At 67.1% G+C, this 57,671-nt stretch carries 46 protein-coding genes, 1 pseudogene and 1 riboswitch (1 of these 48 running past the window's edge); of the genes and pseudogenes, 22 read left to right on the top strand and 25 right to left on the bottom strand.

Annotated elements, in window-relative coordinates; all coding sequences use genetic code 11:
- Together BW38_RS08690 and BW38_RS08695 are read left to right on the top strand one after the other, a co-directional pair.
- A protein-coding gene (locus tag BW38_RS08690; RefSeq protein ID WP_032976615.1) for a murein L,D-transpeptidase crosses the window boundary here: on the top strand, nt 1–625 show its 3' portion. The gene continues 341 nt to the left of window position 1, outside the view; the window shows 625 of its 966 coding nt (coding positions 342–966); the start codon falls outside the window, past its left edge; the stop codon is at nt 623–625.
- A 4-nt stretch (nt 626–629) separates the two neighbouring features.
- On the top strand, nt 630–1,286 hold the full coding sequence (locus BW38_RS08695) for a M23 family metallopeptidase (protein WP_032976614.1): 657 nt from the start codon (nt 630–632) through the stop codon (nt 1,284–1,286).
- 30 nt (nt 1,287–1,316) lie between these two features.
- On the opposite strand, the gene BW38_RS08700 is transcribed toward BW38_RS08695, so the two are convergent.
- From BW38_RS08700 to hflK, 5 genes and pseudogenes are all read right to left on the bottom strand, one after another.
- Nucleotides 1,317–1,973, bottom strand: a complete 657-nt coding sequence (locus BW38_RS08700) for a hypothetical protein (RefSeq protein WP_032976613.1) — start codon at nt 1,971–1,973, stop codon at nt 1,317–1,319.
- A 144-nt stretch (nt 1,974–2,117) separates the two neighbouring features.
- A complete protein-coding gene (locus tag BW38_RS08705; protein ID WP_025877044.1) occupies nt 2,118–3,410 on the bottom strand; it encodes an adenylosuccinate synthase in 1,293 nt (430 codons plus the stop codon).
- Nucleotides 3,411–3,648: 238 nt separating this feature from the next.
- A pseudogene (locus BW38_RS21515) lies at nt 3,649–3,831 on the bottom strand (DUF2065 family protein); the annotation flags it as partial.
- A gap of 67 nt (nt 3,832–3,898) precedes the next feature.
- Nucleotides 3,899–4,762: a protease modulator HflC gene (locus tag BW38_RS08710; protein ID WP_025877040.1), complete on the bottom strand. Its 864-nt coding sequence runs from the start codon at nt 4,760–4,762 to the stop codon at nt 3,899–3,901.
- A complete protein-coding gene (hflK, locus tag BW38_RS08715; protein ID WP_025877038.1) occupies nt 4,759–5,895 on the bottom strand; it encodes an FtsH protease activity modulator HflK in 1,137 nt (378 codons plus the stop codon). Before hflK ends, BW38_RS08710 begins: the two co-directional genes overlap by 4 nt.
- 152 nt (nt 5,896–6,047) lie before the next feature.
- Between hflK and BW38_RS08720 the strand changes: the two genes are divergently transcribed.
- Together BW38_RS08720 and pilH are read left to right on the top strand one after the other, a co-directional pair.
- Nucleotides 6,048–7,043, top strand: a complete 996-nt coding sequence (locus BW38_RS08720; protein WP_032976611.1) for a YhdH/YhfP family quinone oxidoreductase — start codon at nt 6,048–6,050, stop codon at nt 7,041–7,043.
- A gap of 88 nt (nt 7,044–7,131) precedes the next feature.
- A complete protein-coding gene (pilH, locus tag BW38_RS08725; protein WP_005410644.1) occupies nt 7,132–7,503 on the top strand; it encodes a twitching motility response regulator PilH in 372 nt (123 codons plus the stop codon).
- Nucleotides 7,504–7,733: 230 nt separating this feature from the next.
- Here pilH and BW38_RS08730 read toward each other — a convergent pair whose 3' ends face one another.
- Nucleotides 7,734–8,624 carry a DnaJ C-terminal domain-containing protein gene (locus BW38_RS08730; protein ID WP_032976610.1) on the bottom strand — a complete coding sequence of 297 codons (891 nt, stop codon included), beginning with the start codon at nt 8,622–8,624 and terminating at the stop codon, nt 7,734–7,736.
- Between the two features lie 259 nt (nt 8,625–8,883).
- Here BW38_RS08730 and BW38_RS08735 point away from each other — a divergent pair, with 259 nt between their 5' ends.
- A complete protein-coding gene (locus BW38_RS08735; RefSeq protein WP_025877032.1) occupies nt 8,884–9,366 on the top strand; it encodes a peroxiredoxin in 483 nt (160 codons plus the stop codon).
- Between the two features lie 30 nt (nt 9,367–9,396).
- Nucleotides 9,397–9,978, top strand: a complete 582-nt coding sequence (locus BW38_RS08740; protein WP_032976609.1) for a ferritin-like domain-containing protein — start codon at nt 9,397–9,399, stop codon at nt 9,976–9,978.
- 715 nt (nt 9,979–10,693) lie between these two features.
- Here the strand turns inward: BW38_RS08740 and pbpC are convergent.
- The 9 genes from pbpC to prpB all read right to left on the bottom strand — a co-directional run bounded on the left by pbpC (nt 10,694) and on the right by prpB (nt 26,555).
- A complete protein-coding gene (pbpC, locus tag BW38_RS08745) occupies nt 10,694–13,078 on the bottom strand; it encodes a penicillin-binding protein 1C (protein WP_051585038.1) in 2,385 nt (794 codons plus the stop codon).
- Nucleotides 13,079–13,127: 49 nt separating this feature from the next.
- Nucleotides 13,128–18,035: an alpha-2-macroglobulin gene (locus tag BW38_RS08750; RefSeq protein WP_032976607.1), complete on the bottom strand. Its 4,908-nt coding sequence runs from the start codon at nt 18,033–18,035 to the stop codon at nt 13,128–13,130.
- A 175-nt stretch (nt 18,036–18,210) separates the two neighbouring features.
- Nucleotides 18,211–19,671, bottom strand: coding sequence for a bifunctional 2-methylcitrate dehydratase/aconitate hydratase (locus BW38_RS08755; RefSeq protein WP_032976606.1), 1,461 nt, complete (start codon nt 19,669–19,671; stop codon nt 18,211–18,213).
- Between the two features lie 186 nt (nt 19,672–19,857).
- A complete protein-coding gene (gene prpF, locus BW38_RS08760) occupies nt 19,858–21,036 on the bottom strand; it encodes a 2-methylaconitate cis-trans isomerase PrpF (protein ID WP_032976605.1) in 1,179 nt (392 codons plus the stop codon).
- A 3-nt stretch (nt 21,037–21,039) separates the two neighbouring features.
- Nucleotides 21,040–21,402 carry a type II toxin-antitoxin system RelE/ParE family toxin gene (locus BW38_RS0120735; protein ID WP_032976604.1) on the bottom strand — a complete coding sequence of 121 codons (363 nt, stop codon included), beginning with the start codon at nt 21,400–21,402 and terminating at the stop codon, nt 21,040–21,042.
- Nucleotides 21,399–21,641: a type II toxin-antitoxin system ParD family antitoxin gene (locus tag BW38_RS08765; protein WP_032976603.1), complete on the bottom strand. Its 243-nt coding sequence runs from the start codon at nt 21,639–21,641 to the stop codon at nt 21,399–21,401. The genes BW38_RS0120735 and BW38_RS08765 overlap by 4 nt, the downstream gene beginning before the upstream one ends.
- A gap of 99 nt (nt 21,642–21,740) precedes the next feature.
- The gene (gene acnD, locus BW38_RS08770) at nt 21,741–24,359 is read right to left on the bottom strand and encodes a Fe/S-dependent 2-methylisocitrate dehydratase AcnD (RefSeq protein WP_032976602.1); all 2,619 of its coding nucleotides are present in this window, start codon (nt 24,357–24,359) and stop codon (nt 21,741–21,743) included.
- Between the two features lie 109 nt (nt 24,360–24,468).
- Nucleotides 24,469–25,626, bottom strand: coding sequence for a 2-methylcitrate synthase (gene prpC, locus BW38_RS08775; protein WP_025877010.1), 1,158 nt, complete (start codon nt 25,624–25,626; stop codon nt 24,469–24,471).
- 35 nt (nt 25,627–25,661) lie between these two features.
- Nucleotides 25,662–26,555 carry a methylisocitrate lyase gene (prpB, locus tag BW38_RS08780; protein ID WP_032976623.1) on the bottom strand — a complete coding sequence of 298 codons (894 nt, stop codon included), beginning with the start codon at nt 26,553–26,555 and terminating at the stop codon, nt 25,662–25,664.
- 153 nt (nt 26,556–26,708) lie between these two features.
- Here prpB and prpR point away from each other — a divergent pair, with 153 nt between their 5' ends.
- On the top strand, nt 26,709–28,292 hold the full coding sequence (gene prpR, locus BW38_RS08785; RefSeq protein WP_032976601.1) for a propionate catabolism operon regulatory protein PrpR: 1,584 nt from the start codon (nt 26,709–26,711) through the stop codon (nt 28,290–28,292).
- 145 nt (nt 28,293–28,437) lie between these two features.
- On the opposite strand, the gene BW38_RS08790 is transcribed toward prpR, so the two are convergent.
- From BW38_RS08790 to pdxH, 3 genes are all read right to left on the bottom strand, one after another.
- Nucleotides 28,438–28,902, bottom strand: a complete 465-nt coding sequence (locus tag BW38_RS08790) for a DoxX family protein (RefSeq protein WP_032976600.1) — start codon at nt 28,900–28,902, stop codon at nt 28,438–28,440.
- Nucleotides 28,903–29,088: 186 nt separating this feature from the next.
- Complete coding sequence (locus tag BW38_RS08795; RefSeq protein ID WP_032976599.1) at nt 29,089–29,436, bottom strand: hypothetical protein; 348 nt, start codon at nt 29,434–29,436, stop codon at nt 29,089–29,091.
- A gap of 9 nt (nt 29,437–29,445) precedes the next feature.
- Nucleotides 29,446–30,045 (bottom strand): pyridoxamine 5'-phosphate oxidase, encoded by a 600-nt coding sequence (gene pdxH, locus BW38_RS08800; RefSeq protein WP_032976598.1) that lies wholly within the window; start codon nt 30,043–30,045, stop codon nt 29,446–29,448.
- 40 nt (nt 30,046–30,085) lie between these two features.
- On the opposite strand from pdxH, the gene BW38_RS08805 reads away from it, so the two are divergent.
- Nucleotides 30,086–30,913 (top strand): kinase, encoded by an 828-nt coding sequence (locus BW38_RS08805; RefSeq protein ID WP_032976597.1) that lies wholly within the window; start codon nt 30,086–30,088, stop codon nt 30,911–30,913.
- Nucleotides 30,914–30,919: 6 nt separating this feature from the next.
- On the opposite strand, the gene BW38_RS08810 is transcribed toward BW38_RS08805, so the two are convergent.
- Entirely contained in the window at nt 30,920–31,123 is a 204-nt protein-coding gene (locus BW38_RS08810) for a dodecin family protein (RefSeq protein ID WP_025876997.1), read from the bottom strand.
- Nucleotides 31,124–31,221: 98 nt separating this feature from the next.
- Here BW38_RS08810 and BW38_RS08815 point away from each other — a divergent pair, with 98 nt between their 5' ends.
- From BW38_RS08815 to mdtD, 5 genes are all read left to right on the top strand, one after another.
- A complete protein-coding gene (locus tag BW38_RS08815) occupies nt 31,222–31,764 on the top strand; it encodes a shikimate kinase (protein WP_032976596.1) in 543 nt (180 codons plus the stop codon).
- Nucleotides 31,761–32,873: a 3-dehydroquinate synthase gene (aroB, locus tag BW38_RS08820; protein ID WP_032976595.1), complete on the top strand. Its 1,113-nt coding sequence runs from the start codon at nt 31,761–31,763 to the stop codon at nt 32,871–32,873. The genes BW38_RS08815 and aroB overlap by 4 nt, the downstream gene beginning before the upstream one ends.
- A gap of 128 nt (nt 32,874–33,001) precedes the next feature.
- Nucleotides 33,002–33,241, top strand: coding sequence for a WGR domain-containing protein (locus tag BW38_RS08825; protein WP_025876992.1), 240 nt, complete (start codon nt 33,002–33,004; stop codon nt 33,239–33,241).
- Between the two features lie 28 nt (nt 33,242–33,269).
- Entirely contained in the window at nt 33,270–34,352 is a 1,083-nt protein-coding gene (hemE, locus tag BW38_RS08830; RefSeq protein WP_032951968.1) for a uroporphyrinogen decarboxylase, read from the top strand.
- A 91-nt stretch (nt 34,353–34,443) separates the two neighbouring features.
- A complete protein-coding gene (gene mdtD, locus BW38_RS08835; RefSeq protein ID WP_025876990.1) occupies nt 34,444–35,853 on the top strand; it encodes a multidrug transporter subunit MdtD in 1,410 nt (469 codons plus the stop codon).
- Nucleotides 35,854–36,316: 463 nt separating this feature from the next.
- On the opposite strand, the gene BW38_RS08840 is transcribed toward mdtD, so the two are convergent.
- Nucleotides 36,317–39,847, bottom strand: a complete 3,531-nt coding sequence (locus BW38_RS08840; RefSeq protein ID WP_032976594.1) for a hybrid sensor histidine kinase/response regulator — start codon at nt 39,845–39,847, stop codon at nt 36,317–36,319.
- A 96-nt stretch (nt 39,848–39,943) separates the two neighbouring features.
- Nucleotides 39,944–43,489: an ATP-binding protein gene (locus BW38_RS08845; RefSeq protein WP_032976593.1), complete on the bottom strand. Its 3,546-nt coding sequence runs from the start codon at nt 43,487–43,489 to the stop codon at nt 39,944–39,946.
- Nucleotides 43,490–43,654: 165 nt separating this feature from the next.
- Here BW38_RS08845 and BW38_RS08850 point away from each other — a divergent pair, with 165 nt between their 5' ends.
- From BW38_RS08850 to BW38_RS08860, 3 genes are read left to right on the top strand one after another with little or no spacing between them, the layout of a single operon-like run.
- Nucleotides 43,655–44,299 (top strand): YceI family protein, encoded by a 645-nt coding sequence (locus tag BW38_RS08850; RefSeq protein WP_032976592.1) that lies wholly within the window; start codon nt 43,655–43,657, stop codon nt 44,297–44,299.
- A complete protein-coding gene (locus BW38_RS08855; protein ID WP_032976591.1) occupies nt 44,296–44,868 on the top strand; it encodes a cytochrome b in 573 nt (190 codons plus the stop codon). Before BW38_RS08850 ends, BW38_RS08855 begins: the two co-directional genes overlap by 4 nt.
- 3 nt (nt 44,869–44,871) lie before the next feature.
- Nucleotides 44,872–45,444, top strand: coding sequence for a YceI family protein (locus tag BW38_RS08860; protein WP_025877832.1), 573 nt, complete (start codon nt 44,872–44,874; stop codon nt 45,442–45,444).
- An 85-nt stretch (nt 45,445–45,529) separates the two neighbouring features.
- Here the strand turns inward: BW38_RS08860 and BW38_RS08865 are convergent, their stop codons facing one another.
- Nucleotides 45,530–45,760 (bottom strand): glutaredoxin family protein, encoded by a 231-nt coding sequence (locus tag BW38_RS08865; RefSeq protein ID WP_025877830.1) that lies wholly within the window; start codon nt 45,758–45,760, stop codon nt 45,530–45,532.
- Between the two features lie 101 nt (nt 45,761–45,861).
- Between BW38_RS08865 and BW38_RS08870 the strand changes: the two genes are divergently transcribed.
- Both BW38_RS08870 and BW38_RS08875 read left to right on the top strand, forming a co-directional pair.
- Nucleotides 45,862–47,244, top strand: coding sequence for an L-serine ammonia-lyase (locus tag BW38_RS08870; RefSeq protein ID WP_025877828.1), 1,383 nt, complete (start codon nt 45,862–45,864; stop codon nt 47,242–47,244).
- Nucleotides 47,245–47,382: 138 nt separating this feature from the next.
- Nucleotides 47,383–48,378: an alpha/beta hydrolase gene (locus BW38_RS08875; protein ID WP_032976590.1), complete on the top strand. Its 996-nt coding sequence runs from the start codon at nt 47,383–47,385 to the stop codon at nt 48,376–48,378.
- Between the two features lie 90 nt (nt 48,379–48,468).
- Here the strand turns inward: BW38_RS08875 and BW38_RS08880 are convergent, their stop codons facing one another.
- From BW38_RS08880 to BW38_RS08890, 3 genes are read right to left on the bottom strand one after another with little or no spacing between them, the layout of a single operon-like run.
- Complete coding sequence (locus BW38_RS08880) at nt 48,469–49,536, bottom strand: homoserine dehydrogenase (RefSeq protein ID WP_032976589.1); 1,068 nt, start codon at nt 49,534–49,536, stop codon at nt 48,469–48,471.
- Entirely contained in the window at nt 49,533–50,768 is a 1,236-nt protein-coding gene (locus BW38_RS08885) for an O-succinylhomoserine (thiol)-lyase (RefSeq protein WP_032976588.1), read from the bottom strand. The genes BW38_RS08880 and BW38_RS08885 overlap by 4 nt, the downstream gene beginning before the upstream one ends.
- Complete coding sequence (locus tag BW38_RS08890; protein WP_025877822.1) at nt 50,765–51,796, bottom strand: homoserine O-succinyltransferase; 1,032 nt, start codon at nt 51,794–51,796, stop codon at nt 50,765–50,767. Before BW38_RS08890 ends, BW38_RS08885 begins: the two co-directional genes overlap by 4 nt.
- A gap of 76 nt (nt 51,797–51,872) precedes the next feature.
- A riboswitch (SAM riboswitch) is annotated at nt 51,873–51,991 on the bottom strand.
- A gap of 137 nt (nt 51,992–52,128) precedes the next feature.
- On the opposite strand from BW38_RS08890, the gene BW38_RS08895 reads away from it, so the two are divergent.
- From BW38_RS08895 to BW38_RS08910, 4 genes are all read left to right on the top strand, one after another.
- Nucleotides 52,129–53,013 carry a M23 family metallopeptidase gene (locus tag BW38_RS08895; RefSeq protein WP_032976586.1) on the top strand — a complete coding sequence of 295 codons (885 nt, stop codon included), beginning with the start codon at nt 52,129–52,131 and terminating at the stop codon, nt 53,011–53,013.
- A 74-nt stretch (nt 53,014–53,087) separates the two neighbouring features.
- Nucleotides 53,088–54,692 (top strand): peptide chain release factor 3, encoded by a 1,605-nt coding sequence (locus BW38_RS08900; RefSeq protein ID WP_025877820.1) that lies wholly within the window; start codon nt 53,088–53,090, stop codon nt 54,690–54,692.
- Between the two features lie 96 nt (nt 54,693–54,788).
- Complete coding sequence (locus tag BW38_RS08905) at nt 54,789–55,427, top strand: hemolysin III family protein (RefSeq protein ID WP_025877819.1); 639 nt, start codon at nt 54,789–54,791, stop codon at nt 55,425–55,427.
- 113 nt (nt 55,428–55,540) lie between these two features.
- Nucleotides 55,541–57,514 (top strand): AsmA family protein, encoded by a 1,974-nt coding sequence (locus BW38_RS08910; RefSeq protein WP_032976585.1) that lies wholly within the window; start codon nt 55,541–55,543, stop codon nt 57,512–57,514.
- Nucleotides 57,515–57,671: the final 157 nt, after the last annotated feature.

Genomic DNA, 57,671 nt, shown 5'->3' with positions numbered 1-57,671 from the left:
AGAGGACGTGGCCGGTCCGTTCGTTGCGGTTCCCAAAAAGCCCGCCGACCAGGCCAAGCTGAAGGCACTGGGCTTCAGCAGCGTGGAGGAAGCGCTGGGCGAGCGCTTCCATGCCGCACCGGAGCTGCTGAAGGCGCTCAATCCCGGTGTGGATCTGAGCAAAGCCGGCAGCCGCATCCAGGTGCCCAACATTGCGCCCGCTGCATTGCCCAAGGCCGCCAAACTGGTGGTCGACAAATCCGACTCCACCCTGCAGCTGCTGGACGCGCAGGGCAAGGTGATCGCGCAGGTACCGGTATCGTCGGGCAGCGAGCACGACCCGCTGCCGATCGGTGAGTGGAAGATCCTCGGCGTCTACCCGGACCCGCCATTCCACTACAACCCGAAGCTGTTCTGGGATGCCAGGAAGGGCGATCGCAAGGCCACGATTCCGCCCGGCCCGAACAATCCGGTCGGCCGGGTCTGGATCGACCTGTCCAAACCCCATTACGGCCTGCACGGTACGCCGGTGCCCGGCCATGTCGGCAAGACCGAATCGCACGGCTGTGTGCGCATGACCAACTGGGATGTGCTGCGCGTGGCTGCAGCCGTGGATACGTCGGTACCGGTCGTCATGCAGGAGTGAGCCGATGCGACTAGCGCAACTGATCGTACTGGGGCTGGTGATGGGCGTGGCAGTCGGATGGTGGCTGCAGCGTGATGGCGAGCCGTCCGATGACACGCGTGCCGGCCCCCTTGCAGTGGCGCGGACCTCCGCTGCAGCCGACAGCGCCCGTGCCGTACCCGTGGAGCAGGCGACAACGGCAATCGCTGCGCCCGCCCCAGCAGCAACGGGCGACACACCCTCCGGCCTGCTGCTGCCGGTACAGGGCATCACGCCCTCGCAACTGCAGGACACCTTCACCGACGCACGCAGCGAAGGCCGCGTGCACGATGCGATCGACATCATGGCTGCTGCCGGCACACCGGTGCTGGCGGTGGCCGATGGCCATGTCGAGAAGCTGTTCGACAGCGAACGCGGCGGCCTGACCATCTATCAGTTCGAACCCAGCGGCCGCTGGTGCTACTACTACGCGCACCTGCAGCGCTACGCCGACGGCCTGGCCGAGAAGCAGACCATCAAGCGCGGCGATGTGATCGGTTACGTCGGCAGCACCGGCAACGCCAACCCCGAAGCCCCGCACCTGCATTTCGAAGTGCACGTGCTGGGCCCGGAGAAGCAATGGTGGAAGGGCGAGTCGATCAATCCCTATCCATTGCTGAAAAAAGGGGACGGAGGGGATTAAGTCGCAACCCGCACGGTCTGGTCGTGGCGCCTAGGCAGCGCGTGGACGCTGCCTGCGCAGCGCGATGGTGAAGATCACCAGTGAGATGCCTGGAACCAGCAGCAGGAGCGCTGCCAGTTTCCAGAAGAAGAACGGCCACAACCAGAGGTAGCCCAGGTCGGTCAGTTTCAGAAGATCCAACGGCGGCTGCACTTCGATCGTTGCCGGCCTGCCGGCCAGCGCCGGCTCCACTTCCAGCACGGTCACCCGCAGCCAGGAGCGGCCACGGGGCAATGCGTCACCGCGGCCATAGCCAAAGTACGCGGCGGTAAAAACAGCCGTTTCAACGGTTTCCAGCCTGCGCACAACATCCGTCCCGGCTGGGCCAGAACGCACGCCCGCACGGAAGTCCGCATGCTCGTTGGGGGTGTCGACACGCATCAGCACGTCGGGGTCGAGGGCCGGGTCGGCGGCGTTGGGCGGGTAACGCAGCCGCAACCGCAGACGATCATCAATGAAGCGGTAGACCGTGATCTCCGCGCTCGCACCGGGGCTCAGCACCAGCGGCAGGGTCTGCGTGCGTGACGCCAGGTGGTTGGCCACGGCGCCCACCGCCAGCACCACACAGGCGACTGCCCACAGGCCCCAGAACACCCACAGGGTGATCCGCAACACCCGCGTCCCTTTCGCGCTGACATCGCCGGTCATCGATCCGCTTCCCTGCTGGCATTGCGTACACACTAACGAAAAAGCCCCGCTTTCGCGGGGCTTCTTCTTTCAGCGACGCCGGGCATGGCCCGGCGCTACCGGTGCGGCAGCGTTGCCAGGCAGCGTCTGGCATCGCCGCATCGCTCAGGCGAACGGATCCTGCAGGACCATGGTGTGGTCGCGGTCCGGGCCGGTGGAGACGATGCTGATCGGGCAGCCGGCCAGCTCTTCCAGCGAACGCAGGTAGGCGCGTGCGGCCGGCGGCAGGTCGTCCCAGTTGGTGATGCCGTGGGTGTTTTCGGTCCAGCCCGGGAACTCCAGGTACACCGGGGTGCACTCTTCCCAGCCCTGCGCGTCCAGCGGCGCGTACTCGGTACGCTTGCCGTTGTATTCGTAGGCGATGCAGACCTTCAGCTTTTCCATGCCGTCCAGCACGTCCAGCTTGGTGATGCACAGGCCGCTGATGCCGTTGATGGCCACGGCGCGCTTCAGCGCGACGATGTCCATCCAGCCACAGCGACGCGGGCGGCCGGTCGAGGCACCGTATTCGGCGCCGCGGTCGCGGATGCCCTGGCCGATTTCATCGTCCAGCTCGGTCGGGAACGGGCCGCCGCCAACGCGGGTCGCGTAGGCCTTGGCAATGCCCAGCACGTAGTCGATCGCATCGGCGCCGACGCCGGCACCGGCCAGCGCACCACCGACGGTGGTGTTGGAGCTGGTGACGTACGGGTAGGTACCGTGGTCGATGTCCAGCAGCGCGCCCTGCGCACCTTCGAACAGCACGCGCTTACCCTGCTTGCGCAGGTCATGCAGGATGCCGGCAACGTCCGACTTCATCGGCTGCACGTACTCGCCGAAGGCCAGCGCCTCGTCGAAGGTCTTCTGGAAATCGACCGCATCGGTGTTCAGGTACTTGGTCAGCACGAAGTTGTGGTAATCCAGCGCGGTGCGCAGGAGTTCTTCCAGCTGCTTCGGATAATGCAGGTCGGCGATGCGGATGCCGCGACGCGCCACCTTGTCTTCGTAGGCCGGGCCGATGCCACGACCGGTGGTGCCGATCGCCTTGCCGCCGGCAGCGCGTTCGCGCGCCTGGTCCAGGGCGATGTGGTACGGCATGATCAGCGGCGCGGCCGGGGAGATCTTCAGGCGCGAACGCACTTCCACGCCGGAGGTTTCCAGCTCGGCGATTTCCTTCTGCAGCGCGGCCGGCGAGATCACCACGCCGTTGCCGATCAGGCACAGCGCATCGTCACGCAGGATGCCCGACGGGATCAGGTGCAGGACGGTCTTCTTGCCGTTGATGACCAGGGTGTGGCCGGCATTGTGGCCGCCCTGGAAGCGCACGACGGCGCCGATTTCCTCAGTGAGCAGATCGACGATCTTGCCCTTGCCTTCATCGCCCCACTGGGCACCAAGCACTACGACAGACTGACCCATGACGGGTTCCTCTATTTGTTGCGGCCATCGGGGCCGCGGACGGGTAAACCGCAGCGGGGCTGGCCAGCGCTTGGGTGGCGGCTCCAAACGGGGAGCGGCCGGCGATGGAAGGCCCAGACACGGAAAAAGCCGAACGGGGAGGCCCGTCCGGCTTTTGTGCATTATCCGGGTTTCCGGGGTCCGGTGCCACCTTTCCGACGGGCGGCTTCACCAGCCGGTCAGCCACCCCGCCCCGGTAGTGCCGTACCCACCACAGCAGGCTCAACCCGGCCAGCAGGACCAGGCCACCGAAGCTGCGCAGGGCCGGGCTGGGCAGGTCCAGCAGGCGTTCGGCCATGCGCTTCCAGGCCACGGGGGCCACGAACAGCAACAGGCCTTCCAGCACCGCGACCAGGCAGACGGCGGCGAACAGATCTTTCATGGGGGAACTCCGGAAAAGCACGAGGCCCGGCGTATGGCCGGGCCCCGTGAGGTACTGCCGTGCGGACTCAGCGATCGTTCTTGAGGTACTGCAGGAACGGGTCGTTCTTGTCCAGCACGATCACGCCGTTGCCGTCGGTCATCGAGCCACGGTAGGCCTCGAGGCTGCGGTAGAACGCGTAGAACGACGGGTCAGCCGAACCGGCCTTGCCGTAGATGCGTGCGGCCTCGGCATCGCCTTCACCACGCAGGCGCTGGGCATCGCGTTCGGCTTCTGCGATCAGCACGGTGCTGTCACGGTCGGCCTGGGCGCGGATGGTCAGCGACTGCTCCTCGCCTTCGGCGCGCAGCTTGGCGGCTTCCTGCTTGCGCTGGGCGCGCATGCGCTCGTACACGTCATTGATCACCTGGCTGTCGGTGGGCAGGTCCACCTGCTTGATGCGCAGGTCGATCATCTGCATGCCCAGCCCGGCAACGGCTTCGTTGATGCCCTTCAGCTGCTCGGCGATCAGCTCGCTGCGGTCGCCGGAGACCAGCTGCTGCAGGGTGCGCGAGTTGATCTGGTTGCGCAGCGAGTCGGTGATGATCGGTGCCAGGCGGGCGTTGGCGATACGCGGATCGCCGCCGGTGGCACGGAAGTAATCACCCACGTTGGAGATGTAACCGATGGCGAAGAAGTCGACGCTGACGTCCTTCTGCTCGGCCGTGAAGTAACGGGCCGGCGCGGTGTCCAGCACCTGGAAGCGGCGGTCGAACACCCGCACCGTTTCCACCACCGGCAGCTTGAAGTGCAGGCCCGGCTTGATGTCCGAACGCACCACCTTGCCCAGGTTCAGGACCATGGCGGTCTGGTCCTCACGGACCACGTACACCGAGCCGAGCAGGCCCAGCAGCACCGCTACGACAACGGCGATCCAGATTGAATTTCTCATCGGCTGCCCTCCTCACGGCCGCTCGAACGCCCGGTCGGACGGCCCACCGGCCGGCCCGGATCACGGGAAGCTTCCACTGCGGTGGTACCCGGCAGCGACGGCATCACCACATCGGGGTTCGGAACCGGCGCCGGTGCCGAGGTGCTGGCACGGGTATCACCGGTCATCGGCACGTAGATCAGCTGGCGGCCATCGCCACCAATGACCTTGCGGTTCTCGCTCAGCACCTGTTGCACCGTTTCCAGCCACAGGCGCTTGCGGGTGACTTCCGGTGCGTCCTTGTACTGGGCCTGCAGCAGGCTGAAGCGCTGACCATCACCCTCGGCCTTGGACACCACGGCCTGCTTGTAGCCCTCGGCGGTGGTACGGGCACGCGAGGCCTGGCCGCGCGCTTCAGGCACGACCTTGGCCGCATAGGCCTGGGCTTCGTTGATCAGGCGCTCCTTGACCTGCTGGGCACCGTTGACCTCGTCGAAGGCCGGCTTGACCTCCTCCGGCGGACGGGCGTCCTGCAGGGTCAGGCCGGTCACGGTCAGACCGGTCTTGAAGGCACGCAGCAATGTCTGCAGGCGCTCTTCGGCGGCCACGGCCAGCGGGCCACGGTTGTTCAATACGGCGTTGAGGTCGGCGCGACCGACTTCCTCGCGCACCGCGCTCTGCGCCGACTGTTCCAGCACCTGGTTGGCATCAACGGTGCCGAACAGGTACTGCTGCGGGTCATCGATGCGGTACTGGACGTTCAACGAGACATTGACGATGTTCTCATCGCGGGTCAGCACCGGCACCTGGATCGAGAAGGTCTTGATCTCGGTGGCGTTGACCTTGGTGACCGATTCGATCGGCCAGGGCAACTTGAAGTTCGGGCCAGGGGTCAGGACGCGCGAGAACTGGCCGAAGCGCAGCACCACGCCACGCTGCTGTTCGCCGATCAGCTGGAAGCTGGAGAACAGCACCAGCAGGACAACTGCCGCCACCACCCAACGCAGGATGCCGCCGTCGAACAGGTCCTTCAGCGGTCCGGGCAATCCGCCCCAGCCGCCACCATTGCCACCGCCGCGCGACCCGAACGGCCCGCGTCGATTGTCCTCGGGGCCTTGTCCGCCCTTGTTGCCGCCGGGTGTATTCCAGGCCATGCACGCTCCATCAAGATGTGGGCTGCGACGCGGGCCCTTCCCGCAACGCCAGCCGTTAACCACTACCGATCATACAAGATGGGGCGGACCGGCAGGATTGAAAGGGGCCGGAGCGGGTAAGGTGGCGTTTTCCTCGAAGTCAGGCAACGCCGATGGCCCCCACCACCCCGTTCACCGCCTTCCGCATCGAAAAAGACGACGCCGGCTACCGCAGCGGCCTGGTCCCGCTGCGTCTGGACGACCTCAACCCCGGCCAGGTGCTGATCCGCGCCCACTGGTCCTCGGTCAACTACAAGGATGCCCTGGCCGGCACCGGCAAAGGCCGCATCCTGCGCCGCTTCCCGCTGGTGGGCGGGATCGACGTGGCCGGCACGGTGGTCGCCTCCACCGATCCGGCCTGGCGCGAGGGCGATGCGGTACTGGCCACCGGCTGTGGCCTCAGCGAAACCCGTGATGGCGGCTACAGCCAGTACGTGCGACTGGAATCGAGCGCGGTCATCGCCCAGCCGGCGGGCCTGAGCCCACGCGAGGCGATGGTGCTGGGCACCGCCGGCTTCACCGCCGCACTTGCTCTGCTGCGCCTGCAGGACAACCGGCAGACACCCGAGCTTGGGCCACTGGCGGTTACCGGCGCCAGCGGTGGGGTCGGGGCTCTGGCCGTGGACATCTTCAGCCGCGCCGGCTATGCCGTGCACGCGATCAGCGGCAAACCGGAACAGAGCGACTTCCTGCGCGGTATCGGTGCTGCCGAGGTGCTGCCGCGTGATGCCCTTGCCGACACCGGTCCGCTGCAGTCGGCACGTTTCGGCGGTGGCCTGGACAACGCCGGCGGGCCGATGCTGGCCAGTCTGCTGGCCCAGACCGTGCCTTACGGCAGCGTGGTCAGTGCGGGACTGGCCGCCAGCCCGACGCTGGACATGACCGTGATGCCCTTCATCCTGCGCGGTGTCTCGCTGCTCGGCGTTTCGTCGGCCAATGCCCCGCGCGCGCTGCGCGAAGAAGTGTGGGCACGCTTGGGTGACGCGTGGAAACCGCAGCACCTGGACCGCATCTGCACCGCCGAAGTCGGTCTGGACGGTCTGCCTGCGGTGTTCGATCGCATGCTGGCGGGCGGCTCGCTTGGCCGCACGGTGGTGCGGATCGACTGAACGTCGCAGGCAGGCGACGGACGGCAGCTGTCGCCCTCCCGCCAACAGGATGCCGGCACTACACTTCCGGCATCACATGGGGAACAACATGGCACGCATTCTGATCGTCGACGACTCACCGTCGCAGCTGTTGGGGATACAGCGCATCGTCGAGAAGCTCGGGCACCAGATCCTGACCGCCACCGATGGTGCGGCCGGGGTGGAGACCGCCAAGGCCGAGCTGCCCGACCTGGTGCTGATGGACGTGGTGATGCCCAACCTCAATGGCTTCCAGGCGACCCGCACGCTCGCCCGCGATGAGGCGACCCGGCATATTCCGGTGATCCTGGTGACCACCAAGGACCAGGACACCGACCGCATGTGGGGCATGCGCCAGGGCGCCAAGGCCTACATCACCAAGCCGTTCTCGGAAGACGAACTGTCCGAAGTGCTGGAGCGGGTGTTCGCCGGTCAAGGCTGACGCCGCCCTGGTAGGTGCCAACCTTGGTTGGCACGCCTCTGCCGGCCAGCGGCCGGCACTACCGCAAGACGTGCCGGTCAAGGCTGACCCACCGCTCCGGTAGATGCCAACCTTGGTTGGCACGCCTCTGCTCTGGTAGATGCCAACCTTGGTTGGCACGCCTCTGCCGGCCAGCGGCCGGCACTACCGCAAGGCGTGCGGACCGAGGTCCGCACCCACCGAAGCGAATTTCAGATCGTTTCGCCAAACGCCTTGGCCAGATTCCGATAGGCCTTCTTCTGCGCGTCGTCCGTCGCCGCCGGGGCGACAATCTCCAGCTCGACGATCTGGTCGCCCTCCGGGCTGCCCGGCAGGCCGCGCCCACGCAGCCGCAGCTTGCGACCGGCGTCGGAATCGGCCGGAATCTTCAGTTCCACCGCGCCGCCCAGGGTCGGCACGCTGATGCTGGTGCCCAACGCGGCCTGCCACGGGGTGACCGGCAGCGTGTACAGGATGTTGCGGCCGTCGACCTCGAACTGCGGATGCGCGGCGTACTCCACTTCCAGCAGCAGGTTGCCGCCGTGATTGCCCTGCCCGGCCAGGCGGATCACCTGCCCGGGACGGATGCCCTTGGGCACGCGCACGTCCAGCTGCTTGCCGTTGACGGTGATGCGCAGGCTGTCGCCGCTGTAGGCCGCCTCCAGCGGTACCGACAGCTTGGCCCGGGTATCGCGGTTGGGCGCATGGCCATGGCTGCTGAAGCCCGGGCCCGGGCCTGCACCCTGGCCGCCGCGCTGGCGCGCGAACAGGCTCTCGAAGAAGTCGCTGAAACCACCGTTGGGGCCACCGCCGCCGAACACTTCCTCGAAATTGAAACCGCCACCGCCGTAGTTAGGCGGCACGTTGAATTCCTCGCCCGGACGATAGCCCTGCGCACGCAACTGGTCATAGGCGTTGCGCTTCTCGGGATCGCGCAACGCCTCGTAGGCCTCGTTGATGGCCTTGAACTTGTCCTCGGCCCCGGCCTCCTTGCTGACGTCCGGGTGGTACTTGCGTGCCAGCCGGCGATAGGCGGTCTTGATCTCCGCCTCGCCCGCGCTCGGTTCCACCCCCAGGGTGGCGTAATAATCCTTGAATTCCATCCAGCTACCTCGATTCGCTTCGGCCGCGCCGGTGGGCGCCGCCCCGGGTTCATTCTACGCGCCGGCGATGCTACGTCGCCGGTCGTGCGGCAACGGTGAGGCCGACTGATCCAGCGCAATGCGCCTGCCATCGCCCGGCCCCATGCTGTGGCTGACCGCCCGCCGCGGACGACGGAGATGGGGTGTATACATGGGTTTTCCAATGTCTTGACGCGTCCGTCCCCTCCTGGCCCCTACCCTCACCCAGCAAGGAGTTCCCATGACCATCCATGTCGGCGACCGTATTCCGGAAGTCACCCTCAAGCGCATCCGCGAAGGCATCGAGACCCTCGATACCCACGCCCTGTTCGACGGGCGCAAGGTGGTGCTGTTCGCCGTGCCCGGTGCGTTCACCCCCACCTGCTCGGCCCGCCACCTGCCCGGGTACGTGGAAAAGTTCGAGGCGTTCCGCCATCGCGGCATCGATGTCTACTGCGTGGCGGTCAACGACCCGTTCGTGATGAAAGCCTGGGCCACCGACCAGCACGTACCCGACGGCCTGCTGATGTTGTCCGACGGCAATGCCGAACTGACCCGTGCACTTGGCCTGGAGCTGGATGCAAGTTCATCCGGCATGGGCACGCGTTCGCGTCGCTTTGCCCTGTACGTGGTGGACGGCACGGTGCGCGCGGCTTGGATCGAGGAGCCCGGCCAGTTCGAGGTGTCGTCAGCCGACTACGTACTGGATCACCTGCCCACCTGAAACCCTGACTGCAGAGGAAACCGGCCAGCCATGTCCAACAAGCCAGCCAAAGCCAGCAACACCTCCCCTTCCGCCAAGGTCGCTGGCATCAGCGATCGCCAGACCCTGCGCGAGCGGGCACGGAAGAACATCGAGGGCGGAGCGATCACCGACAGCTACAGCGCCGACCGCAAGGTGGTGATCAAGCTGCTCAACGACGCGCTGGCCACCGAATATGTATGCGTGCTGCGCTACTACCGGCACTACTTCATGGCCAAGGGCATGCTGGCCGATGCGGTCAAGGGCGAGTTCCTCGAACACGCACAGCAGGAGCAGGCGCACGCCGGCAAGCTGGCCGAACGCATCGTCCAGCTCGGCGGCGAGCCTGACCTCAATCCGGACACGCTGACCGCACGCTCGCACGCCGAATACAAGGAAGGCAGCGACCTGCGCGACATGGTCCGCGAGAACCTGGTGGCCGAGCGCATCGCCATCGACAGCTACCGCGAGATGATCAACTTCATCGGCGACAGCGATACCACCACCAAGCGCATCCTGGAGGAGATCCTGGCGCAGGAGGAGGAGCACGCCGATGAGTTCGCCGACCTGCTGGATGGGTGGATCGGGGAATAGCGCCGGGCCGTGCCAGCGAACGCCCTGGTAGTCGCCCACCTTGGTGGGCGGCTTCCGCGCGTGCCAACCAAGGTTGGCACCTACCGGGTCATGGTGGACCGGTAGCGCCGGGCCATGCCCGGCTAACGCCCTGGTAGTCGCCCACCTTGGTGGGCGGCTTCCGCGCGTGCCAACCAAGGTGGGCACCTACCGGGTCATGGTGGATCGGTAGCGCCGGGCCATGCCCGGGCGAACGCCCTGGTAGTCGCCCACCTTGGTGGGCGGATTCTGCGCGTGCCAACCAAGGTTGGCACCTACCGGGTCATGGTGGATCGGTAGCGCCGGGCCATGCCAGCGAACGTCCTGGTAGTCGCCCACCTTGGTGGGCGGATTCCGCGCGTGCCAACCAAGGTTGGCACCTACCGGGTCATGATGGATCGGTAGCGCCGGGCCATGCCAGCGAACGCCCTGGTAGTTGCCCACCTTGGTGGGCGGCGTCTGCGCGTGCCAACCAAGGTTGGCACCTACCGGGTCCTGGTGGACTACCGGGTCATGGTGGACCGGTAGCGCCGGGCCATGCCCGGCGAACGCCCTGGTAGATGCCCACCTTGGTGGGTGGCTTCTGCGCGTGCCAACCAAGGTTGGCATCTACCGGGTCATGGCGGACCGGTAGCGCCGGGCCATGCCCGGCGGGTTGGTGCCCGATCACGTGACATCCGCCCCGCATGGCCCGGCGCTACCGCAGCACGTTGAACCGTACCTGCGTCCAAGCGCCGTCAGCAGCCAGCGCGGTCAACGTATGCGCCCCCGGATCGGAGAACTCGCGCTGCATCAGCTGCGCACCGCGCGTCTGCGCGATCCATCGACCATCCATCAGCCAGTCCACGGCCTGTTCGCTGCCCAACGCGCGCAGCTGCAGGCGTACGCCGTGTTCGGCATTGGGTGCACGCGCCAGCGTCGCACCTTCGTTGAGGCCATCGATATGCAGGGCCACGCTGGCCTCACGGCCATCATCGCGACAGTCCGGCGACAGCGCGGGAAGCTGTGAGGCATCGCGGGTGGCCTTGGGCAGCCAGGGTGACAACAGCGCCGGCCATCGCGCGATTTCCCGCGCGACTTCCTCATGCGGCGCGCTGCAATCAGCCGATACGCGCAGTCCGGTGCGCGCGTCAGCCAGGTAGCGTTGGCGGCCAGGCTGCCATCGCCGTGCCTCGCGTTCGGGGAACGTCGGCGGTGCCGCACCGTCCAGCAGATAGGCCGACAGGCGTCGCTGGCAGAGTGCCGCTGGCAACCCTTCGGCCAGTTCTCCAGTTGGCCAGCAAATGTCTGCCTGGGTCACGCTGGCCGGCATCGGCGCGGCCGCCGCATCGCCGCGTTGGCGCGGCAGGCTGTCGACCACCTCGAACATCAATGGCAAGGCGGTGACCGCGCCATACTGCCCCGGCAACGGCGTGCCATCGGGGCGCCCCACCCACACGCCCACGGTGTAGTGGCGGGTACTGCCGATCGCCCACGCATCGCGGTAGCCATAGCTGGTTCCGGTCTTCCAGGCCACGCGCGGCCGCCCGCCAACGTCGAACGTGCCAACGCCGTATCCCGGGCGCGGATTCGATTCCAGCATCTCGCGCACGATCCAGCTGGCACCGGGCGAAGCCAGCCGCCGCTCGATCATCGGTTCGTCATCGGTGTAGCGCACGCGGCCGGCAATGCCGTTGCGGTTGAGCGCAGCGAACGCACCGACCAGGTCTTCCAGCCGCGCGCCGGTGCCGCCGAGGATCAGCGACAGATTGGGCGAACTGCCCGGCGGGAAGCGCAACTGGATGCCGGCGTGCGACAGGCGCGCGGCGAAGCGTGCCGCACCTACCCGCTGCAGCAGGTCGACCGACGGCACGTTCAGCGACAGGCGCAGCGCACTGGCAGCACTGACCGGGCCGTTGAAGGCCATGTCGAAGTTGCCCGGCCGATAGCTGCCGAAGCTCTGCGGCGCATCCACCAGCAGGCTCTCGGAATGGATCAGGCCATCATCGAGTGCCATCGCATACAGGAACGGCTTCAGCGTGGAGCCCGGCGAGCGCCAGGCCTGCACCATGTCCACGTGGCCCAGCCGTTGCCGATCACCGAAAGACAGCGTGCCGACATACGCACGCGCCTGCAGGGTCTGGTTGTCGACCACCAGCAGTGCGGCTGACGTGCGCTCGGGCAGCGTGGAGAAATAGCTGGCCACGCGCTCTTCAAGGGTGCGCTGCAGGCCGATGTCGATGCTGCTCTGGATCCGCGCCTGCCCCGGATGCGCCGAGTGCAGGCGCTGGGCCAGCAGTGCCGCATGCAGCGGTGGACGCAGCGAGCGTGCGACCACGTTCTCGATGCGCGCATCTTCCACTTCCTCCGGCGTCCATGCGCCGAGCTCGGCCATGCGCGCCAGTACCTTGTCGCGAGCCTTCTGCGCGGCTTCGGGATGACGATCCGGGCGCAAACGGCTGGGTGCCTGTGGCAGCACCGCCAGCAACGCGGCCTCGGCATGCGAAAGCTGCGCGGCCGGCTTACCCAGGTAGGCCCAGCTGGCCGCCTCCACGCCTTCGATGGTGCCACCGTAGGGCGCGCGCTCCAGATACAACGCGAGGATCTCGCGCTTGGACAGGTGCACCTCAAGCTGCACCGCACGCAGCATCTGCTTCAGCTTGCCCCAGGGCGTGCGCGTATGCGGATCGAGAATGCGCGCCACCTGCATGGTCAGGGTCGAGCCTCCGGAGACGATGCGGCCACCCCGCAGCAGCTGCCCACCGGCACGCAGGATCGCCAGCGGATTGATGCCCGGGTGCTGCCAGAACCAGCGATCCTCGTAAGTCAGCAGCGCCTGCAGGTACAGCGGCGACACGCTGTCGACCGACGCCGGATAGCGCCACACGCCCTCGGCATCGGCGAACGCCCGCATCGGGCTGCCGTCAGCGGAGACCACCAGCGTGCTGGTGTCGCGTTGCCGGGGCAACGGCGGCGGGAAGGCGAAATCCAGTATCAGCAGCAGCGCCAGCAACGCCGCCGTGCCCCAGCGCAGCCACGGCCACAGCGGTTGCAGCCGCTGCCGCAGGCGCGGCAGCCGCGTTTTCAGCGATCCCACCTTCATCCACGGCATCCAGTGGGACGGGCCGCGCCGTCGCGGCCCGTCCGCACGGTCACGGCTGTACCACCGTCAACGTGGTCGGGTTGCTGCGGCCGACGCCACGCAGCTGCGGCCGGTACATGTCCTCCACCAGCGACGGCGGCACCGTGTAGGTACCCGGAGTGACCGCACGCACCAGGTAGAACACGTTGGCCTTGCTGCCACGCGAGAGCTTCAGCGCCGCCACGTAGCGGTCATCGCGGAACTCTTCGTGCTTGGTATCGGCCGCTTCGCTGCGGTCGCTGATGGTGATGCCATCGACCACCACATCGGCCCACTGCTTGGCATCGCCCAGGTTGAGGTTCTCGATCTCCAGGCCTGCCGGCAGCAGGTCGGTCAGCAGCGCATCGGGCATCTCGCTGTCGGCGGTGATGGTGACTCGCACGATCAGTGCTTCACCTTCCTTCAGCGGACGCGGCGACCATGGCTTGCCATCGGTGCCGAAGTAGCTTCGCTCCACGCCGATCACGCTGTTGTCCGGCGCCGGCGCACTGCGCGGAATGCCGGCCACGTCGATGCTGGCGAACATCGGCGGCTGTCCCTGCGGGGTGAAGCGCACGCCCGCTGCCAGCTGCCCTGCATCGAAGTTGCGGCCAAACAGCTTGCGTTCGCCGATGGCCTCGCTGTTGCCACCGATCACCAGCTCACCGGCCACCAGCGCCTTCTGGTTGGCGGCCAGCGCCTTGCCGAGACGGGCGATGGACACCTGTTCCTGCGTGCTCAGCCACATCCAGCCACTGTTGCGGCGCGCATCCAGGCCACGGCCAAGATCAACCGCGCGTGCATCCCATGCCGGCTTGGCCAGCTTGTTTTCGTGGGTCAGCGCGATCATCAGCGCATCATCACGAACGGCGCTGCCGTAGTCGCCGAAGTACGACGGGCGCTCGCTGCTGGACTTGGCAAAGCCCGCCGCAAGGGCCGCCTGGCCGCGCTTGGTATCGCCCTGCAGCGACAGCGCCACGCCCAGGTGCACCAGCGACAGACCACCCACGGCCTTGCTGCGTTCGTTGTCGTACAGCGTGCGCAGGGTACCCAGCGGCGCGCGGTTGACGCGGGCCAGCACGTAACCCGAGTACGCCTGGTTGGCGAACTTCAGGCTTTCGCGTTTTTCCTGGCCGTAGAACTGGTTGCCACCGGACAGCAGGTCTTCGCTCAGGCGGTTCAGCGCCTTCTGCAGCACGTTGTCCGGCACCGCGAAGCCACCGTCCTTGGCATCGAGCAGGAACTCGGCGATGTACGGGGTCAGCCACGGGTTCACGTAGCCGTCGTCACCCCACATCGAGAAGTTGCCGTTGGCCACCTGCATCGACGCCAGGCGACCGAACGCACCTTCCATGCGCTCGCGACGGGTCTTCGCGTCCAGGCCGTCAGCGCCGAGCATGGACGACGTGGCCTGGTCCAGGATCAGCGCGGCGTAGCCCTTGCTGGTGGTCTGTTCGGCACAGCCGTACGGGTAGTTCAGCGCACCCTGCAGCGCGCTGGCGAACGGGATCGGCGGCAGCGGACTGACCAGCAGGCGGGCATTGACCGATTCGGACATCAGCCCGTCCATCAGGCTGCCATCCAGGCTCACCGCCGCCAGCGGATCGAGCGTGCGCACCTGCGAGCGCAGTACCTGCGGCCACGCCGCGCGTACCGGCAGATCGTAGCGGCGGTCGGCCTTGAAGCCGTTGCCATCCACACGCACGCGCACCTTGGCCACGCTGTGGCCCTCGCGCGCCGACAACGGGAAGCTCAACGTGGTCTTGGCATCGGCATTGAGCTGCACGCTGCGCGTGCCTTCGCCCAGGCTGAGCGGGCCTTCGCTGTCCACGCGCACGTTGAACTGACCGGGCTTGCCGGTGAAGTTCTGCACGTCCAGCGTCACCGTGCTGCGGTCGCCCGGGGCGAGCACGCGCGGCATGCTGGCCTCGGCCAGGATCGGTGCACGCACCACGGTTTCCACATCGCGCTTGCCGTACTGGTCATCGCTGTAGACCAGCGCCGACACCCGCAGGGTGCCATTGAAATCCGGCACTTTCAGGCGGATGCGGGCAATGCCCTTGGCATCGAGCTGCACCGGGCCGGAGAACAGGTCCACGGTCTGCACGCGCGCGGTCGGCCGCTTGGCCTGCGGCAACGCCTGCAGCGCCATGTCGCCGCCGAACTTCAGCTTCCCGCTGCCGCCGTCGAAGCTCTCGATCACCCGGCTGTAGATGTCATAGGCATCGATGCCGAGGCGGCGCTGGGCGAAGAAGTGCGCGCCGGCATCGGGCACCGGGAAGCGGGTGATGTTGAGAATGCCCACGTCCACGGCCGACACAGTGACGTGCGCGACCTTGCCGGCCAGCTGCGGTGCGCTGACCGTCACTGGCAGGTCCTGCTCCGGTCGCATCTGCTTGGGCGCGGCCAGGCCGACGGCCACGGTGCGGCCCTTGCGGTCCATCGGCACGTGCACCACGCCCACCGCGCGGGCCGGGGTGATCTTGCTCGGTGCACTGCCACCGCGGAACACCAGCGCGGTGATGTAGACGTCGTGGCGCTCCCAGTCTGCGGTGACCGGGATCTTGTAGGTGGCACCGGGCTTGGCGTCGATATCCTGCACGTACAGCATGCGGTCGGTCTCGACCATCAGCACGCCCTTGCCGGCGTGCGGGGGGGTCACCGTCACTTCCAGGGTATCGCCGGCCTTGTAGCCGGTCTTGTCCAGGCCCAGCTTGACCTTGTCCGGGCGGGCATCGAGGCCACGGTTGTCATCGCCCCAGCTCCAGCCGGCGCGGAACGGATAACGGCTGGTCAGGCCGGTGGACGGATCGAACACGTCCACCCGGTACTCGCCCCACTCCACCGGGAAGTCGAAGGCCACCGCGCTGCCGCCGGCATCGACGGTACGGGTTTCCTTGTTTTCGAAGCGGCGGGTGAAATCGTAGTCCCAGCGGTTGTCGTTGAAGGTCCAGTGGTAGTCGCGCAGCTCGCGCACCAGGGTGATCTTCAGGCCCTTGGCCGGCTGCGGCTTGCCGGCCGCATCCACGCGCATCAGTTCAAACCGCGCGTTGCCGTTGGAATCAGCGCCGTCGTCCGGATTGAACAACGGGCGCACGCCGACCAGTGCGGCGGCCGGCCATACCACCCGCTTCAGGGTGCGGGTGACCGTGCGGCCACCGGTTTCATACAGGCTGCCGGACAGCACCACCGCGATCGGCGCCTTCGCCTTGGTCGCCTCTTCCGGCAACGACACGTCTTCGCGCAGCTGGCCATTGGCCGGCAGCGTGGTGTCGATGACATCCTTGGCTTCGCGCGGCAGCTGCAGGGTCGGGTCGCCGAAGAAGTAGCCCGGCAGGCCCTCCACCGGCTTCTGCTCGGCGGCCACCGCCATGCGCGCGGTGAAGCGGTTGCCGTCGGCCGGGGCACCGTACAGATAGGCGCCGTTGGCCTGCAGGCGCAGGTCTTCCCCCGGCTTCAGCGTCTTCTGCGCGCTGTCCAGGTCCAGCTTCATGCGCTCCGGCAGGAACTCTTCGATGCGCAGGGTCATGCCCTGGATCGCTTCCTTGCTGGCCGGGTCGGTGCGGAACTCCACCTGCCAGCGCCCGGTCGGCGCCTCGGCGGGAATGGTCTGCTCGAAGTTGATGTAGCCCTGTTCGCCCGGCTGCACGCGGGTTTCGCGGAAGGTCTTGCCATCGGGCTGCTTCAGGCGCAGGAACACCGGCTGGCTCTTGATCGGCTTGCCGTCGTTGTCGCGCAGCAGCGCCGACAGGCGCACCGTCTCACCCGGGCGGTACAGGTCGCGGCCCGACCAGGCATAGACATCGAACCAGGCGTTGTCACGGCCGGCCACGGCGAACTCGCTCAGGTCCAGCGCCGGCTGGTTGAAGGGCAGGAAACTGGTGTCCTTGCCGCTGCTGGCCACCAGCACGTGGGTGGCATCCAGGGTGTAGTTCAACAGCGCATTGCCGTTGCTGTCGGTACTGCCCTTCAGCACCACTTCGCCCTTGGCATCGAGCACGCGCAGGTCGATGCCCTTCAGCGATGCACCGTCCTTCAGCGCGGCGGTATGGACGAACAGCTTGTCCTTGTACGCGCGGGTGTGCAGGCCGATGTCGCTGACCGAGAAGAACGCGGTATCGAACTCGCCCTCGTAGTCACCGGTGCGCTTGAGCAGGGCGAAATACAGCCCCGGCTCCTGCAGTTCCTTGATGTCCTGGGTCGGCAGGTAGGTCAGCACCCGCTCGTTCTGCTTGCCGCCCAGGATGAAGCGGTTGACGTAGACCGGTTCGGCCAGCTTGTTGATCGGGCTGCGCTCGTAGTCGCTGCTCAGTTCCCAGCTGCCGCGGCGACCACCGCGCTGGTACTGGCTGAAGAAGGTCGGCAGATCCTTTTCGCGCACGCGCAGGAACTCGACATCGACCTCCGGCACGTTCACCGACACCACCGGCAGGCCGCGGCTGTCCTTGGCCGGCAGCACGCTGCCCTGCGAGGCGAAACCGGCCACCGGCTTCAGCTCGCCGCTGAAGACCTTCTGCTTCAGTTCCTTGCCCAGGCGGCTGCCATCGGCGGCCAGCAGGTCCGGCGAGACCACCAGGCTGAATTCCTTGCCGGCTTCGACGAAGGGATAGCGCAGGGTCAGGCCGTCATCGGACAGGGTCCAGCTGCTGTCATCGTTGCCGACCTTCTCTTCGAAGCGCACCAGCTTGTCGAAGTCCTGGGTGCCGACCAGCGGGCGCGAGAACTCCAGCGCCAGCGACAGGCCTTCACTCTTCTGGTCCGGGTAGGCACGCAGCAGGGTGAACTCCTTCACCTGCTCGGCCTTGGTGGCGATGGCTTCGCCGCTGGCCTTTGGCAGCTGCCCGCTGTCGTTGCGGCAACCGGCCAGACCCAGCAACAGCCCTCCTGCCAGCAATGCTGCCGTCCATCCCCACCGCATCCGCCGTGCCGGACCGCTCATGTCGTCACTCCTTGATCGAGGTGGCCATTATAGGCGCGTCGCGTCAAGGCGTTGACGCGGATTCGGCAGGAATGCATCGGAACGGTAGCGCCGGGCCATGCCCGGCGCGGTAGCCGCCACCCCCGGTTGGCGTTGGGTCCGTGCCAACCAAGGTTGGCACCTACCAAAGTGCCCCCTACCCCGGCAGGTACAGGTCCACGTAGTCGGTCACCGGCATCGCCGCCAGCGCCACCGGGTCCAGCGAGGCGGCCAGGATGCGCTGCTGCTGGGCGGTGGGGAAGCGGTGCGCCAGGTGCCGACGGAACTTGTCCATCAGCAGCGGGATACCCTCTGCGCGCCGGCGTGCGTGGCCCAGCGGGTACTCCACCAGCACCTCCGGCAGCGCGCTGCCGTCGTTGAAGCGCACCGTCAGCCCGTTGGCGATGCTGCGCTTGTCCGGGTCCAGGTAGTCGGCGCTGAGCTGCGGGTCTTCATGGCAGGTCATCTTCGCGCGCAGCGTGTCGATGCGCGGATCGGCCGCCATGTCGTCCTCGTAATCCTCGGCCACCAGCCGCCCATGCAGCAGCGCGATGGCCACCATGTACTGCACGCAGTGATCGCGGTCGGCCGGGTTGTGCAGCGGCCCCTGCTTGTCGATGATGCGGATGCAGGCTTCTTGGGTACGGATCGCGATGTGTTCGATGTCCTCGGCCGTTCGCCCCTGCGCGCGCAGCTGCTGGTGCAGGATGATCGCCGCCTCCACCGCCGTCTGCCCGTGGAATTCGGCCGGGAAACTGATCTTGAACAGCACGTTCTCCATCACGTAGCTGCCGAAGGGGCGGCCGAGGGTCAGCGCCTGGCCATGCATCGATACCGCTTCGAAGCCCCAGGTCGGTGCACTGAGCACGCTGGGGTAGCCCATCTCGCCGGTGGCGGCCATCAGCGCCAGGCGTACGCCACGGCTGGTCGCATCACCGGCCGCCCAGCTTTTGCGCGAACCGGTGTTGGGCGCATGCCGGTAGGTGCGCAGCGCCTGTCCATCCACCCAGGCCAGCGACACCGCATTGAGCATGCGCTCGCGGTCCAGACCCAGCATCTGTGCGACGACGGCGGTGGTGGCCACCTTGACCAGCAGCACGTGATCCAGGCCGACCCGGTTGAAAGAGTTGCGTAACGCCAGCACGCCCTGGATCTCGTGCGCCTTGATCATCGCCAGCAGCACGTCGTGCACGGTCGGCGGCGGGCGTCGCAACGCCGCCGCGTTGCGGCCAAGCCAGTCGGCCACGGCGAGGATGCCACCGAGGTTGTCCGAGGGGTGGCCCCACTCTGCGGCCAGCCAGGTGTCGTTGAAATCCAGCCAGCGCACCATCGCGCCGATGTTGAAAGCCGCCTGCACCGGATCGAGCACGAAGTTGGTGCCGGGGACGCGCGCGCCGTTGGCCACGCTGATACCCGGCACCAGCGGGCCCAGCAGCTTGCTGCAGGCGGGGAAGGACAGCGCCTCCAACCCGCAGCCCAACGTGTCGAGCAGGCAGTGATGCGCGGTCTGGAACGCCAGCGGCGAGTCAATGCGCGTGTCACGCACGTAGTCGACGATGTCCACCAGCAGCGCATCCCAGGCTGCACGGGCGTTGGATGGGGTGTGGCTGTCGGACATTGTTCGGTCTCCTCGTGGGGTTGCACGCTGCGACAAACCCGGTAGTCGCCAACCTTGGTTGGCGCTGGGCCTTACCCGCGCGATGCCGCTTCCATGCCGACCAAGGTTGGCACCTACCAGAGCAGGTGCAGCGCCACCCGCGCATAGCCGGCGCCATGCCAACCAAGGTTGGCGACTACCAGGCCATCACCCGGCCGGCACGCGCACCTTGCCTTCCATCAGCACGCGGGCGCTGCGGCTCATGATGGCCTTGGACACCGTCCACTGGCCGTCAACGAGTGCGGCCTGCGCACCCACGCGCAACGTGCCCGACGGATGCCCGAAGGTCACAGCCTCGCGCTCGCCGCCGCCAGCAGCACGATTGACCAGCGTGCCGGGGATCGCCGCGGCGGTACCGATCGCTACTGCAGCGGTGCCCATCATCGCGTGGTGCAGCTTGCCCATCGACAGCGCGCGGGCATGCAGATCGATGTCCGCGGCCGGGATCGCCTTGCCGCTGGACGAAACGTAGTCCTGCGCAGGGGCGACGAAGGCCACTTTCGGCGTGTGCTGGCGGGTCGCCGCGTCTTCCAGTTTCTGGATCAGGCCCATGCGCAGTGCGCCGTAGGCACGGATCTTCTCGAAACGCTCCAGCGCCGCTTTGTCTTCATTGATCGCCGGCTGCAGTTCGGTGCCGGTGTAACCGAGGTCGGCGGCGTTGAGGAAGATGGTCGGGATGCCGGCGGTGATCATCGTCACCTCGAAACTACCCACGCCCGGCACGTCCAGCGTATCGACCAGGTTGCCGGTGGGGAACATCGCACCGGCGTCACCATCGTCGGACGGATCGAGGAATTCCAGCTGGATCTCGGCAGCCGGGAAGGTCACGCCATCCAGCTCGAAATCGCCGATCTCCTGCACCTGCCCATCGCGCATCGGCACATGGGCAATGATGGTCTTGCCGATGTTGGCCTGCCAGATGCGCACGGTGCACAGGCCATCGCGCGGCACGCGGGCCGGATCGATCAGGCCGTTGGCGATCGCGAACGGACCAACGGCGGTGCTGAGGTTGCCGCAGTTGCCGCTCCAGTCCACGAATGCGGTATCGATCGATACCTGGCCATACAGGTAATCCACGTCGTGATCCGGCACCGAGGCGGTGGAGATGATCACGCACTTGCTGGTGCTGGAGGTGGCCCCACCCATGCCGTCGGTCTGCTTGCCATACGGGTCGGGCGAGCCGATCACGCGCATCAGCAGCGCATCGCGTGCGGCACCCGGCACCTGTGCGGCCTCGGGCAGGTCCTGCAGGCGGAAGAACACGCCCTTGCTGGTACCACCGCGCATGTAGGTAGCGGGAATACGGAGTTGCGGGAGAAAGGTCATGGATCAGTATCCTGGATGCGACGAACCAATATCGGGGTTGAGCTCCTCGTCTTCGAACAGTGCCTCCATGCCCCGCGAGGCATTCCAGATACGCACGATGAAAACGTGCGCAGGTAGCTCCACGTAATAGACCAGATAGCCGTCGAAGCGACGAACCGGATGAAAGCGCAACGGCGCTGAAAGGGTCGGCAGCAGATCCGCATGCAGTGTGGAGCCGGCACCGGGGTGTGTTTCGATCAGTCTCACCACCGATTCCACCGCATCGACGAAGCCGATCTCCAATGCTTCTCCGCCTTGATCTCCATACCAGCTTGCAGCCTGGTCAAGATCTCGAACCGCTGCAGGGGACCAGTGCGAGGGTTTCACTTGCGGTTCCGTGCACGCTCACGCAGCTTGTCGAAGTGATCGGGCGGGAGAGGCGCCGAAGGGCCGGATGCCAGCCCCTCGGCGATCAGCTTCTTGAGCAACTCCTCGGCCTTGCTCCGCTGGCGTTGCCGGATCAGGTCGCGCACGTAATCCGACGTACTGGAGTAACCGCCTTCGCGCACTTCCTCGTCCACGAACTGCTTGAGCGGATCGGTCAGCGAAATGTTCATGGTGGCCATGAGACTCTCCATTGGCAGTTTTTGCCAAGTCAGTGTGCGCCCTGCCCTGATGTCGGACAAGCCTGCCCCCACCTCCGGGGGCAGGCATTCAGCCCGGCATCACGCCACCTTGGCGCCTTCCAGGAAGTCCTGCGCGAAGCGCTGCAGGACGCCGCCGGCCTCGTAGATCGCCACTTCCTCGTCACTGTCCAGGCGGCAGGTGACCGGCACGATCACGTCCTGGCCGTCGCGGCGGTGGATGACCACGCGCAACTCGGCGCGCGGCGTGCGTTCACCGATGACGTCGAAGGTTTCGGTGCCATCGATGCCCAGGGTCAGACGGGTGGTGCCCGGCTTGAACTCCAGCGGCAGCACGCCCATGCCGATCAGGTTGGTGCGGTGGATGCGCTCGAAGCCTTCGGCAACGATGGCCTCCACGCCGGCCAGGCGCACGCCCTTGGCGGCCCAGTCACGCGAAGAACCCTGCCCGTAGTCGGCACCGGCGATGATGATCAGCGGCTGCTTGCGCTCCATGTAGGTCTCGATCGCTTCCCACATGCGCATCACCTTGCCTTCCGGCTCGACGCGCGCCAGCGAACCCTGTTTCACGCTGCCGTCTTCATTGCGCACCATCTCGTTGAACAGCTTCGGGTTGGCGAAGGTGGCACGCTGCGCGGTCAGGTGGTCACCGCGATGGGTGGCGTAGGAATTGAAGTCCTCTTCCGGCAGGCCCATCTTCGCCAGGTATTCGCCAGCCGCACTCGAGGCCAGGATCGCGTTGGACGGCGACAGGTGGTCGGTGGTGATGTTGTCGGGCAACACCGCCAGCGCACGCATGCCGGCCAGCGAGCGCTCACCGGCCAGTGCACCTTCCCAGTACGGCGGACGACGGATGTAGGTGCTCTGCGGGCGCCAGTCGTACAGCGGGCTCACCGCTGCGCCGTGTTCGACGCGTACGTTGAACATCGGGTTGTAGACGCTGCGGAACTGCTCCGGCTTCACCGCCGCCTTCACCACCGCATCGATCTCGGCGTCACTCGGCCAGATGTCCTTCAGGCGCACCTCGTTGCCGTCGGTGTCCACGCCCAGCACATCCTTCTCGATGTCAAAGCGGATGGTGCCGGCAATGGCGTAGGCGATCACCAGTGGCGGCGAGGCCAGGAACGCCTGCTTCGCATATGGATGGATGCGGCCGTCGAAGTTGCGGTTGCCCGACAGTACCGCCGTGGCGTACAGGTCACGGTCGATGATTTCCTGCTGGATCTTCGGATCCAGCGCGCCGCTCATGCCATTGCAGGTGGTGCAGGCGAAGGCGACGATGCCGAAGCCCAGCTTCTCCAGGTCCGGCAGCAGGCCCGCTTCTTCCAGGTACAGCTGCACTGCCTTGGAACCGGGTGCCAGCGACGACTTCACCCAAGGCTTGCGCAGCAGGCCGCGCTCGTTGGCCTTGCGTGCCAGCAGGCCGGCGGCGATCACGTTGCGCGGGTTGGAGGTATTGGTGCAGCTGGTGATGGCAGCGATGATCACCGCGCCATCGGGCATCAGGCCCTGTGCCTGCTCGGCCTTGCCGGCTTCCAGCTTGGCGGCATCGGCGATGCCGCGCTCGACCAGTTCCGATACCGGCAGGCGGCGATGCGGATTGCTCGGGCCGGCCATGTTGCGCACCACCGTCGAGAGATCGAAGTGCAGTACACGCTCGTACTCCGCAGTGGCCAGGTCATCGGCCCACAGGCCGGTGCTGCGCGCGTAGCTTTCAACCAGTGCGACCTGCTTTTCCTCGCGACCAGTCAGGCGCAGGTAGTCGATGGTCTGGCCGTCGATGTAGAACATCGCGGCGGTTGCGCCGTATTCGGGGCACATGTTGGAGATGGTGGCGCGATCACCGATGGTGAGTGCAGCGGCACCTTCGCCGAAGAATTCAAGCCAGGCGCCGACCACGCGCTCCTTGCGCAGGAATTCGGTCAGGGCCAGCACCACGTCGGTGGCGGTGATATCCGGCTGCGGCCGACCGGTCAGCTCGACACCGATGATGTCCGGCAGGCGCATCCACGACGCACGGCCCAGCATCACGTTCTCTGCTTCCAGGCCACCCACGCCGATGGCGATCACGCCCAGCGCATCCACATGCGGGGTGTGGCTGTCGGTGCCCACGCAGGTATCGGGGAAAGCGACGCCATCCTGCACGTAGATCACCGGCGACATCTTCTCCAGATTGATCTGATGCATGATGCCGTTGCCCGGCGGAATCACGTCCACGTTCTCGAAGGCCAGCTTGGTCCAGTCGATGAAGTGGAAGCGGTCCTCGTTGCGGCGGTCCTCGATGGCGCGGTTCTTCTCGAACGCCTGCGGATCGAAACCACCGCACTCCACTGCCAGCGAGTGATCGACGATCAGCTGCACCGGCACCACCGGATTGACCTTGGCCGGATCACCGCCCTTGTCGGCGATCGCATCGCGCAGGCCCGCCAGATCCACCAGCGCGGTCTGGCCGAGGATGTCATGGCACACCACGCGCGCCGGGAACCACGGGAAATCCAGGTCGCGACGGCGCTCGATCAGCTGCTTCAGCGAGTCGGTCAGCGTGGCCGGATCGCAGCGACGCACCAGGTTCTCGGCCAGCACGCGCGATACGTACGGCAGCGTGGCGTAGGCGCCGGGCTGGATCGCGTCGACGGCGGCGCGCGCATCGAAATAGTCCAGCGAGGCGCCGGGGAGGGACTTGCGGTAATCGGTATTCATGGGCTGGCGGAATGCTCGTGGCGGGCCGGGTGCCGGCAATACGGCGGTGACGGCATCCGGCCGGCACGGGGTCGGCCGGATGCATGCAGCAGTGCAACAGTGGCGATGATCAGGAACGCTTGTCGATGGCCACGAAGTCGCGATCTTCCGGGCCGATGTAGTTGGCGCTCGGGCGGATGATCTTGCCGTCGATACGCTGTTCGACGATGTGCGCGCTCCAGCCGGCGGTGCGGGCGATCACGAACAGGGGGGTGAACATCGCGGTCGGCACGCCCATCATGTGGTAGCTGACGGCGCTGAACCAGTCCAGGTTCGGGAACATCTTCTTGATGTCCCACATCACCGTTTCCAGGCGCTCGGCGATGTCGTACATCTTCATGCTCGACTGCTCTTCGGACAGTTCGCGGGCGACGTCCTTGATCACCTTGTTGCGCGGATCGGACACGGTGTAGACCGGGTGGCCGAAACCGATCACCACTTCCTTGCGCTCCACGCGGGCCTTGATGTCTTCCTCGGCTTCGTCCGGATTGTCATAGCGCTTCTGCACTTCGAACGCCACTTCGTTGGCGCCGCCGTGCTTGGGGCCGCGCAGCGCGCCGATGCCACCGCAGATCGCGCTGTACATGTCGCTGCCGGTGCCGGCGATGACGCGGCAGGCGAAGGTCGAGGCGTTGAACTCGTGCTCGGCGTACAGGATCAGCGAGGTGTGCATCGCCTTCACCCACGAATCCTGCGGCTTCTCGCCGTGCAGCAGGTGCAGGAAGTGGCCACCGATGGAGTCATCGTCGGTTTCCACGTCGATCGCGCGGCCGTTGTGGCTCCAGTGGTACCAGTACAGCAGCATCGAACCGAGGCAGGCCATCAGTTTGTCGGCGATGTCGCGCGCGCCCGGATGGTTGTGGTCATCCTTCTCCGGCGCCACGCAGCCGAGCACGGACACGCCGGTGCGCATCACATCCATCGGGTGCGCCGACGGCGGCAGTTCTTCCAGCGCGGCCTTCACCGCGGCCGGAATGCCACGCAGCGACTTCAGCTTGGCCTTGTAGGAGACCAGCTCGGCGCGGGTCGGCAGCTTGCCATGCACCAGCAGGTAGGCGATTTCCTCGAACTCGCTGGTGTTGGCCAGGTCCAGGATGTCGTAGCCACGGTAGTGCAGGTCGTTGCCACTGCGGCCGACGCTGCACAGCGCGGTGTTGCCGGCAGCGGTGCCGGACAGGGCGACGGACTTCTTCGGCTTGAAGGTCGGGGTTGCGGTCGTATCGTTCATGTTTCCCTCCGAAACTTGATGGTGCAGGGTACTGCTTATTTCTTGGCGGCGAACAGCGCATCGAGCTGCTGCTCGAAGGCGTGGTAGCCGATACGGTCATACAGCTCCTCGCGGGTCTGCATGCTGTCGATCAGGTCGCGCTGGTGACCTTCGCGGCGGATCGTCTGGTAGACGTTCTCGGCGGCCTTGTTGGCGGCGCGGAAAGCGGACAGCGGGAACAGCTGGATGGCCACGCCGGCCGAGGCCAGCTCGTCGCGGCTGAACAGCGGGGTCGCGCCGAATTCAGTGATGTTGGCCAGCACCGGCACCTTCACCGCATCAACGAAGCGGCGGTAGGTATCCAGGTCATAGGCGGCCTCGGCGAAGATGCCGTCGGCACCGGCTTCGACGCAGGCGATGGCACGCTCGATGGCCTTGTCCACGCCGTCCACCTGGATGGCGTCGGTGCGCGCGATCAGGAAGAAGTCCGGATCGGTCTTGGCATCGGCAGCGGCCTTCACGCGGTCGACCATTTCGCCCTGCGAGACGATCTCCTTGCCCGGGCGATGACCGCAGCGCTTGGCGCCGACCTGGTCTTCAATATGGCAGGCGGCCGCGCCAGCCTTGATCAGCGACTTCACCGTGCGCGCGATGTTGAACGCGCTGGGGCCAAAGCCGGTGTCGATGTCGACCATCAGCGGCAGGTCGCAGACGTCGGTGATGCGGCGCACGTCCACCAGCACGTCTTCCAGGGTGTTGATGCCGAGGTCCGGCAGGCCCAACGAGCCGGCGGCCACGCCACCACCGGACAGGTAGATGGCACGGAAACCCGCGCGCTTGGCCAGCAGCGCATGGTTGGCGTTGATCGCGCCGATCACCTGCAGTGGCGATTCGGCAGCCAGCGCCTCGCGGAAGCGGGCACCGGCGGAAGAGAGGGTCGAAACGGTCATGCGGCGATCCAGGTTGAAGGACACAGGGGTAAGCGCAAACACCATGCCAACCTGCAAGCGGTTGATTTCACGGGGATGACCGGCCCGCAAAACTGAAACATATGAAACACTGAAACAGATGTATCATGAAACATCGCCTCCCGGTATCCGTGCATGTACCTGCCCCGCTCGCCCCTGCGCCACGCCGATGCCGACCCCGGCCGCCCGGTGATCTGGACGGTCAGCGTCTCGCGCCTGACCGGCCTGCTGGGCGATGTCATTCCCGAATTCGACCGCCGCGCGCGCATCGAGCAGATCAACCTGGGCTTCGAGGAGGCCGTGGAAGTGATCGGCCAGCGCCTGCGCCGCGAGCACTGCGACGTGGTGATTGCCGGCGGCTCAAACGCAGCCTGGCTGCGCGGTCGTCTGGACCTGCCGCTGGTACCGATCCACGCCAATGGCTTCGACCTGATGGAAGCGCTGGCGCGCGCCCGCCGCATCGCCCCACGCATCGGCCTGGTCACCCATGCCAGCGACGTGCCGGTGTTCAGCAGCTTCCAGCAGAGCTTCGGCCTGGACATCGAGCACCGCCGCTTCGTCACCCGCGAAGATGCCCGCGACTGCATCGCCGACCTGCGCGCCAACGGTATCGAAGTGATCGTCGGCACCGGCATGGCCATCGACCATGCCGAACAGGCCGGACTGCCCGGCGTGCTGCTGTACTCGGCTGATTCGGTGCGGCAGGCGTTCGAGCATGCGCTGGAGCTGACCCAGGCCATGGCTCGCTCCGGCGGCAGCCGGCCTGCTCCGCGCCGCCGCACCGCCGCACGCAACGATGCGCATGCCCTGCTCGGCGACAGCAATGCGATGGCCGACGTGCGCGCACAGATCGCGCTGTACGCCCCGCACGACAGCACCGTACTGGTTACCGGCGAGACCGGCACCGGCAAGGAACTGGTTGCACGCCAGCTGCACGCCGCCAGCGGTCGTCGCGGTCGCTTCGTTGCGCTGAACTGCGGTGCGATCAGCGAATCACTGCTGGAAGCGGAGCTGTTCGGCTACAGCGACGGCGCCTTCACCGGTGCGCGTCGCGGGGGGCGCGTCGGCCTGGTCGAGGCAGCCGATGGCGGCACGTTGTTCCTGGACGAGATCGGTGAACTGCCGCTGCCGCTGCAGACCCGCCTGCTGCGGGTGCTGGAAGAACGCGAAGTGCTGCGCGTGGGCGCCACCGAACCGACCCCGGTCGACCTGCGCGTGGTTGCCGCCACCCTGCAATCGCTGGAGCAGCGCGCGGCGGCTGGCAGCTTCCGTCGCGACCTGTACTACCGGCTGGCCGCGCTGCGCATCGCACTGCCCACTCTGCGTGCACGTCGAGGCGATATCCCGCTGCTGACCACGCACTTCTTCCGCGAACTGCGCGGCATCGATGCACCGCTGGATGCAGAAGCGCTGACCCTGCTCAGCGCTGCCGACTGGCCAGGCAACGTACGTGAACTGCGCAATCTGGTGGATAGGCTGCGCATCCACTGGCAGCCGGGTGAGGGGCTGATCGATGCAGCGCGCCTGCTGCAGCTGGCGCCGGAGCTGGTGAACGAAGGCGCCGCCACACTGCCAGTGGAAAACAACGGCAAGCGCCCGCCGCGTGCGCAGCTGCAAGCGCTGCTGCAGGAACACCGCAATGACCGCGAAGGCATGGCGCAGGCACTGGGTGTGTCACGCACCACGCTGTGGCGATGGCTGCGCGCGGAGGGGCTGTAACGTCCTGCCGTCTGGGTGGTGCAGAACCGATGCAAGGCAGGGCGCGAACCGCCGATGTCTGTTGAGGGCAGACCGATGCCTGGTGGGCGCGAACCTTGGTTCGCACCGCTTTTTCCCAAGTACCCCATCCACGCATGGCGTGGATCTACTGGAGCGCCGCGCGCGCTTCGATGGCGAACCGTCCACTGCCCACGGCCGCAACCCATAGCAGCAGCACGCCCAGCGGCACTTCGCTCAGGTAAAAGAACCAGCTCAGCCAATCCGGTACGCTCAGCCCCGCAGGGATACGCGCGATGCCATCGGTCAGCGCCGCCACCGCGCAGATCGCCGCCAGCAGCAGTGCCGATGGGCGGCTGAGCAGGCCCAGTACAAGCAGTCCACCTGCGATCCATTCAATGCCGCCGAGCACCGGCGCACCGACTACTGGAAATGGAATGCCCACATCGATCAGCGTGTGCACCATGCGCTCGCGCCCGGCGTCGGTGAATACCTTGTTCCAGCCCGATACGCAGAACATCACCCCGGCGACGACACGGGCGAGCAGCAACAGGAGCGCTTCCACGCCCTGGCGCGGCGGTGGCACGGTAAACAGGCAACGCCAGGAGGGCATGGCGACTCCGGATTTCGAGGGCATCGGTCGGAGTGTGCCGTTTGCTGGCCTGCTCGCACATGAAGCTGGCCGGTCCGTTCGCGACAAAAGGCTCTCGCAGTGGTACGCGTTGGAACAATGGCAGTCGTACAGGCTCGACCCTACGATGCAGGTGTACCGACCTTTCCATCCACGCATGGCGTGGATCTACCCGGCCAGCAGCAGCTCGATCTCTTCCACCTGCACCACCGGCACCTGCCACGGGTGATGCGGCACGATGCCGTGCTCGAGGATGCGCTGTAGCCGCTGCGGATCGCGCGGCAGGCAGAACTCCAGCCGCACGCTGTCGACCACCTCGGTCTGCCCCGCCTCGCCCTGCGTGGGGATCGCACCCACGCGTGGCCGGAACTGTTCGAACCCCGGCGCGGACCACCACAGGCCGTGCTCGTAATCGCCGGCCGCCAGTGCATCCACCGAAAGGATGCCCTGCTTCACCGCCTCCAGGGCAGGCACCGGCACGAACACCACCACGCGATACAGCGGCACGCGTTGCATCACGGTGCCTTACGGGTACAACAAGCGCTTGCTCCAGCGACCTTCGACACCCGCTTCATAGCACCAGCGCTCGTGCAGGCGGAACTGCGCGCCGTACCAGAACTCGATGCGGTCAGGCACCACCCGCAGACCACTCCAACCGTCCGGGCGCGGCACGTCCTTGCCCTCGAAGCGCGCCTCGACCTCGGCCACGCGCGCGTCGAACTCGTCGCGCGAGTTCAACGTCTTCGACTGCAGCGACGCCCACGCGCCGATCTGGCTCATGCGCGGACGGCTGGCGAAATAGGCATCGGCCTCGGCATCGGCCACCTGCTCAACGCGGCCCTCGATGCGCACCTGGATGCCGGCCTCGCGCAGGCTGCGCCACAGGAACAGCAGCGCCGCCTGCGGATTGGCCTGCAGCTCGTTACCCTTGTGGCTGTCCAGGTGGGTGTAGAACACGAAGCCGCGCTCATCGAACGCCTTCAACAGCACGGTGCGCGCCGATGGCCGGCCCTGCACATCGGCGGTCGCCACGGTCATCGCATTGGGCTCGACTTCGCGGCTCTGTTTCGCTTCTTCGAAAAGGGCGGCAAAGGTCGACAGGGCTTCGGCGTACAGGTCGCTCATGACAGCATTCTTCTCACACGGTTTGGGCTATTGTGGCGGCATGGTCGCCGCTGCGTACATGCCCCAGGTGAAAGGATTCCCCGAAACAATGGTCGAGCAGGCGCTGGATGACGCGCTGGGCAGCAGCACAGCCGTTCCAGTATTGGCGATCAGCGGCCTGCAGGGGAGCGGCAAATCGACGCTGGCCTCGCAGGTGGTTGCCCGTGCCCAGGCGCGTGGCCTGAACGCCGCAACGCTGTCCATCGACGATGTCTACCTGACCCGCGCACAACGCCAGCGCCTGGCCCGGCAGGTGCATCCGTTGTTGATCACCCGTGGCCCACCTGGCACCCACGACCTGCCGCTGGCACATGCGGTACTGGACGCAGTGGCCGCACGACAGCCCCTGGCCCTGCCCCGCTTCGACAAGCTGGCCGACGAGCGCCTGCCCGAAGCGCAGTGGCCGCAGCTGCAAACGCCGCTGGACCTGCTGGTGTTCGAGGGCTGGTTCCTGGGCACCCCGGCGCAGGACGATGCCGAACTGGATGTCCCGCTCAACGCCCTGGAGCGCGAGGCGGATGCCGATGGCCGCTGGCGGCGCTGGTGCAACCAGGCGCTGGCCCGCGACTATCCGGCGCTGTGGCAGCGTTGCGACCGCTTGTGGTTCCTGCAACCTCCTGATTTTTCGGTGGTGCCACGTTGGCGCTGGCAGCAGGAGCAGAACCTGCAGGCGGCCCAGCCGGGGCGCCACGGAATGAACCGACCCCAGCTGGAGCGCTTCGTGCAGTACTACGAGCGGGTAAGCCGGCAGGCGTTGCGTGCGCTGCCGGCCATTGCCGACCGGGTAGTGGCGCTGGATGCCCAGCGCCAGGTGCAAGGGCTGCGCTGAGCAGCCTCACTCCACCAGGAAGGTGACCCGCAGATTCACCCGCCATTCGGTGATCTCACCGTTGCCGTCGGTGACCACCTTGGTCTCGTTGATCCAGGCGCCCTGGATGCCCTTGACCGTCCCGGACACCTTCTTCAAACCGCTGCGCACTGCGTCCTCCACGCTCTTGGGCGAGGACGCATTGATTTCGATGACCTTGGCAACCGACATGGCAGGCACTCCATCAGGCGCGGGATACCCCGCAGGAACCTCCACCCTGACGTGAAGAACGTAAAGGCCAAGGCACGGAGGTGTTAGCATCAGAGGGCATGAATCCCGCTCCGAACCTGATCCTGATCGGCCCGATGGGTGCCGGTAAAACCTGCATCGGCCGCCGCCTCGCCGAGCGCTTCACGCTGGACTTCGTCGACGTCGACCAGGCCATCGTCGATGCGACCGGGGCCAGCATCCCCACGATCTTCGAGCATTCCGGCGAAGCCGGTTTCCGCGCCCATGAGCGCCAGGCGCTGGCGCAGGTGCTGGCCGGCCGTGGCCAGCTGGTGTCCACCGGCGGCGGTGCCGTGCTTGACCCGGACAATCGCGCCCTGATCGCCAAGCGAGGCTTTGTCGTCTACCTGCGGGTCAGCGTCGCAGCCCAGCTGGAGCGTCTGTCACGCGACAAGGCCCGGCCACTGCTGCAGCGGCCGGACCGCGAACAGGTGCTGCATGATCTGGCCGCGCATCGCGACCCGCTGTATCGCGACCTCGCCGATGTCACTCTTGATACCGACCCGTTTACCGCCGCCGATGCCACTGCCCAGCTTGTTGTCAAGCTGGCCACGCACTGGCAGCGACAGGACCCCACTGCATGACCTCCCCTGCCCTGCTGCAGGTCGCCGTTGGCGGCGACCGTCCCTATTCCATCACCATCGGTGCCGGCGCCCAGGCCGATGGCGCCGCATTGGCCAGCCATGTGCGTGGCCGCCATGTCTTGCTGGTCAGCGACACCGAGGTTGCGCCACGCTATCTGGATGCCGTCAAGCAAACTTTGCTGGCCGCACGCCCGGACCTGATCCTGAGTGAGCATGTGCTGGCCGCCGGCGAAGCCTCCAAGACCCTGGCCGAGTTCGGCTCGGTCATCGAGGCGCTGGCCGCACTCGGCGCGACCCGCGATGCCTGCGTGTTCGCCCTAGGTGGTGGTGTGGTCGGCGACCTCGCCGGCTTTGCCGCGGCCTGCTGGATGCGCGGCGTCGACTGCGTGCAGCTGCCAACCACGCTGCTGGCGATGGTCGACTCCTCGGTGGGCGGCAAGACCGCCGTGGATATCCCGGCCGGCAAGAACCTGGTCGGTGCGTTCCACCCGCCCCGTGCGGTGATCGCCGACACCCGCGTGCTGGCCACCCTGCCGCCGCGTGAACTGCGCGCAGGCCTGGCCGAAGTGGTCAAGTACGGCGCGCTGGGCGATGCGGTGTTCTTCGAGTGGCTGCAGCAGCATGCCGACGCACTGGTGGCCGGCGAAGACGCGGTCATCGCCGAGGCCATCGCCCGCAGCTGCCGGCACAAGGCCGCCATCGTCGAGCGCGATCCCTTCGAGAAGGGCGAGCGAGCCCTGCTCAACCTGGGACACACCTTCGGCCACGCGATCGAAACCGAACAGGGCTACTCGGCACCGGGGCGTGATGCGCTGAACCACGGTGAGGCCGTAGCGGTGGGCATGGTGCTGGCGGCACGCCTCTCCACCCACCTGGGCCTGGCCGACGACGCCGACCGGGTGCGCCTGCAGGCGCTGCTTGAACAGCTTGGCCTGCCGGTGGCAATCCCCGCCGGGCTGGACCCGCAGGCCCTGCTCGGCCGCATGCGCCTGGACAAGAAGAACGTGGCCGGTCGCCTGCGCCTGGTGCTGTGGCGTGGCATGGGCCGCGCCGAAGTCGTACCGGACGTGGATGAAGCGGCGGTACTGAAGGTGCTGGGCGCAGGCTGACCGCTTCCGCGTTCGCCGGGCATGCCCCGGCGCTACCTGGGAGGTTTCATGAGGTTGCCGGCCAGCGGCCGGCATTACCGGATCAGCGTTGCGGCAGGGCTCACCTCGCCCCCGCTACAATCGGTGCCATGCACGTCCACCTGCAACAACCCGCCGACGGTGCCCAGGCACCGCGCTTCCTGCGCCTGACCCTGGTCCCGGACCTGTTCGGCGGCTGGGAACTGCTGCGTGAATCCGGCCGCGTCGGCGCCCGCTCGCAGCTGCGGCGCGAGCTGTACCTGACGGCCGACGAAGCCCGCCACGCCTACGACAAGGCCCGCGATGCCGAACTGCATCGGGGCTTCCAGATTCTTTCGCACGGCGACTGACTGCGCCGCTGCTCTTTTCGCCCAAGGAATGCCCACTGTGACCAGCCCTCTCCGCAACGATCGCCTGCTGCGCGCCCTGCGCCGCGAACCGGTGGACTGCACCCCTGTCTGGCTGATGCGCCAGGCCGGCCGCTACCTGCCGGAATATCGCGCCACCCGGGCCAAGGCCGGCAGCTTCCTGGCCATGGCCAAGAACCCGGAGATCGCCTGCGAAGTCACCCTGCAGCCGCTGCGTCGCTTCCCGCTGGACGCGGCCATCCTGTTCTCGGACATCCTCACCATTCCCGATGCAATGGGCCTGGAGCTGTACTTCGTCGAAGGCGAAGGCCCGAAGTTCCGCCACCCGGTACGCGATGAAGCGGCCATCGCCAGGCTGGCGGTGCCGGACATGGAGCAGGATCTGGGCTATGTGATGGACGCGGTGCGCCTGATCCGCCGCGAACTGGATGGCCAGGTGCCGCTGATCGGTTTCTCGGGCAGCCCGTGGACGTTGGCCTGCTACATGGTCGAAGGCGGCGGCAGCAAGGATTTCGCGCGCATCAAGGCGATGGCGCTGAACCATCCGCAGGCCCTGCACCGCCTGCTGGAGGTAACCACCGACGCGGTGATTGCCTACCTCGGCGCGCAGCGCGCGGCCGGTGCGCAGGCCCTGCAGGTGTTCGACACATGGGGCGGCGTGCTGTCGCCGGCAATGTACCGCGAGTTCTCGCTGCGCTATCTGCAGCGCATCGCCGAAGGCCTGGAGCGCGGCGAAGGCAGCGAGCGCACGCCGCTGATCCTGTTCGGCAAGGGCACCGGCCTGCACCTGGAAGCGCTGTCGCAGACCGGCGCCGATGCGCTCGGCCTGGACTGGACGCTGGACCTGGACGAAGCGCTGCGCCGCACCGGTGGCCGCGTAGCGCTGCAGGGCAACCTGGATCCGACCACGTTGTATGCCTCGCCTGATGCGATCGCCGCGGCGGCCGCACGCGTGCTCGATACCTATGCCGCCGGCAACGGTGGTTCACGCGAGGGCCATGTGTTCAACCTCGGCCACGGCATGTCGCCGGACATGGACCCGGCCCATGTACAGGTGCTGGTCGACGCAGTGCACGCACACAGCCAACGCTGAGCATCGCGCAGGCAATCACGGCGCGATGTTGATCGCGCCGTGACCCGCAGTGCGCGATCATGGCGCCCCCACGTTGCACCGGCCACGCCCCATGTCCACAGCGCCATCGACCTACACCCGCCAGCGTCCCCTGCTGTGGCTGGTTTCGCTGGCGATCTTCATGCAGATGCTGGACTCGACCATCGTCAACACCGCCTTGCCGGCGATGGCGGCCAGCCTTGGCGAAAGCCCCCTGCAGATGCAGTCGGTGGTCTTCAGCTACGCGCTGGCAGTGGCCACCTTCATTCCCGCCTCCGGCTGGATCGCCGACCGCTACGGAACCCGACGCACCTTCCTGGTGGCGATCATCCTGTTCACCCTAGGCTCGCTGGCCTGCGCGATGGCGCAGCAGCTGCACCAGCTGGTGGCCGCGCGCGTACTGCAGGGCATCGGCGGCGCGATGCTGCTGCCGGTCGGGCGCCTGGCGGTGATGCGCTCGGTGCCACGCGAGGACTTCCTGCGTGCGATGAGCTTCATCGCCATTCCCGCACTGGTGGGTCCGCTGATCGGCCCCACGCTGGGTGGTTGGCTGGTCGAGATCGCCTCGTGGCACTGGGTGTTCCTGATCAACCTGCCGATCGGCGTCATCGGCTTCATCGCGGCGATGAAGATCATGCCCGACCACTACGCCAGCCACCGCACCCGGTTCGACCTTCGCGGCTACGCCATGCTGGCCTTTGCGATGGTGGTGCTGTCGCTGGCACTGGATGGGATTTCCGGGCTCGGTACACCTCACGCGCTGGTGATGCTGATGACCGTGGCCGGCCTGGCCGCGCTGGTCGGTTACTGGCTGCACGCGGCAAATTCAACGGCACCGCTGTTCTCACTTGCACTGTTCCGCGTGCCCAGCTACCGCATCGGCATTCTCGGCAACCTGTTCTCGCGCATCGGCAGCAGTGCCATGCCGATGCTGATTCCGCTGCTGCTGCAGGTCGGCCTTGGCCTCGGGCCGATGAACGCCGGCCTGATGATGGTGCCGGTGGCCGCCGCAGGCATGGTGTCGAAGAAGCTGGCGGTGAAACTGGTTGAACGCTACGGCTATCGCCGCGTGCTGATGACCAACACCGTGCTGGTCGGCCTGGCGATGGCCAGCTTCATCCTGATGACACCGGGCCAGCACCTTGCCGTGCGCCTGCTGCAGCTGGCGTTCTTCGGTGCGGTCAATTCGCTGCAGTTCACCGTGATGAACACCGTCACCCTGCGCGACCTCGACCGCGAGTTCGCCAGTTCCGGCAACAGCCTGCTGTCGATGGTGATGATGCTCGCCGCCGGCTTCGGTGCAGCCGCCGCAGGCAGCCTGCTGGCCGCATTCGGCACGCAGCTGGAAGGCCACGGCGCCACGGCTGCGCTGCACGCCACGTTCCTGTGCGTGGGCGCGATCACGCTCACGTCGACGCTGATCTTCTGGCAGTTGCCCGACACCAAGCCCGAGCCGCGCCAGGTAGAAGAAGTAGCGGAGTAGAGGGTTCGGCAGGGCTGCGCCCTGCACCTGCAGAGGCCGAAGCAAGGGCGACGGCAACAGCAACAGCAGGTATTCCGTGGGATGGCGGGGCGGTGTCGGATTTCCGCGATCTGCAGTAGATCCACGCCATGCGTGGATGAATCTCCATTGGAAATCGAATATCTCGAAAAGCATCCACGCGTGGCGTGGATCTACTGGTCGACCAAGGTCGACACCTGCCAACAGCAACACAGAACGCGGTTCCGACAGATCGCGAAAATCTGTCGAAGGCGGGGTGGGTCCGGTTGCGGGGGCGTGAGCCGCATGGATGCGGCGACCGAGCTTACATGGGCGTACTTGCAGCGTCCCCCGCCACCGGACCCACCCCGCCATCCCACGGAATGCCAGCTTTTGCTTTTGCTTTTGCTTTTGCTTTTGCTTTGCCGTTGATTAGGCGGGTGCAGGGCGCAGCCCTGCCTAACCCCTACCGCCCCAGCACGCGGGCGATCGCTTCCACCAGCAGCTCACCGGTCACCGGCTTGCGCAGGAAACCACCGATGCCGGCCGCTTCCACCTGCTGCTGCAGGTCCGGGTCGGTGCGTGCGGTCACCGCCAGCAGCGGCAACGTGTAACCTTGGTTGCGCAGATGCTGGGCCAGTTCGAAACCGCTCAGGCCCGGCAGATCCAGATCGAGCAGGCCGACATCGAAATCACCCGCGCTGATTTCACGCAGCGCGGCCAGTGCGTGGGCCGCGTGAACCACCTCATGGCCACGGGTGGTCAGCAGCCCACACATCACATCGGCCACGGTCGCATCGTCCTCCACCAGCAACACCCGCAGCGGCGGCATGTTGACCGCAGCAGCGGCGGCGTCACTGTCGGCACCTCCGTCGCTGGCCGCCCCCTGCTGCAGCGGCAACGGCAGGCTGACACCGAAGCAGGTACCGCTGCCCAGCTGGCTTTCCACCCGGATCCGGCCCTGCATGGCCAGTGCCAGCTCGCGGCAGATCGCCAGGCCCAGGCCGCTGCCGCCGTACTGCGCTGCGGTGCGCGCACCGTCGGCCTGCTCGAAGCGCCGGAACAACCGTTGCTGCTGCTCCTGGCTGATGCCCGGACCAGTATCACGCACCTCGAAATACAGCCCACGCGGCCCTTCCTCGCAACGCGCATGCAGCGTGATGCTGCCGCGGCTGGTGAACTTGACCGCGTTGGACAGCAGGTTGAGCAGGATCTGCCGCACCCGCATCGCATCGCCGGTCGCCTGCAGCCCCGCCGGCAACTGGTTGTCGAGGATGAACCGCAGGCCCTTCTGTGCAGCCAGTGGCCCCATCAGCGCGGCCAGGTCCTGCAGCAGGCGATTGAGACCGAACGCGTTGGACTGCAGTTCCAGGCGCCCCGATTCGATCCGCGCCAGGTCCAGCGCATCGTTGACCAGGTGCAGCAGATGCTCGCCCGCATGCCGGATCGACTGGGTATAGCCGCGTTGCTGCGGATCCAGCGGCGAGGCCAGCAGCAGTTCACTCATGCCCAGCACCCCGGTCATCGGCGTGCGGATTTCATGGCCGAGATTGGCAAGGAAGCGCGTCTTGGCCGCCGATGCGTGCTCGGCCAGATCCTGCTTGTGCAGGGCGAGCTGGTAGGCGTGCTGGCGCTGCAGCCGGCGCCGGTACAACCAGGCGAACCAGCTGGTCAGCAGCAACCCGATCGAGGCCAGCACCAGCAGGCCGGACAAGCTGCGCCACCACGGCGGCTGCACATGGAATTCCAGGGTCTGCACCCGCGACCACACGTGGTCGGCCGAGCGCGCCTGCACTTCCAGCCGGTAGGCGCCGGGTGGCAGGCGGGAGAACAGGCGCTCGCCTGCCGGGCCCACCTCGACCCAATCCGGGTCGTAGCCGGCCAACCGGTAGCGGTAGGTGTTGGAAGCCGAATCGGCGAAGGACAACAGGCGCGCGACGATACGCAGGTCGCGGTCACCATCGGCGATCTGCAGCGGCGAGTCATGGGTCAGGTCCAGCAACTGCTCGTTGCGGCGCACCTCCACCCGCTCGATCACCAGCGGCGCACGGCGGGTGGAAGGCCGCACCTGCTCGGGATCGAACACCACCACACCGGCGGGGGTACCTGCCACCATGCGCCCCGCCGAGGAGGCGATCAGGGTGTGTTCGCGGAACTCCTGGCTGGGCAGCCCATCGTGCACCCCGTACAGGCGTACGCTCTCGCCATCGGCACTCACCCGCACCAGGCCGCGGGCGCTGGTGGCCCACGCCACGCCCTGCGCGTCGACCACCAGGCCGGTAGCGGAAATCGCCGGATAGCCCTGCTCGGCGCCCACTACCGCCTGCCGTTCCAGCCGGCCCTGGCTCCAGAGATACCGCGACAGGCGACCATCCTCGGACAACCAGACCTGGCCGTCCTTGCCCACATGCAGGGCGTACACCGCAGTGGCCGGCGCACCGGGCACCGGCTGGAAGCGCTGCGCATCCGGTTGCCATTGCAGCAGGCCGCGGCTGCTGGCCAGCCAGATCCGGTCCTGCGGGCCGCATTCCACGTCAAGATTGAGCTGACCGGCCTGCAGACCGTCCTGGCCGTTTTCCAGCCGCCGGCGCACGTGCCCGTCCAGATCACGCTGCTGCAGCCCCGATGACAGCATCAACCACAGGCTGTCGCCATCGCAGGTCATCATCGCCTCGATGTTGCCTTCCATGGTCGCGTCCGCGCCCGAGTCCCGCCCCCAGCGCCGCAGCTCGCCACGACGCGGGTCGTAGCGCATCAGGGCGTCGGTCGAGCCCACCCACACCTGGCCCTGCCGGTCTTCGCGCACCGAGGTCAGCCAGTGCATGCCGTTGACGAAGGTGCGGTGCTGCTCGATCACGCCCGTGCGCGGATTGAAGCGGTCCAGCGCGCCATGGCTGCCGACCGTCCACACCCCGCCATTGCTGGAGGGGCTGGTACCGAGCACATAGGAATTGCGCAGCGAGGACGGATCATCCTCCAGCCGCGAAAACACCGAGAACTGCCACCAGCGCGGAAGCAGGTGCCACAGGCCGGCATTGGTACTGGCCAGCCAGATGCCGCCTTCGCGGTCCTCATAGGCACCGGTCCAGTTCGGCCGCACCAGGCCACGGGCGATGGCGCTGTACAGCGGCACGGTCTGGTAGCGGCCATCGATGCCCCGGCCCAGGCCGCTGCGCGTATCCAGCCAGTGCCCGCCCTGCTCGTCGCGCAGCATCATGCCCAGCACCTGGTCGCCGGCCGGCAATGTCCAGGGAACGGATTCGAAACGGCCATCCGGGCGCCGCACCGTGGCCCCGGCCAGCGTGCTGATCCAGAGGCTGCCGTCGGGTTCTGCGGTCAGTCCATTGATCAGCAGGCTGGGCACCAGGTCGCCGCCGATGCGTTCGAAATCGGTACCGGTCCAGCGCGCCACGCCATGCTTGGTGCCGACCCACAGGCTGCCATCGGCAAGCGTGGCCAGGTAGGGCACCGACGCGGCCGGCAGACTGCGCGGGTTGTTCGCTTCGGGCAGGAACCGCTGCAGACGGTCATTGCTGTCCAGCCGGTACAGGCCGCCCTCGTGGGTGCCGAACCAGATCGCGCCATCCGGTGTCGCAGCCAGGCTCCAGACGGTGTTGCTGCCCATCAGCGGCTGGCTGCTGCGATCGTAGAAGCGCAGCTGGCGGCGATCGGCCGACATCCGCACCAGGCCGGCATTTTCGGTGCCGATCCACAGCTCGTTGCGGGCATCGACCAACACGCTCCAGATGCGGTTGTCGCGCAGGCCGTCTTCGGAACGCCAGATGCGGTAGTTGCGCCCGTCGTACCGGGCCAGGCCATCGTTGGTGGCAATCCACAGGTAGCCGTAGCGGTCCTCGGCCATGCGGTTGACGGTGTTGGACGGCAGCCCATCGAACACGGTGACCTGGCGCGGCGAAGGTGGCACCGGCTGCGCGGCAGCGGGCACCAGGCAGCACAGCAGCAGCATCAGCAGCGTCACTGCCCGCAGATACACCACCGATGGCCTCCTCACGCTGCTGTTGATGATGCCCACGCCGTGGGCGTCGGCATGGTAAACCGAAAGTTGCGCGATTCACGCCGCAGGATGCCGCGCTCAGCTGATGATCTGGCGTTTACTGCGCGCCTGGGCAATCGCCGCCACCAGCAGATCGCCGGTCACCGGCTTGCGCAGGAAACCATCGAATCCGGCCGCAAGCACCTGCGCCTCGGCATAGGCATCCGAGCGCGCGGTAACGGCCACCAACGGCAGTTCGTAGCCCATCGCGCGCAGTTGGCGGGCGATGGCGGTGCCATCGAGTGCCGGCAGGTCGAGGTCGAGCAGGCCGACGTCGAACCCCTCGGTGGATATTTCCGACAGTGCGCCCAGGCCATGCAGCACGTGCACCACCTCATGGCCACGGCTGCGCAGCAGACCGGCGATGACCTCGGCAACGGTGGCATCGTCCTCGACCAGCAGGATGCGCAGTGCAGGCAGCATCGGCGACGCTGCCTCGCCAGGGCTGGAGGCCTGCTGCCGGCTCCACGGCAGCGGCAGCCGCACGGCGAAGCGTGCGCCACGCCCCGGCTGGCTGTCGACATCGATGCGGCCGCCCATCGCCACCGCCAGCTCCTGGCAGATCGCCAGGCCCAGCCCGCTGCCACCATAGCGCGAGGCGGTACGCGGGCCATCGGCCTGTTCGAAGCGGTGGAACAGGCGCTGCTGCTGCTCGGCATTGATGCCCGGCCCGCTGTCGCTGACCTCGAACGTCACCGCGCCGCCGTCGTCGTCCAGGCGCGCCGCCAGGCCAACATGGCCACGCTCGGTGAACTTGATCGCGTTGCCCAGCAGGTTCAGCAGGATCTGGCGGACGCGCATCTCATCGCCACTGACGCAGATCGGGCCTGGCAATGCCGCCCCGCGCTGGAACGCCAGCCTGCGCTGTTGTGCCATCGGCTGCATCAACGCCTGCACCTGGTCCAGCAGTCCGCCCAGGTCGAACGGGCGGATGTCCAGTTCAAGCCGGCCGGCCTCGATCCGGGCCAGGTCCAACGCATCGTTGACCAGGCGCAGCAGATGGCTGCCGGCCTGCTGGATCGAACCGGCATAGCTGCGCTGCACCGGGTCCAGTTCGGTGGACAGCAGCAGTTCGCTCATGCCCAGTACACCGGTCATCGGCGTGCGCACTTCGTGGCCCAGGGTCGCCAGGAAGCGGCTCTTGGCCTGCGATGCCTGCTCGGCGATCTGCTGCTTGTGCACCGTCAACTGCCACTGCTGGCGTCGCCGCAGCCGCCTGCGGATCGACCACAGCAGTGCCAACAGCAACAGCGAGCCCAGCATTGCATAGCCGAAAATCGCCATGCCGCTGCGCCACCAGGGGGGCAGTACCTTGATGTGCAACTGCTGCGAGGGCGTCCACGGACCACTGGCCGTCGCGGCCTGCACCTCGATGGCGTAGGTGCCGGGCGGCAGCCGCGACAACGTGCGTTGGCCGTCCCCGCCCTGTTCCACCCAGTTCTGGTCGTATCCCTGCACGCGGAACCGGTAGCGGTTGCCCTGCGGGTTGGCGTAGGACAGCAGGCGTGCATCGATCTGCAGGTCACGGTCGTCGGGCCCCAGCAACAGCAGGCCGGAGGTCGGCAAGGGCTGCCAGCCGCGCGCATCATCGCGACGGACGCGAACCTGCGCGATCACCAGCTGCGAGGGTGGCAGCTCGGCGTCGGCAGCATTCGGATCGAAGCCCACCATGCCGGTCTGGGTAACGGCCAGCACCCGGCCATCGGCATCGATTGCCGGTGGGCGTCCGGTGAACTCGGCATCAAGCAGGCCGTCGCGTTCATTGAAGATCTGCAGGCGACGCTGTTTCGGATCCCAGCGCAGCAGGCCGCGGGGCGTCGTCGCCCACAACTGGCCGTTCCGGGCCAGGGCCAGCCCACCCATGCTGACCGGCGGCACGCCGGCACTGGCATCGACACGCTGGATCAGGCGCAGGCTCAGGCCATCCCACTGGTAGCGCTCGAATGCGCCCTGGCGTGCGATCCACAACTGCCGGGGATCGATCCATACCAGATCGTAGATGGGCCCCCTGGAAACGCCGGGCACCGCTTCGAAGCGGTCTCCCTGCTCGCGCCAGATGCCCATTTCCCCGACCACCCAGGCGTGCCCGCCGGCATCGAAGCGGATCTGCTCGACCGGCGCGTCGGTGCTGCCTCGCAGCGTAGCGCCGTCGAAACTGCGCAGCAGGCGGCCGTCGGCACTGCGCTGTTGCAGGCCCAGGTTCATCACCGATACCCAGACCGTGCCATCGGGGGCCTGCCGCATCAGATCGATCCGCTGCCGAAGGTCGGCGCCACCGCCAATACGCCAGTCGCGCAGCACACCGGTGGCGGGGTCGTAGACGCTGATGCGCCCCGCGCGGCCGAGCCACAGCCTGCCGTCGGGACGTGGCAGCACCGACCACACCGCGCCGCTGCCCAGTTCGCGGTCGCTGACCAGCAGGCTCAACGTCCCCTGTGCATCGATCTGGTAGACGCCATGCGCAGAGCCGACGTAGTAGCTGCGGCCGTCGCTGGCAGCACTCAACAGGTACTGGCTGTCCAGCGGCTTGCCATCGAACTGGTACCAGGTTGAAAAGCGTCGCCAGTCGGGCGGCAGGTAAGCCAGGCCCTGGGTCAGCAGTGCGACCCACAGCCCTCCCTCATGGTCCTGCATCAGGTCGAGCACGCCACTGTGGCCGGTCAGGAAACCACTGCCACGGTCGCCTTCCAGCCTGCGCAGCACCTGGCCGTCACCACGCAGCAGGCCATCGGAAGTTCCCGCCCAGTAGCCTCCGTGGCTGTCGGCCAGGACCAGTGCCGAGCGCAGGCGGGCACTGTCGGCCCAGGCCGGTCGCGTCACCCGATCCTGCGCATCGATGCGGTACAGGCCGTCGTTCTGCGTACCGACCCAGATCGCGCCATCGGCATCGCGGCTCAGCCGCAGCACGCTCACCGCCGCCAGTTCGCGCGGCGCCACGGCTTCGAAGGCGTGGCCGTTCCAGCGCGCCACACCGGCTTCGGTGCCCACCCACAGCCGTCCCTGCGCATCCACCAGACTGCTGAAGACGGTGTCACTCGGCAGACCGCCGGGCTGCGCCCGATCATGCTGGAAATGGCGCAGCGAGCCATCTTCGCCGACGCGGCAGACCCCATGGCTGCTGCTGCCGACCCATAGCGCATCCTCGGCGTAGGCCAGGGTCCAGAACTGTCCCTGGCACCCTTCAGTGACGGAATCGAAGGTCTTGAAGCGTTCGCGGTCGGCATCCAGCCGGGCCAGCCCCTTGCCGTTGATGCCAACCCATACCCGGTCGAGCGGGTCGACCAGCAGTGTTTCGATCTCGTTGCCGGGCAGCGTATCCGGTTGTGCCGGGTCGTGCTGCCAGACCCGCAGCTCACCGCCGTCATAGCGGGCCAGGCCGCCGTCGGTGGCGGCCCACACGCGGCCCTGTCGGTCTTCGGCCAGCGCCACCACCATGCGCGAGGGCAATCCCTCGGCCGCGCCGAAACGGCGCAGGCGCGGTGTTTCACCGGCCATGTCCAAGGTCGCCGCTGCAGCCGAAAGCGCCAACAGCACCAGACCTGCTCCTGCAATGCCTTGGCACCACCGGCGCCAGCCGCTCTTCATCCTGAACCCCCTGTCCTGTGCCGATTGTCACACAGGGCTGCAGCCATCGCTGCAACAGCCTGTTTCCGGCCACATCGGCACCACGAACTGTTGCAGCCGTGCACACAGCGTTGCGCGGGGGCTATGGGTATGATCGAACGGTCTTTTTCCCGGAGCCCCCCGCCGATGCGCCACTGCCTGGCCCTGCTGCCGATGCTGCTTGCCGTGGCCCCCGCCTGGGCAGGCAACGAGGCCTACCGCATCGATCCGGTGCACACCCGTGTGCTGTTTGCGATCGACCATGCCGGCTACTCGCAGGCGCTGGGTACGATCTCCGGAAGCCAGGGCCAGTTGCAGTTCGATAGCGACAACTGGCGCGATGCGACACTGGACGTCGAGATTCCGGTGTCGCGATTGGACCTTGGTGATGCCAAGTGGAACCAGGCAACCCTGGCGCGCAGCCTGCTCGATGGCGAACGCTTCCCCACCGCCCGCTTCGTCTCCCACCATGTCGAACCGATCGATGCCCGCCATGCGCGCGTACTGGGCACCCTGACCCTGCGCGGGGTCAGCCAGGAAGTCGCGCTGGAGGTGACATTGAACCAGGTCAAACGCTATCCGCTGCCGCCGTTCCGGCGTACTGCAGGGTTCTCCGCCACCACCACGCTGAGCCGGCGTGCCTTCGGCATCACCGCATGGCCGGGCGTGATCGGTGATGCGGTGCAGGTGCGTATCGAGGCTGAAGCCACGCTCGACCGCAGCGATTCTCCGGGAACTCCCCCGCCCCAACCCCACTCCGACAGCCAGACGGCCACCAAGGACCCTTCATGACCGCCAAGAACACCCCTGCCGCCTGGGGGAGTGTCAGCCAGACCCTGCACTGGCTGATCGCACTGCTGATTCTCGCCCTGGGCATCGTCGGCCTGACCATGGGCGAGCTGCCGAAGACGCCAAAGTATTTCTGGGTCTATACCGCGCACAAGTCGATCGGCATCACCGTGCTGGCACTGGTGGTGCTGCGCCTGGGCTGGCGCCTGTATGCCGGTGCCCCCAAGCCGGTACCCGGCGTGCCGGGCTGGCAGGAGCGCATCGCCAGCGCCACCCATGTGCTGCTGTATGTGCTGATGTTCGCCATCCCGTTGTCGGGCTGGCTGTACGACTCGGCCAGCGGCCTGCGTCCGTTCCGCTGGTTCGGTCTGGTCGATGTGCCCAAGCTGAGCGGACCGGATCCGCAGATCGTGGCGGCATCCCATGCCCTGCACGAATACGGCTTCTGGCTGTTGATCGCGGTGGTGCTGGCCCATGCCGGTGCCGCCTTCTACCACCACCTGTTCCAGCGCGATGCCACCCTGTCCCGGATGTTGCCGCGTGGCTGGCTCGCCTCTCCCCAGAAGGACTGACCGATGAACCTGAAACTGACCACTCCGGCCGCCGTGGCCGCCGCCCTTGCCGGCATGCTGGCCACCGCACCGGTGCTCGCCGCCGATTACGCCCAGGCGCCGGGTGCCGGTTCGTTCCTGGCCTTTGCCACCAAGTACGACGGTGAAGTGTTCACCGGCAGCTTCCCGGGCTTTGCCACCAAGCTCAGCTTCGACCCGGCCAATCCGTCCGCAGGTTCGCTGGACGTGGTGATTCCGCTGGCCGGCGCCAAGAGCGGCAACAGCGACCGCGACTCCACCCTGCAGGGCGCGGATTTCTTCAACGTCGGCAAGTTCGCTACCGCACGCTACACCGCGAAGGGCTTCCGCGCGCTCGGCAACGACCAGTTCGCCGCCGACGGCACGCTGGAACTGCGCGGCGTGAGCAAGCCGGTCACCTTCACTTTCACCTGGAAGCCCGGCGCGCAGCCGGTGCTGACCGGCAAGGCCACGGTCAAGCGCCTGGACTTCGGTGTCGGTGGCGGCGACTGGGCGGATACCAAGACCATCCCGGACGAAACCGCGATCAGCACGATCGTGAAGTTCGACGCGAAATAAGACGCCTTCGTCCTGGTAGCGCCGGGCCATGCCCGGCGGCTTCCACCGCTGGCCGCGCTTCGCGCTCGCCGGGCATGGCCCGGCGTTACCTGCCTGCCAACAGCCAGGCCTGCACCGTGGCCGCATCGAACGGCCAGTCCAGCTCCCGCCCACCGCGCTCATCGCGCAGCACCGGCACCCGCGCCCCATAGCGCGCCTCCAGCGCCGGCTGGTCGTCGAGGAACACCGATTCGAACTCGGGCGCCCGCGCTCTGGCCAGTTCGGCCAGGGCCATGTCACACAGATGGCAGTCGTCACGCTGGAACAGGGTCAACACCGGGGTTTGCTCCCTTGACGGAAATGCTGCGCCGCAGTCATGGAAGTGCGGCGTGAACCGCTAGAATAGCGGTCTCTCCCGGTACCCGCAGTACGGCAACCATGGCTGTCAGCACGTTCGACGTTTTCAAGATCGGCATTGGCCCGAGCTCCTCGCACACCGTCGGGCCGATGAGGGCCGCCGAGCGCTTCATCCATCGGTGGCTGCTCGACCCGGGCAAGCTTGCGCAGGTCGCGCGCATCCGTGCCGACGTGTACGGCTCGCTGGCACTGACCGGTCGCGGCCACGGCACCGACAAGGCGATCCTGCTCGGCCTGGAAGGGCAGCGTCCGAACCTGATCGACCCGGACATCATTCCGTCCACGCTGGAGCGCATCCGCAGCAGCAAGCGGATCATGCTGATGGGCCAGCACGAGATCGCCTTCGACGAAAAGCGCGACCTCGGCCTGAACAAGCGGCAGAAGCTGCCCTACCACACCAACGGCATGCGCTTCACCGCGTACAACGCCGATGACGAAGTGCTGGCCACCCGCGATTACTACTCGGTCGGTGGTGGCTTCGTGGTCAACCAGGACGATGCGGCCGATGACCGTATCGTGCCTGACGAAACGCCGCTGCCCTACCCGTTCAAGAGCGGCGACGAGCTGCTGGCGCAGACCGCGCGCAGTGGCCTGAGCATCGCCCAGTTGATGTTCGAGAACGAGAAATGCTGGCGCAGCGAGGACGAGATCCGCGACAACCTGCGCGAGATCTGGAGCGCAATGCAGGCCTGCGTGGCGCGCGGCATCCGCGAGGAAGGCGTGCTGCCGGGTGGCCTGAAAGTGGGCCGCCGCGCGCCGGCGCTGTACCGCGAGCTGTCGTCGAAGCCGGAAGCGGCGATGCGCGACCCGCTGACCACGCTGGACTGGGTCAACCTGTACGCACTGGCCGTGAACGAAGAGAACGCTGCCGGTGGCCGCGTGGTCACAGCACCCACCAACGGCGCGGCGGGTGTACTGCCGGCGGTGCTGCACTACTTCGACCGCTTCTGCCCGGGCGCGAACGAACAGCGGGTGTTCGACTTCCTTCTGACCTCGGCGGCGATCGGCATCCTGTACAAGGAAAACGCCTCGATCTCCGGCGCCGAAGTGGGTTGCCAGGGCGAGGTCGGCGTAGCCTGTTCGATGGCCGCCGGTGGCCTGGTCGCGGCGCTGGGCGGCAACCCGAGCCAGATCGAGAATGCGGCGGAGATCGGCATGGAGCACAACCTGGGCCTGACCTGCGATCCGATCGGTGGCCTGGTGCAGATTCCGTGCATCGAGCGCAACGCGATGGGTGCGGTGAAGGCGATCAACGCCTCGCGCATGGCCATGCGCGGCGACGGCAAGCACAAGGTGTCGCTGGACAAGGTCATCAAGACCATGCGCGATACCGGCCGCGACATGCAGGACAAGTACAAGGAAACCAGCCGCGGCGGCCTGGCGGTGAACGTCATCGAGTGCTGATGGTCTGCAGGGCCAGGCATGGCCTGGCTCTACTGCAGGGCCGGGCATCGACCCGGCTCTGCAGTGCCGTTCTCGACCGGACAACACCGTCACCGTTTTCCGGTTAGGCTCGGGCATCCCCCTGCCCCGGAATGTCCCATGCGCGTGATCGCCACCGCCCTGCTTGCCTGCCTTCCGCTGTCCGCTCTCGCTGCGCCAACCTACGGGCCGCGGCTGGAGGGCTTCGACTACGGCTATCCAGTGAAGACCTTTGCACTGGAATCGCAGCGCCAGGCCTTGGAGATGGCCTATCTGGATGTTGCGCCGAAGAAGAAGCCGATCGGCGTGGTGGTGCTGCTGCATGGCAAGAACTTCTGCGCGGCAACCTGGAAGGAGACGATCAAGCCGCTGGTGGCGGCAGGCTACCGGGTGATCGCGCCGGACCAGGTGGGTTTCTGCAAATCCAGCAAGCCCGAGCGCTACCAGTATTCGTTCGGGCAGCTGGCCGACAATACCCATGCGCTGCTGCAGCAGCTGCAGCTGGGTGATGTACCGGTGCACGTGGTCGGCCATTCGATGGGCGGCATGCTGGCCATCCGTTATGCGCTGATGTATCCGCAGGATATGCGCAGTCTTTCGCTGGTCAATCCGATCGGGCTGGAAGACTGGAAGGCGCAGGGCGTGCCCTGGCGCAGCGTGGACGCGTGGTATGCCGGCGAAATGAACATCAGCTATGACAGCATCCGCCGCTACCAGCTGGATGTGTACTACGACGGCAAGTGGAAGCCGGCGTATGAACCGTGGGCGCGCATGCAGTCGGGCATGTACGAAGGCGCGGGCAAGCAGCAGGTGGCCTGGAGCCAGGCACTGACCTCGGACATGGTGTTCAACCAACCCGTCGTCTACGAACTGAAGAACCTGCAGGTGCCGACCACCTTGTTCATCGGCCAGAAGGACCGCACGGCGATCGGCCGTGACCAGGCATCGCCCGAACTGAAGGCGACGCTGGGCAACTACCCGGCACTGGGCAAAGCGGCAGCGGCGGCGATACCCGGCTCGACCCTGGTCGAGTTCGCGGCACTGGGCCATTCGCCGCAGGTGCAGGACCCGAAGCAGTTCAATGCCGCATTGTTGAAGGCACTCAAGGCGCGTTGAAGTTCCATAACCGCCGGGCATGGCCCGGCGCTACGAGGATCGGCGTGGGTAGCGCCGGGCCACGCCCGGCGAGCGCAGCGGCGGCCGGGCTCACCCCACGATCCGCAGCACGTCATCCAGCAGCGCCGCTGCGGTCACTTCCGCACCCGCGCCCGGCCCCTGGATCAACAGCGGCTGCGCGCGGTAGCGATCGCTGTGGATGGCCACGCGGTTGTCGGTGCCCGCGCCCTGCGCCAGCGGATGGTCGGCAGCCAGCTCACGCAGGCCCACCTGCGCACCCTCGCCATCGACGCGCCCGACAAAACGCAGCACCCGGCCGTTGTCGCGCGCCCGCTGCCAACGTGCCTGCAGCGGTGCATCCAGCTGCTCCAGCGCATTCACTGCATCTTCCAGCGGCAGCGCAGCCAGCGCATCCGGCACCAGTGAGTCGACCTGCACCTGCGACGCGTCCAGCGCCAATCCGCTGCTGCGGGCCAGGATCAACAGCTTGCGGCGCACATCCTCGCCGGAAAGATCCAGCCGCGGGTCCGGCTCGGTGTAGCCGGCCGCCAGCGCTTCACGCACCGCCGCCGAGAACGGCGACTGGCCGTCATAACGATTGAACAGCCACGCCAGCGAACCGGAAAGCACGCCCTCGATGGCATGGATGTGGTCGCCACCGGCAACCAGCGCGCGCAGGCTGCTGAGCAACGGCAGGCCGGCGCCGACGGTGGCGCTGTCGCCATAACGCGCACCGCTATCGGCGCAACGATCGGCAATGGCCTGCGCGCGCGACAGCTGGGCACCGCGGCCAAGCTTGTTGGCGGTCACCACGTGCACACCGCGCGCCAACCACTGCACGTGGCGCGCCGCTACATCTTCGCTGGCGGTGGCATCGACCACCACGTCGCCACGCTCCAGCCCTTCAGCGCTGGCCCACGGCGGCGAACTCTGCCCATCACGCGGCGCACGCCGTGCCAGTTCCAGCGGCAACGCCAGATCGCGGTCGATCGCCAGCGCGGTGCGTGAATTGGCCAGCCACTGCACGCTGGGCAGTTCCAGCCCACGCGCCTGCAACGCCTGGTAGCGCTGCACGAAGGCCGAACCGACGGTGCCGGTTCCGAGCAGCGCCAGGCGGCCAGTACCCAGCAGCGGAATCTCGACAGGCAAAGCGCTCATGCGTCTGCCACCTGTTTGCCGCGCGCCACCGCATCGATCACCGCCTCGGCGCGCGCCAGAGCGCTGCCCAGATCGGCCAGCAGGTCGCGCTCGCCCTCGATACCGACCGACAGACGCAGCAGGCCTTCACTGATGCCCGCAGCCGCGCGTGCTTCGGCAGTCATTGCCGCGTGGGTCATGGTCGCCGGGTGTGCGATCAGGCTTTCCACGCCTCCCAGCGACTCGGCCAGCGTGAAGTAACGCAGGCCATCGACGAACGCGCGTACAGCAGCATGCGGATCATCGCCGGTACAGCTGGCCAGTTCGAAGGACAGCATCGCGCCGAAACCACTCTGCTGACGCGCGGCAACGGCGTGGCCCGGATGATCGGCGAGGCCCGGGTAGTAGACCTTGGCCACCGCAGGATGCGCATCAAGCAGCGCCACGATCGCGGCGGTGTTTTCCTGGTGCGCGCGCAGGCGTGCATCCAGCGTACGCAGGCCGCGCAGGGTCAGGAACGCATCGAACGGCGAGCCGGTAAGGCCCAGTGCATTGCCCCACCACACCAGCTGTTCATGCACGGCGGGATCGCGGGCAATCACCGCACCACCGACCACGTCGCTGTGGCCGTTGATGTACTTGGTAGTGGAGTGCAGCACCAGATCCGCGCCGAACGACAGCGGTTGCTGCAATGCCGGTGACAGGAACGTGTTGTCGACCACCACCAGCGCACCGGCTTTGTGCGCCGCGTCGATCACGAAGCGCAGGTCGGTGATGCGCAGCAGCGGGTTTGACGGGGTTTCCACCAGCACCAGCTTCGGCTGCGTGGCCAGGGCCTGGGCCAGCGCGCGCGGGTCGGTCAGGTCGGCAGTGACGAGTTCGAAATGGCCTTTCTTTGCCAGCGCGTTGAACAGGCGCCAGCTGCCGCCGTACGCATCGTGTGGCACCACCAGGGTGTCGCCGGGCTGCAGCAGTGCGTTCAGCACCAGGTTGATCGCGCCCATGCCGGTGGCGGTCACCACACCGCCGGCGCCGCCTTCCAGTTCGGCCAGCGCCTCACCCAGCAGGTCGCGCGTGGGATTGCCACTGCGGGTGTAGTCGTACTGGCGCTTGTTGCCGAAGCCTTCAAAGCTGAAGTTCGACGACAGCACGATCGGCGGCGTGACCGCGCCATGGGCGGTGTCCCGATCGATGCCGGCGCGGACGGCGGCGGTGGTGCGACAACAGGACGGTTCAGCGGCGTGCAGGCTCATGCGGACTCTCCAGAAGTGCGGAAGGCGGTGGCGAGGATCGCGTCGATGCGATCGGTTTCTTTCAGGAAGGCGTCGTGACCGTAGGGCGAGCGCAGCACGCGCAGGCTGCCGCGTGGGCCCAGTCCCTCGACCAGGCCGACCAGGTCGGCAAGCGGAACCAGGCGGTCGCCTTCAACGGCAACCACCACGGTCGGCGGCAGGATCGCGCTCGGGTCCACGCGGTGCAGGTCGATCGACTCGGACAGGCGCAGGTAGGCATTGACCGGCGTGCGCGCGACGTACTGCGCACCAGCCGCGTCGAGATAGTCTTCGGCCGCGACACGGACGCGGCCATTGACCACCTCCGGTGCTGCATCGAAGCGTTCGCCGAATTCTTCCGGTGTGCGGTAGCTGAGCATGGCGAACTGGCGGGCCAGCGCCAGGCCGTGGTCTTCGCCACACTGCAGCTGGCCCAGCGCCACGGCACGGCGCTGCAGCGCACGCCAGGCGGCGGCATACGGGTGCGGGCGGTGCGCACCGCTGGCCAGCACCAGCTGGCGTACCCGGGCACGGTGGCGGATCGCGAACTGCTGGCCGACCAGCGCGCCGTAGGAATAGCCGACGAATGCCTTCAATGCGCGGATGCCGAGGTGATCCAGCAGCAGCGCCAACGCATCGGCCTGGTCGGCGGTATCGATCGGCACATCCAACGCACCGTCGGCGCCGATGAAATCGAACGCGAGCACACGCAGCTGCTGCGGATCCAGTGCGCGGCCACTGCCGACCAGGCCTTCGGCCCAGCCCTTCTCGCTGAACTGCGCATTGGAGGCTACATGGCGGTGCGCGGAAATGCCGCCGGCCAGCACCACCACCGGTGCGTTGACCGGACCGACCCACTCATAGCGCAGGCGCACCGGGCAGGGGCCGGCATGACGCATCGACAGCACGGCGGCGAACTCGCCGCGCTCGGCGTGCACGCGGTCATCGACCGGCACGCTGACGGGGACAAAGGGTTCGGGGCGAAGCACGGTGCTGGTGGCGAAGCTCATGGCGGGTTCCGGTAGGGAAATCGGCCATCGAGCCTTCGCGGGGCTCGCGTTCGAAGTGCACGTTGGGTGCAGGTTCGAACCATCTTTCGGTGGACGCCACGGTCCCCGCAGGATTTGGCACCTACGCAGGCGCTTTCGCGTCTGCGGGCTGCCCCGGCTTCAAAGGGCCTGTCCCTCTGCCGGTCTCGATGGTGGAGCCACGATGCCAGTCCTTTTCGGGCATGTCAATCCCTTCATGCGGATAAAGAGATGGATGAATGCAAAGCCCCCACCCTTCCCCCGTCCCGACAGCTTGCGTAGAGTCCCGGCGGTCCATGTCGCTGGAGCCTTCGATGCGCCGCCTGCCCCTGCCCTGCCTCCTGCTGCCCCTGTTGGCGAGCGCCCCCGCGAACGCTGCCGACTGGCGCCAGGGCTGGGGACTGGTGCCACAGACGCCGGCCGCGCGCACGGCCGGCGCCACGCCGCACGCGGCGCCGATGGCCCGCCTGCGCCTGCAGTCGCTGGGCGACCAGTGGCAGGCGCGGATCGACAACCCACTGTCCGGCCCGGTGCAGATCGAGCTGCGCGCCGCCCCCGGCACACAGGTGGAGGGCCTGCCGCTGCAGTCACTGGTGCAGGCCACCGGCAGCCTGGTGGTGGGCCATCTTCCCTCTCCTGCCAATGGCAAGGCACTGGATCTTCGTCTGCAGTCGGTGCCGGGCAATCCGGCCGCGCGCGCCGAAGACGTCGCCTATCGCCTGCCGTTCCAGGCTGCCCAGCTGCGCGTGGACCAGGCGCCGCAGGGCCGGTTCAGCCACGATGACGAGGAGAACCGCGACGCCATCGACTTTGCCCTGCCCGAAGCAACGCAGGTCCTGGCCGCCCGCGAGGGTACGGTGATGCAGGTACAGGACGGTTTCCGCGGCAATGGCCTGGACCGTGAACGCGATGCCGGACGCGCCAACTTCGTTCGTATCCTGCACAGCGACGGCAGCATGGCGATGTACGCCCATCTGCAGGCCGGCGGCATGCGCGTGCGTCCCGGCCAGGCCGTGCAGGCCGGGCAGCCGATCGGCCTGTCCGGCAACAGTGGCTACAGCACCGCACCGCACCTGCACTTCGTGGTGCAGCTCAACCGGGGCATGGGGCTGCGTTCGGTGCCGGTGCGCATCCTCGCCCCGCAGGGCGAATTGCACTTCGCCCGTGAGGGCAGCGGGGACGCCAGCGCCGGGCGCTGACCCGCCGACGCCGGCAGGCCGGTATAATCGGGCGCTTATCTCTTTGAAAAGCGCCCCGTGCGGGCGCCACTGCCATGTCCGAAGTCGCCACCGAAGCGTCGCGTCGCCGCACGTTCGCCATCATTTCCCACCCTGACGCCGGCAAGACCACGCTGACCGAAAAGCTGCTGCTGTTCGGAGGCGCGATCCAGATGGCCGGCTCGGTGAAGGGCCGCAAGGCTGCCCGCCACGCCACCTCGGACTGGATGGCGCTGGAAAAGGAGCGCGGCATCTCCGTCACCTCCTCGGTGATGCAGTTCCCGTACGAAGGCAAGATCATCAACCTGCTCGACACCCCAGGCCACGCCGACTTCGGCGAGGACACCTACCGCGTGCTGACCGCGGTGGACTCGGCGCTGATGGTGATCGACGTGGCCAAGGGCGTGGAAGAGCGCACCATCAAGCTGATGGAAGTGTGCCGCCTGCGCGACACCCCGATCATGACCTTCATCAACAAGCTCGATCGCGAGGGCAAGGAGCCGATCGACCTGCTGGACGAGGTTGAAAGCGTGCTCGGCATCCAGTGCGCACCGGTCACCTGGCCGATCGGCATGGGCCAGCGCCTGAAGGGCGTGGTCCACCTGATCACCGGCGAAGTGCATCTGTACGAGCAGGGCCGCAACTTCACCCGTCAGGATTCGACCATCTTCCCCTCGATCGATTCGCCCGGGCTGGCCGAGAAGATCGGCGAGCGGATGCTGGCCGACCTGCGCGACGAACTGGAACTGGTGCAGGGTGCCAGCCACCCGTTCGACCTGCAGGCCTACCGGGCCGGCAAGCAGACCCCGGTGTTCTTCGGTTCGGGCGTGAACAACTTCGGCGTGCAGCCGCTGCTGGACTTCTTCGTCGAACACGCACCGTCGCCGCAGGCGCGCTCCACCACCGGTCGCGACGTCGCCCCGCAGGAGCCGAAGCTGACCGGCTTCGTGTTCAAGATCCAGGCCAACATGGACCCGCAGCACCGTGACCGCGTGGCGTTCATGCGCGTCTGCTCGGGCCGGTTCACTGCCGGCATGAAGACCCTGCACGTGCGCACCGGCAAGGACATGAAGCTGGCCAATGCGCTGACCTTCATGGCCAGCGACCGTGAAATCGCCGCCGAGGCGTGGCCGGGCGATGTCATCGGCATCCACAACCACGGCACGATTTCCATCGGCGACACCTTCACCGAAGGCGAGGCGATCACCTTCACCGGCATCCCCAACTTCGCCCCGGAACTGTTCCGTCGCGCCCGCCTGCGCGATCCGCTCAAGCTCAAGCAGCTGCAGAAGGGCCTGGCACAGCTGTCCGAGGAAGGCGCGACCCAGTTCTTCCGTCCGCTGACCAGCAATGACCTGATCCTGGGCGCGGTGGGCGTGCTGCAGTTCGATGTGGCCGCTTACCGCCTGAAGGACGAATACGGCGTGGAAGCCACCTTCGAGCAGGTCAGCGTGACCACGGCGCGCTGGGTCCACTGCAGCAACGAGAAGAAGCTGGAGGAGTTCCGCGAGAAGAACGCGCTGAACCTGGCCCTCGACGCGGCCGGCCACCTGGTCTACCTGGCGCCGACCCGGGTCAACCTGCAGCTGGCGCAGGAACGTGCGCCGGACGTGCGTTTCTCGGCAACCCGTGAAGCCGCGCATACGGTCACCGGCAACTGATTCCAGCGACCATACGGTGGCGGGGGTGCACGCGCCCGCCATCGCGGCGATGATAGGGGGGTGCAGGTCCCCCTCCCTGCAGACGATGCCCATGCCATGTCCACGACTTCCGTTGATTCGATCCGCGAAGAAATTGCCAGCGCCCTGACCCACGGGCTGGGTGCGGTGCTTGCCCTGGCCGCCAGCGCGGTGTTGATCACCCTGGCCGCGATCTACGGCGATGGCTGGCAGCTGGCCAGTGCGATCGTGTTCGGCATCGCCCTGCTGCTGCTGTACACCGCCTCCACGCTGTACCACGCCATCCAGCACCCGCAGGCCAAGGGCCGCCTGAAGGTGTTCGACCATTGCGCGATCTATGTGCTGATCGCCGGTACCTATACCCCGTTCACCCTGATCGGCCTGCGCGGCCCCTGGGGCTGGGGCATGTTCACCGCGATCTGGGCGCTGGCGCTCGGCGGCGTGGTGTTCAAGCTGTTCTACACCGGCCGCTTCAAGCTGCTGTCCACGGTGATCTACATCGCCATGGGCTGGCTGGTGGTGGTGGCGATCAAGCCGATGTGGGCCTCGATCGATGGTGGGACGCTTGCCTGGCTGTTCGGCGGTGGCCTGTCCTATACGCTGGGCACGTACTTCTACCACCGCGAATCCATCCCCTATTCGCATGCGATCTGGCATCTGTTCGTGATCGGTGGCAGCGTCTGCCACTTCGTCGCCGTGACCCGACAGGTGCTGTGACCCCGTATTGAGGGTAACGCCAGGCCCCTGGCCGGCGAGCAGGCACCGGCTCTGCACACGATGCACATGATCGCTTCGCGCCCCGTCCACCCCGACGGGGCAACCATGGCGGTGTGAATGCTGCCTCTGCTCCTGCTGCTCCCAAGGTGCCGCGCTGGCGCCTGCGTCGTCCCGGTCGCCGCGGGCAGCGCTGGCTCGCCGTGCTGGTGTTCCTGTTCGCGGCACTGCTGGTCCTCATCGCCCTGTGGGACTGGAACTGGTTCAAGGGCCCGGTCGAACGTGCGGTACAGGCGCGCACCGGCCGCGCCCTGCACATCGGCAACCTGGATGTCGACCTCGGCCGCACCAGCACCGTGCGCGCCGATACCCTTACCTTTGCCAATGCGCCCTGGGCGAAGCAGCCCACCATGGTCAGCGCCGACCGGGTCGAGATCGACGTACGGGTGTGGCCGCTGCTGCGTGGCAGCGTGCAACTGCCCGAAGTGCGCCTGACCCGCCCGGACGTACTGCTGGAAACCGCCCCGCGCAAAGGTGACCCCGGCAACTGGAACTTCCTCGGCGACAGCAAGGGCGGCACCACGCCGCAGCTCAAGCGCCTGCACATTGACGACGGTCGCCTGCAGTTCCTGGACGCACTCGGCCGCACCGACATCCTGGTGAACGTGCGCAGCGGGCAACCGAAACAGGCCGACGCCGCACCACCGTTGCTGGTGGCCGGCAAGGGCCGCTGGCAGGGCAATCCCTTTACCCTGAGCGGTGGGACCGAATCGCCGCTGGAACTGACTGACAGCGCACACCCCTTCCGCATCCATCTGGATGGCCGCGCCGGAGCCACCCATGCCGTTGCCAGCGGCACCTTGACCAACCCGTTCCAGCTGCAGGTGTTCGACCTGCAGTTCGCGCTGAGCGGTCAAGACCTGGCCGACCTGTATCCATTGCTGGGCATCGCCATTCCGCCTTCCCCGCCCTACGCACTGGATGGCCGCCTGAAGCGCGATCACCAGGTCTGGCGCTACGAGCGCTTCACCGGCAAAGTCGGCGACAGTGACCTGGGCGGCGATGTGCAGTTCGATGTCTCCAGGGAACGCCCACGGATGACCGCGAACCTGGTGTCGCGCCGCCTCGATTTCGATGACCTTGCCGGCTTCGTCGGTGCCCCCCCGAAGACCGGTGGCGGCGAGACCGCCAATGCAGAACAGCGGGCCGAGGCTGCGCGCGTGGCCGCCAGCGCCAAAGTGCTGCCGGCCACGCCGTACAACCTGGGCAAGCTGCGCGCGATGGATGCCGACGTGCGCTGGAAGGCCCAGCGGATCAATGCACCCAAGCTGCCGCTGGACGACATGGATGCACACCTGCTGCTGGACGATGGTGTACTGCGGCTGGACCCGCTGAACTTCGGCGTTGCCGGCGGCGACATCCGCAGCACGATCCGCATGGACGCACGTCGCCCGCAGATTGCAACCTCGTTGAAGGCCAGCGTGCGCGGCGTGCAGCTGGGCCAGTTGTTCCCCGACGCCAAGCTGGCCGAACAGGCCAAGGGGGGTATCAGCGGCGCCATTGACCTGACCGGCAACGGCAACTCGATCGCAGCGATGCTCGGCAGCAGCAGCGGCAACGTGGCGCTGGGCATGGGCCGCGGCCACGTCGGCAACCTGCTGATGGAAGTGGCGGGACTGGACATCACCGAGTCGTTGAAATTCCTGTTCACCGGCGACAAGCAGATTCCGCTGCGCTGCGCCTTCGCCGACTTCGGCGTGCGCGAGGGCCTGATGCATACCCGGTCGATGGCAGTGGACACCACCGATACGATCATCCTCGGCGAGGGCGATGTCAGCCTGCGCGATGAAACGCTGGACCTGCTGCTGAAGCCACGACCGAAGGACAGGAGCATCCTGGTGCTGCGCTCGCCGCTGCGCATCGGCGGCACCTTCAAGGACCCGTCGTTCCGCCCGGACTTCAAGGCGCTGGGTATCCGGGGTGCGGTGGCGTTGACGCTGGGCAGCATCGCGCCGCCGGCGGCACTGCTGGCCACCATCGAACTGGGGCCGGGCAAGGATGCCGACTGCGGTGGGCACTACGCGAAGTAGAGCGGGCGTTCGGCGCCCTACTGCAAATGGGACGAGGGTGACGGGTGGCCCAGGCAGGACACGCCGTGAACCCCGCTCCGCGGTCCGGCCCAGCCGCTGGCGGCTGTGCGTTCGGGCGCTTGCGAAGCAGTGCTTCGCAAGCAAAGCGCCCTCACCC

Origin of the sequence: Stenotrophomonas sp. RIT309, assembly GCF_000632045.1 — a bacterium.
Taxonomy (GTDB): Bacteria; Pseudomonadota; Gammaproteobacteria; order Xanthomonadales; family Xanthomonadaceae; genus Stenotrophomonas; species Stenotrophomonas indicatrix.
The sequence above is the reverse complement of the archived record's forward strand: the minus strand, read 5'-3'. Positions and strand labels throughout refer to the sequence as shown.

What these genes read in the sequence shown, in the direction of transcription:
- BW38_RS08695 (WP_032976614.1), top strand. Translation starts at nt 630, where the DNA reads ATGCGACTAGCGCAACTGATCGTACTGGGGCTGGTGATGGGCGTGGCA.
- BW38_RS08700 (WP_032976613.1), bottom strand. Translation starts at nt 1,973, where the DNA reads ATGACCGGCGATGTCAGCGCGAAAGGGACGCGGGTGTTGCGGATCACC.
- BW38_RS08705 (WP_025877044.1), bottom strand. Translation starts at nt 3,410, where the DNA reads ATGGGTCAGTCTGTCGTAGTGCTTGGTGCCCAGTGGGGCGATGAAGGC.
- BW38_RS08710 (WP_025877040.1), bottom strand. Translation starts at nt 4,762, where the DNA reads ATGAGAAATTCAATCTGGATCGCCGTTGTCGTAGCGGTGCTGCTGGGC.
- hflK (WP_025877038.1), bottom strand. Translation starts at nt 5,895, where the DNA reads ATGGCCTGGAATACACCCGGCGGCAACAAGGGCGGACAAGGCCCCGAG.
- BW38_RS08720 (WP_032976611.1), top strand. Translation starts at nt 6,048, where the DNA reads ATGGCCCCCACCACCCCGTTCACCGCCTTCCGCATCGAAAAAGACGAC.
- pilH (WP_005410644.1), top strand. Translation starts at nt 7,132, where the DNA reads ATGGCACGCATTCTGATCGTCGACGACTCACCGTCGCAGCTGTTGGGG.
- BW38_RS08730 (WP_032976610.1), bottom strand. Translation starts at nt 8,624, where the DNA reads ATGGAATTCAAGGATTATTACGCCACCCTGGGGGTGGAACCGAGCGCG.
- BW38_RS08735 (WP_025877032.1), top strand. Translation starts at nt 8,884, where the DNA reads ATGACCATCCATGTCGGCGACCGTATTCCGGAAGTCACCCTCAAGCGC.
- BW38_RS08740 (WP_032976609.1), top strand. Translation starts at nt 9,397, where the DNA reads ATGTCCAACAAGCCAGCCAAAGCCAGCAACACCTCCCCTTCCGCCAAG.
- pbpC (WP_051585038.1), bottom strand. Translation starts at nt 13,078, where the DNA reads ATGAAGGTGGGATCGCTGAAAACGCGGCTGCCGCGCCTGCGGCAGCGG.
- BW38_RS08750 (WP_032976607.1), bottom strand. Translation starts at nt 18,035, where the DNA reads ATGAGCGGTCCGGCACGGCGGATGCGGTGGGGATGGACGGCAGCATTG.
- BW38_RS08755 (WP_032976606.1), bottom strand. Translation starts at nt 19,671, where the DNA reads ATGTCCGACAGCCACACCCCATCCAACGCCCGTGCAGCCTGGGATGCG.
- prpF (WP_032976605.1), bottom strand. Translation starts at nt 21,036, where the DNA reads ATGACCTTTCTCCCGCAACTCCGTATTCCCGCTACCTACATGCGCGGT.
- BW38_RS08765 (WP_032976603.1), bottom strand. Translation starts at nt 21,641, where the DNA reads ATGGCCACCATGAACATTTCGCTGACCGATCCGCTCAAGCAGTTCGTG.
- acnD (WP_032976602.1), bottom strand. Translation starts at nt 24,359, where the DNA reads ATGAATACCGATTACCGCAAGTCCCTCCCCGGCGCCTCGCTGGACTAT.
- prpC (WP_025877010.1), bottom strand. Translation starts at nt 25,626, where the DNA reads ATGAACGATACGACCGCAACCCCGACCTTCAAGCCGAAGAAGTCCGTC.
- prpB (WP_032976623.1), bottom strand. Translation starts at nt 26,555, where the DNA reads ATGACCGTTTCGACCCTCTCTTCCGCCGGTGCCCGCTTCCGCGAGGCG.
- prpR (WP_032976601.1), top strand. Translation starts at nt 26,709, where the DNA reads ATGTACCTGCCCCGCTCGCCCCTGCGCCACGCCGATGCCGACCCCGGC.
- BW38_RS08790 (WP_032976600.1), bottom strand. Translation starts at nt 28,902, where the DNA reads ATGCCCTCCTGGCGTTGCCTGTTTACCGTGCCACCGCCGCGCCAGGGC.
- BW38_RS08795 (WP_032976599.1), bottom strand. Translation starts at nt 29,436, where the DNA reads ATGCAACGCGTGCCGCTGTATCGCGTGGTGGTGTTCGTGCCGGTGCCT.
- pdxH (WP_032976598.1), bottom strand. Translation starts at nt 30,045, where the DNA reads ATGAGCGACCTGTACGCCGAAGCCCTGTCGACCTTTGCCGCCCTTTTC.
- BW38_RS08805 (WP_032976597.1), top strand. Translation starts at nt 30,086, where the DNA reads ATGGTCGCCGCTGCGTACATGCCCCAGGTGAAAGGATTCCCCGAAACA.
- BW38_RS08810 (WP_025876997.1), bottom strand. Translation starts at nt 31,123, where the DNA reads ATGTCGGTTGCCAAGGTCATCGAAATCAATGCGTCCTCGCCCAAGAGC.
- BW38_RS08815 (WP_032976596.1), top strand. Translation starts at nt 31,222, where the DNA reads ATGAATCCCGCTCCGAACCTGATCCTGATCGGCCCGATGGGTGCCGGT.
- aroB (WP_032976595.1), top strand. Translation starts at nt 31,761, where the DNA reads ATGACCTCCCCTGCCCTGCTGCAGGTCGCCGTTGGCGGCGACCGTCCC.
- BW38_RS08825 (WP_025876992.1), top strand. Translation starts at nt 33,002, where the DNA reads ATGCACGTCCACCTGCAACAACCCGCCGACGGTGCCCAGGCACCGCGC.
- hemE (WP_032951968.1), top strand. Translation starts at nt 33,270, where the DNA reads ATGCCCACTGTGACCAGCCCTCTCCGCAACGATCGCCTGCTGCGCGCC.
- mdtD (WP_025876990.1), top strand. Translation starts at nt 34,444, where the DNA reads ATGTCCACAGCGCCATCGACCTACACCCGCCAGCGTCCCCTGCTGTGG.
- BW38_RS08845 (WP_032976593.1), bottom strand. Translation starts at nt 43,489, where the DNA reads ATGAAGAGCGGCTGGCGCCGGTGGTGCCAAGGCATTGCAGGAGCAGGT.
- BW38_RS08850 (WP_032976592.1), top strand. Translation starts at nt 43,655, where the DNA reads ATGCGCCACTGCCTGGCCCTGCTGCCGATGCTGCTTGCCGTGGCCCCC.
- BW38_RS08855 (WP_032976591.1), top strand. Translation starts at nt 44,296, where the DNA reads ATGACCGCCAAGAACACCCCTGCCGCCTGGGGGAGTGTCAGCCAGACC.
- BW38_RS08860 (WP_025877832.1), top strand. Translation starts at nt 44,872, where the DNA reads ATGAACCTGAAACTGACCACTCCGGCCGCCGTGGCCGCCGCCCTTGCC.
- BW38_RS08870 (WP_025877828.1), top strand. Translation starts at nt 45,862, where the DNA reads ATGGCTGTCAGCACGTTCGACGTTTTCAAGATCGGCATTGGCCCGAGC.
- BW38_RS08875 (WP_032976590.1), top strand. Translation starts at nt 47,383, where the DNA reads ATGCGCGTGATCGCCACCGCCCTGCTTGCCTGCCTTCCGCTGTCCGCT.
- BW38_RS08880 (WP_032976589.1), bottom strand. Translation starts at nt 49,536, where the DNA reads ATGAGCGCTTTGCCTGTCGAGATTCCGCTGCTGGGTACTGGCCGCCTG.
- BW38_RS08885 (WP_032976588.1), bottom strand. Translation starts at nt 50,768, where the DNA reads ATGAGCCTGCACGCCGCTGAACCGTCCTGTTGTCGCACCACCGCCGCC.
- BW38_RS08890 (WP_025877822.1), bottom strand. Translation starts at nt 51,796, where the DNA reads ATGAGCTTCGCCACCAGCACCGTGCTTCGCCCCGAACCCTTTGTCCCC.
- BW38_RS08895 (WP_032976586.1), top strand. Translation starts at nt 52,129, where the DNA reads ATGCGCCGCCTGCCCCTGCCCTGCCTCCTGCTGCCCCTGTTGGCGAGC.
- BW38_RS08900 (WP_025877820.1), top strand. Translation starts at nt 53,088, where the DNA reads ATGTCCGAAGTCGCCACCGAAGCGTCGCGTCGCCGCACGTTCGCCATC.
- BW38_RS08905 (WP_025877819.1), top strand. Translation starts at nt 54,789, where the DNA reads ATGTCCACGACTTCCGTTGATTCGATCCGCGAAGAAATTGCCAGCGCC.